Origin of the sequence: Actinoplanes sp. NPDC051470, assembly GCF_040682035.1 — a bacterium.
GTDB lineage: Bacteria > Actinomycetota > Actinomycetes > Mycobacteriales > Micromonosporaceae > Actinoplanes.
In genome coordinates this window covers 1-57158 of the sequence record NZ_JBFBAA010000007.1, presented here as the reverse complement: position 1 = coordinate 57158, position 57158 = coordinate 1, and the positions used below count along the sequence as shown (strand labels likewise).

At 71.0% G+C, this 57158-nt stretch carries 50 protein-coding genes (1 of these 50 running past the window's edge); 28 read left to right on the top strand and 22 right to left on the bottom strand.

Annotation, left to right across the window (positions count from 1 at the left end; all coding sequences use genetic code 11):
* Positions 1-1760 carry the 3' portion of an ATP-binding protein gene (locus tag AB0M54_RS14820; RefSeq protein ID WP_364471438.1) on the top strand. The gene continues 448 nt to the left of window position 1, outside the view, so only the last 1760 of its 2208 coding nucleotides appear in the window; its start codon lies beyond the left edge, outside the window; its stop codon occupies positions 1758-1760.
* A gap of 74 nt (positions 1761-1834) precedes the next feature.
* The gene (locus AB0M54_RS14815) at positions 1835-3001 is read left to right on the top strand and encodes an HD domain-containing phosphohydrolase (RefSeq protein ID WP_364334228.1); all 1167 of its coding nucleotides are present in this window, start codon (positions 1835-1837) and stop codon (positions 2999-3001) included.
* On the opposite strand, the gene AB0M54_RS14810 is transcribed toward AB0M54_RS14815, so the two are convergent.
* Both AB0M54_RS14810 and AB0M54_RS14805 read right to left on the bottom strand, forming a co-directional pair.
* The gene (locus AB0M54_RS14810; protein ID WP_364471435.1) at positions 2985-4199 is read right to left on the bottom strand and encodes an HDOD domain-containing protein; all 1215 of its coding nucleotides are present in this window, start codon (positions 4197-4199) and stop codon (positions 2985-2987) included. The genes AB0M54_RS14815 and AB0M54_RS14810 overlap by 17 nt on opposite strands.
* A complete protein-coding gene (locus tag AB0M54_RS14805; RefSeq protein WP_364334234.1) occupies positions 4196-6331 on the bottom strand; it encodes an ATP-binding protein in 2136 nt (711 codons plus the stop codon). Before AB0M54_RS14805 ends, AB0M54_RS14810 begins: the two co-directional genes overlap by 4 nt.
* A 244-nt stretch (positions 6332-6575) precedes the next feature.
* Between AB0M54_RS14805 and AB0M54_RS14800 the strand changes: the two genes are divergently transcribed.
* Positions 6576-8609 (top strand): 2Fe-2S iron-sulfur cluster-binding protein, encoded by a 2034-nt coding sequence (locus AB0M54_RS14800; RefSeq protein WP_364471432.1) that lies wholly within the window; start codon positions 6576-6578, stop codon positions 8607-8609.
* Here the strand turns inward: AB0M54_RS14800 and AB0M54_RS14795 are convergent.
* The 3 genes from AB0M54_RS14795 to AB0M54_RS14785 form a co-directional block, all read right to left on the bottom strand.
* Positions 8570-9202 (bottom strand): class I SAM-dependent methyltransferase, encoded by a 633-nt coding sequence (locus AB0M54_RS14795; protein ID WP_364334240.1) that lies wholly within the window; start codon positions 9200-9202, stop codon positions 8570-8572. The two genes, AB0M54_RS14800 and AB0M54_RS14795, sit on opposite strands and share 40 nt — an antisense overlap.
* Before the next feature lie 4 nt (positions 9203-9206).
* Entirely contained in the window at positions 9207-12569 is a 3363-nt protein-coding gene (locus AB0M54_RS14790; protein WP_364471429.1) for a TIR domain-containing protein, read from the bottom strand.
* Between the two features lie 186 nt (positions 12570-12755).
* Positions 12756-13304 carry a hypothetical protein gene (locus tag AB0M54_RS14785; RefSeq protein WP_364471426.1) on the bottom strand — a complete coding sequence of 183 codons (549 nt, stop codon included), beginning with the start codon at positions 13302-13304 and terminating at the stop codon, positions 12756-12758.
* Positions 13305-13552: 248 nt separating this feature from the next.
* Between AB0M54_RS14785 and AB0M54_RS14780 the strand changes: the two genes are divergently transcribed.
* Both AB0M54_RS14780 and AB0M54_RS14775 read left to right on the top strand, forming a co-directional pair.
* A complete protein-coding gene (locus tag AB0M54_RS14780; RefSeq protein WP_364471424.1) occupies positions 13553-14722 on the top strand; it encodes a histidine kinase in 1170 nt (389 codons plus the stop codon).
* The gene (locus AB0M54_RS14775; RefSeq protein WP_364334251.1) at positions 14722-15381 is read left to right on the top strand and encodes a response regulator transcription factor; all 660 of its coding nucleotides are present in this window, start codon (positions 14722-14724) and stop codon (positions 15379-15381) included. Before AB0M54_RS14780 ends, AB0M54_RS14775 begins: the two co-directional genes overlap by 1 nt.
* A 65-nt stretch (positions 15382-15446) precedes the next feature.
* Here AB0M54_RS14775 and AB0M54_RS14770 read toward each other — a convergent pair whose 3' ends face one another.
* A complete protein-coding gene (locus tag AB0M54_RS14770) occupies positions 15447-16358 on the bottom strand; it encodes a hypothetical protein (RefSeq protein WP_364334254.1) in 912 nt (303 codons plus the stop codon).
* Between the two features lie 279 nt (positions 16359-16637).
* Between AB0M54_RS14770 and AB0M54_RS14765 the strand changes: the two genes are divergently transcribed.
* The 3 genes from AB0M54_RS14765 to AB0M54_RS14755 are packed head-to-tail and all read left to right on the top strand — an operon-like array spanning position 16638 to position 18679.
* Positions 16638-17108 (top strand): nucleoside deaminase, encoded by a 471-nt coding sequence (locus tag AB0M54_RS14765; RefSeq protein ID WP_364471421.1) that lies wholly within the window; start codon positions 16638-16640, stop codon positions 17106-17108.
* A 24-nt stretch (positions 17109-17132) separates the two neighbouring features.
* The gene (locus AB0M54_RS14760) at positions 17133-18014 is read left to right on the top strand and encodes a hypothetical protein (RefSeq protein ID WP_364471418.1); all 882 of its coding nucleotides are present in this window, start codon (positions 17133-17135) and stop codon (positions 18012-18014) included.
* Positions 18011-18679, top strand: a complete 669-nt coding sequence (locus AB0M54_RS14755; RefSeq protein WP_364334261.1) for an alpha/beta fold hydrolase — start codon at positions 18011-18013, stop codon at positions 18677-18679. Before AB0M54_RS14760 ends, AB0M54_RS14755 begins: the two co-directional genes overlap by 4 nt.
* A gap of 6 nt (positions 18680-18685) precedes the next feature.
* On the opposite strand, the gene AB0M54_RS14750 is transcribed toward AB0M54_RS14755, so the two are convergent.
* From AB0M54_RS14750 to larB, 5 genes are read right to left on the bottom strand one after another with little or no spacing between them, the layout of a single operon-like run.
* Positions 18686-19132 (bottom strand): hypothetical protein, encoded by a 447-nt coding sequence (locus tag AB0M54_RS14750; RefSeq protein WP_364334264.1) that lies wholly within the window; start codon positions 19130-19132, stop codon positions 18686-18688.
* 28 nt (positions 19133-19160) lie between these two features.
* The gene (locus AB0M54_RS14745) at positions 19161-19973 is read right to left on the bottom strand and encodes a hypothetical protein (RefSeq protein ID WP_364334267.1); all 813 of its coding nucleotides are present in this window, start codon (positions 19971-19973) and stop codon (positions 19161-19163) included.
* 17 nt (positions 19974-19990) lie between these two features.
* Positions 19991-20806 (bottom strand): hypothetical protein, encoded by an 816-nt coding sequence (locus AB0M54_RS14740; RefSeq protein WP_364334270.1) that lies wholly within the window; start codon positions 20804-20806, stop codon positions 19991-19993.
* The gene (gene larC / locus AB0M54_RS14735) at positions 20799-22058 is read right to left on the bottom strand and encodes a nickel pincer cofactor biosynthesis protein LarC (protein WP_364471416.1); all 1260 of its coding nucleotides are present in this window, start codon (positions 22056-22058) and stop codon (positions 20799-20801) included. Before larC ends, AB0M54_RS14740 begins: the two co-directional genes overlap by 8 nt.
* Positions 22055-22732 carry a nickel pincer cofactor biosynthesis protein LarB gene (larB, locus tag AB0M54_RS14730; RefSeq protein WP_364334276.1) on the bottom strand — a complete coding sequence of 226 codons (678 nt, stop codon included), beginning with the start codon at positions 22730-22732 and terminating at the stop codon, positions 22055-22057. Before larB ends, larC begins: the two co-directional genes overlap by 4 nt.
* Positions 22733-22784: 52 nt before the next feature.
* Between larB and larE the strand changes: the two genes are divergently transcribed.
* The 5 genes from larE to AB0M54_RS14705 all read left to right on the top strand — a co-directional run bounded on the left by larE (position 22785) and on the right by AB0M54_RS14705 (position 29837).
* Entirely contained in the window at positions 22785-23624 is an 840-nt protein-coding gene (gene larE / locus AB0M54_RS14725; protein ID WP_364334279.1) for an ATP-dependent sacrificial sulfur transferase LarE, read from the top strand.
* Between the two features lie 109 nt (positions 23625-23733).
* Positions 23734-26010 carry an HAD-IB family hydrolase gene (locus AB0M54_RS14720; RefSeq protein ID WP_364471413.1) on the top strand — a complete coding sequence of 759 codons (2277 nt, stop codon included), beginning with the start codon at positions 23734-23736 and terminating at the stop codon, positions 26008-26010.
* Positions 26007-27200 (top strand): zinc-binding dehydrogenase, encoded by a 1194-nt coding sequence (locus AB0M54_RS14715; protein ID WP_364333900.1) that lies wholly within the window; start codon positions 26007-26009, stop codon positions 27198-27200. Before AB0M54_RS14720 ends, AB0M54_RS14715 begins: the two co-directional genes overlap by 4 nt.
* 97 nt (positions 27201-27297) lie before the next feature.
* The gene (locus AB0M54_RS14710; protein WP_364471410.1) at positions 27298-28875 is read left to right on the top strand and encodes a lactate racemase domain-containing protein; all 1578 of its coding nucleotides are present in this window, start codon (positions 27298-27300) and stop codon (positions 28873-28875) included.
* The gene (locus AB0M54_RS14705; protein ID WP_364333906.1) at positions 28872-29837 is read left to right on the top strand and encodes a lysophospholipid acyltransferase family protein; all 966 of its coding nucleotides are present in this window, start codon (positions 28872-28874) and stop codon (positions 29835-29837) included. The genes AB0M54_RS14710 and AB0M54_RS14705 overlap by 4 nt, the downstream gene beginning before the upstream one ends.
* Here the strand turns inward: AB0M54_RS14705 and AB0M54_RS14700 are convergent.
* Genes AB0M54_RS14700 through AB0M54_RS14690 form a run of 3 tightly spaced genes read right to left on the bottom strand, consistent with a single transcriptional unit; the run spans position 29821 to position 30974 of the window.
* Positions 29821-30090, bottom strand: coding sequence for a YciI family protein (locus AB0M54_RS14700; protein WP_364333909.1), 270 nt, complete (start codon positions 30088-30090; stop codon positions 29821-29823). The two genes, AB0M54_RS14705 and AB0M54_RS14700, sit on opposite strands and share 17 nt — an antisense overlap.
* A gap of 9 nt (positions 30091-30099) precedes the next feature.
* Positions 30100-30492, bottom strand: a complete 393-nt coding sequence (locus AB0M54_RS14695; RefSeq protein ID WP_364471407.1) for a DUF4440 domain-containing protein — start codon at positions 30490-30492, stop codon at positions 30100-30102.
* Entirely contained in the window at positions 30492-30974 is a 483-nt protein-coding gene (locus tag AB0M54_RS14690; RefSeq protein ID WP_364471404.1) for an Lrp/AsnC family transcriptional regulator, read from the bottom strand. The genes AB0M54_RS14695 and AB0M54_RS14690 overlap by 1 nt, the downstream gene beginning before the upstream one ends.
* Before the next feature lie 79 nt (positions 30975-31053).
* Between AB0M54_RS14690 and AB0M54_RS14685 the strand changes: the two genes are divergently transcribed.
* Positions 31054-32238 (top strand): amino acid permease, encoded by a 1185-nt coding sequence (locus tag AB0M54_RS14685; RefSeq protein WP_364333918.1) that lies wholly within the window; start codon positions 31054-31056, stop codon positions 32236-32238.
* A gap of 949 nt (positions 32239-33187) precedes the next feature.
* On the opposite strand, the gene AB0M54_RS14680 is transcribed toward AB0M54_RS14685, so the two are convergent.
* From AB0M54_RS14680 to AB0M54_RS14665, 4 genes are all read right to left on the bottom strand, one after another.
* Positions 33188-33433 carry a hypothetical protein gene (locus AB0M54_RS14680; RefSeq protein WP_364471401.1) on the bottom strand — a complete coding sequence of 82 codons (246 nt, stop codon included), beginning with the start codon at positions 33431-33433 and terminating at the stop codon, positions 33188-33190.
* A gap of 333 nt (positions 33434-33766) precedes the next feature.
* Positions 33767-34582 (bottom strand): SAM-dependent methyltransferase, encoded by an 816-nt coding sequence (locus AB0M54_RS14675; protein ID WP_364333924.1) that lies wholly within the window; start codon positions 34580-34582, stop codon positions 33767-33769.
* 98 nt (positions 34583-34680) lie between these two features.
* Complete coding sequence (locus tag AB0M54_RS14670; RefSeq protein WP_364471398.1) at positions 34681-36090, bottom strand: class I SAM-dependent methyltransferase; 1410 nt, start codon at positions 36088-36090, stop codon at positions 34681-34683.
* A gap of 3 nt (positions 36091-36093) precedes the next feature.
* The gene (locus tag AB0M54_RS14665) at positions 36094-37503 is read right to left on the bottom strand and encodes an amino acid permease (RefSeq protein WP_364333930.1); all 1410 of its coding nucleotides are present in this window, start codon (positions 37501-37503) and stop codon (positions 36094-36096) included.
* A gap of 61 nt (positions 37504-37564) precedes the next feature.
* Here AB0M54_RS14665 and AB0M54_RS14660 point away from each other — a divergent pair, with 61 nt between their 5' ends.
* From AB0M54_RS14660 to dhaK, 7 genes are all read left to right on the top strand, one after another.
* Positions 37565-38290: an MBL fold metallo-hydrolase gene (locus tag AB0M54_RS14660; RefSeq protein ID WP_364471395.1), complete on the top strand. Its 726-nt coding sequence runs from the start codon at positions 37565-37567 to the stop codon at positions 38288-38290.
* A 73-nt stretch (positions 38291-38363) separates the two neighbouring features.
* Positions 38364-39227 (top strand): hypothetical protein, encoded by an 864-nt coding sequence (locus AB0M54_RS14655; protein ID WP_364333936.1) that lies wholly within the window; start codon positions 38364-38366, stop codon positions 39225-39227.
* 43 nt (positions 39228-39270) lie between these two features.
* On the top strand, positions 39271-39972 hold the full coding sequence (locus AB0M54_RS14650) for a LuxR C-terminal-related transcriptional regulator (RefSeq protein WP_364333939.1): 702 nt from the start codon (positions 39271-39273) through the stop codon (positions 39970-39972).
* A 51-nt stretch (positions 39973-40023) separates the two neighbouring features.
* Positions 40024-40884 (top strand): class II fructose-bisphosphate aldolase, encoded by an 861-nt coding sequence (locus tag AB0M54_RS14645; RefSeq protein ID WP_364333942.1) that lies wholly within the window; start codon positions 40024-40026, stop codon positions 40882-40884.
* Positions 40881-41642 (top strand): HAD-IA family hydrolase, encoded by a 762-nt coding sequence (locus AB0M54_RS14640; RefSeq protein WP_364471392.1) that lies wholly within the window; start codon positions 40881-40883, stop codon positions 41640-41642. Before AB0M54_RS14645 ends, AB0M54_RS14640 begins: the two co-directional genes overlap by 4 nt.
* Positions 41639-42253: a dihydroxyacetone kinase subunit DhaL gene (gene dhaL / locus AB0M54_RS14635; RefSeq protein WP_364471390.1), complete on the top strand. Its 615-nt coding sequence runs from the start codon at positions 41639-41641 to the stop codon at positions 42251-42253. The genes AB0M54_RS14640 and dhaL overlap by 4 nt, the downstream gene beginning before the upstream one ends.
* Positions 42250-43245 carry a dihydroxyacetone kinase subunit DhaK gene (gene dhaK, locus AB0M54_RS14630; protein ID WP_364471387.1) on the top strand — a complete coding sequence of 332 codons (996 nt, stop codon included), beginning with the start codon at positions 42250-42252 and terminating at the stop codon, positions 43243-43245. The genes dhaL and dhaK overlap by 4 nt, the downstream gene beginning before the upstream one ends.
* On the opposite strand, the gene AB0M54_RS14625 is transcribed toward dhaK, so the two are convergent.
* Positions 43242-44558 (bottom strand): FAD-dependent monooxygenase, encoded by a 1317-nt coding sequence (locus AB0M54_RS14625; protein WP_364471384.1) that lies wholly within the window; start codon positions 44556-44558, stop codon positions 43242-43244. The two genes, dhaK and AB0M54_RS14625, sit on opposite strands and share 4 nt — an antisense overlap.
* Positions 44559-44781: 223 nt before the next feature.
* On the opposite strand from AB0M54_RS14625, the gene AB0M54_RS14620 reads away from it, so the two are divergent.
* The 5 genes from AB0M54_RS14620 to AB0M54_RS14600 are packed head-to-tail and all read left to right on the top strand — an operon-like array spanning position 44782 to position 52003.
* On the top strand, positions 44782-45795 hold the full coding sequence (locus AB0M54_RS14620) for an ABC transporter ATP-binding protein (RefSeq protein WP_364471381.1): 1014 nt from the start codon (positions 44782-44784) through the stop codon (positions 45793-45795).
* 4 nt (positions 45796-45799) lie between these two features.
* Positions 45800-46993 (top strand): ABC transporter substrate-binding protein, encoded by a 1194-nt coding sequence (locus tag AB0M54_RS14615; RefSeq protein WP_364471378.1) that lies wholly within the window; start codon positions 45800-45802, stop codon positions 46991-46993.
* Between the two features lie 4 nt (positions 46994-46997).
* Positions 46998-47903 carry an ABC transporter permease gene (locus tag AB0M54_RS14610; RefSeq protein WP_364471375.1) on the top strand — a complete coding sequence of 302 codons (906 nt, stop codon included), beginning with the start codon at positions 46998-47000 and terminating at the stop codon, positions 47901-47903.
* Positions 47903-48706 carry an ABC transporter permease gene (locus tag AB0M54_RS14605; protein ID WP_364333966.1) on the top strand — a complete coding sequence of 268 codons (804 nt, stop codon included), beginning with the start codon at positions 47903-47905 and terminating at the stop codon, positions 48704-48706. The genes AB0M54_RS14610 and AB0M54_RS14605 overlap by 1 nt, the downstream gene beginning before the upstream one ends.
* A gap of 12 nt (positions 48707-48718) precedes the next feature.
* Positions 48719-52003, top strand: coding sequence for a P-loop NTPase fold protein (locus AB0M54_RS14600; protein WP_364471372.1), 3285 nt, complete (start codon positions 48719-48721; stop codon positions 52001-52003).
* 5 nt (positions 52004-52008) lie between these two features.
* Here the strand turns inward: AB0M54_RS14600 and AB0M54_RS14595 are convergent, their stop codons facing one another.
* Positions 52009-52860: a hypothetical protein gene (locus tag AB0M54_RS14595; RefSeq protein ID WP_364471369.1), complete on the bottom strand. Its 852-nt coding sequence runs from the start codon at positions 52858-52860 to the stop codon at positions 52009-52011.
* A 58-nt stretch (positions 52861-52918) separates the two neighbouring features.
* Positions 52919-54712: a ricin-type beta-trefoil lectin domain protein gene (locus AB0M54_RS14590; RefSeq protein ID WP_364333975.1), complete on the bottom strand. Its 1794-nt coding sequence runs from the start codon at positions 54710-54712 to the stop codon at positions 52919-52921.
* 148 nt (positions 54713-54860) lie between these two features.
* Between AB0M54_RS14590 and AB0M54_RS14585 the strand changes: the two genes are divergently transcribed.
* Positions 54861-55862 carry a LacI family DNA-binding transcriptional regulator gene (locus AB0M54_RS14585; RefSeq protein ID WP_364333978.1) on the top strand — a complete coding sequence of 334 codons (1002 nt, stop codon included), beginning with the start codon at positions 54861-54863 and terminating at the stop codon, positions 55860-55862.
* Between the two features lie 4 nt (positions 55863-55866).
* Here AB0M54_RS14585 and AB0M54_RS14580 read toward each other — a convergent pair whose 3' ends face one another.
* On the bottom strand, positions 55867-56295 hold the full coding sequence (locus AB0M54_RS14580; protein ID WP_364333981.1) for a hypothetical protein: 429 nt from the start codon (positions 56293-56295) through the stop codon (positions 55867-55869).
* Between the two features lie 33 nt (positions 56296-56328).
* Between AB0M54_RS14580 and AB0M54_RS14575 the strand changes: the two genes are divergently transcribed.
* Complete coding sequence (locus AB0M54_RS14575) at positions 56329-57063, top strand: phosphotransferase (RefSeq protein ID WP_364471366.1); 735 nt, start codon at positions 56329-56331, stop codon at positions 57061-57063.
* Positions 57064-57158 lie beyond the last annotated feature (95 nt).

Sequence of the window (57158 nt, the reverse complement as noted above, 5' to 3'; positions counted from 1 at the left end):
CCGAGGTGGAGGTCGGTCCGGCCGGCGTGCGCCGGGTCGAGACGCGGGAGGGTCCGCGCTGGTGGCGGTTGCGAGTCGATCCGGTGCTGAGGCACGGCGCGGCCCGAGCGGTGCTCACCCTCACCGACGAGACGGCGGCGGTCCAGATCCAGGACGAGCTCCGTCACTCCACCCGCCACGCCGCCCGTCTGGCGCTGGTGGCCCGCCACGTGGACGACGGGGTGATGATCACCGACGAGCACGGCGTCATCGAATGGGTCAACAACGCCTTCACCCAGCTGACCGGCTACACCCTCGAGGAGGCGCTCGGCCGGGCCCGGGTCGACCTGCTCGGGATCGACGGCATGCCGCAGTTCGACCAGGAGGCGTGGGTCGCGAAGGGTTCCGTGGTGCTGCCGGAATTCGAGAGCCGCACCAAGGACGGACGCCGTTGCTGGCTGCGGGCCGAGCTCTACCGGGTGGTCGACGACGACGGCATCCTGCGGATCGTCGCCGTGGAACGCGACGTGACCGGCCGGGTCAAGGCGGAACGGTCGCGCCTGGCGGCCAAGGCGCGCGCCGAGGCGCTGGCCCACGAGCTGTCGATCGAGAAGGCGGTGCTCACCGGGGTCATCTCCGCCATTCCCCAGTTCATCTACTGGAAGGACGCGAACGGCCGCTACATCGGGCACAACGCCGCGTACCTCACCGCGCGCGGCGCCGCGGCCACCACCGACCTGGTGTGGAAGACCGAGGCCGAGATCGCTGTCGTGGACGATCTCGCGCCGATCCTGGGCGAGCTGGAGGCCCAGGTGCGCCGCCACGGCGCGCCCGTGGTGGATCACCACGCCACCGTCACCGGGCCGGGCGGCCCGCCGCGCACCCTGCTGATCAGCGTGCTGCCGCAACCCGATGCGGGCGGGGTGATCGGCATCGGCGCCGACGTGACCCGCATCGGTGACCTGGAGCGCCAGGTCAATCAGGCGAACCGGCTGGAGGCGATCGGTCAGCTCGCGGCCGGCATCGCGCACGAGATCAACACACCGATCCAGTTCGTCTCCGACAACACCCGATTCATCGAGCAGTCCTTCACCGAACTGCTCACGCTGGTCACCGCCGTGCAGCAACGGTTCGGGGACACCGACGAGCAGATCGCCGAGCTGCTGCGCGAGATCGACGCCGACTTCCTGCTCGCGGAGGTTCCGACGGCGCTGGCCGAATCGCTCGAAGGGCTGGAACGGGTCGCCCAGATCGTCCGGGCGATGAAGGACTTCTCGCATCCCGGCCAGGGCCGCAGCGACGTCGACGTCAACCGGGCCGTGGAAAGCACCAGCCAGGTGGCGCGCAACGAGTGGAAGTACCACGCCGAGCTGAGCCTGGAGCTCGGAGACGACGTCGGCCTGGTGCCCTGCTACGAGGGCGAGTTCAAGCAGGTCGTCCTCAACCTCATCGTCAACGCCGCCCATGCCATCGAGGCGGCCGGCCCTCGTGACGGCGGCGGCCTGGGGCACATCCGGATCCGGACCACCCGTCGGGCGGATGCGGTCGAGATCGCCATCAGCGACGACGGGACCGGCATGGACGAGGCGACCCAGCAGCGGATCTTCGACCCGTTCTTCACCACCAAGGTGGTGGGTAAGGGCACGGGACAAGGGCTGAGCATGGCGTACGCCAGCATCGTGCAGAAGCACGGCGGTTCGATCAAGGTCGATTCCAGCCCGGGTACGGGAACCACGTTCACCATCGGCCTGCCCGTACGGGTGGAGGGCGAAGCCGGTTGAACGCCATCCGCGGGGACGGAATGCGGTTACGTTGGTGGGGATGAGTCGCGATCCGATCGGGGGTGATCACGGCGATGGCTCTGCCACGCGTGCTGTTCGTCGACGACGAGCCGAATCTTCTCAACGGTCTGCGGCGCCAGCTGCGCCGTGACTTCGACGTGGTCACCGCCGTCGGCGCCGCCAAAGGGCTGTTCAGCCTGGGCCAGGAGGAGCCGTTCCAGGTGATCGTCTCGGATTTCCTGATGCCGGGGATCAACGGGGCCGAGTTCCTCGCGGCCGTTCGCAAAGCCGCCCCCGACGCCACGAGGATGCTCCTGACCGGTCACACCAACCTGTCGGACGCGGCGACCACGGTCAACGAGGGCGGGATCTTCCGGATGCTGCTCAAGCCGGTCGACCAGGAGATCATGACCAGTGCGCTACGAGACTGCGTGGCGCAGCACGAGCTCGTGGTCGGGCAACGGCAGCTGCTCGAGGAGACGTTGCGCGGCAGCGTGAACGCCCTGATGGACGTCCTGTCGCTGGCGAACCCCGCGGCCTTCGCCACGGCCACCCGCATGCGCCGCACCGCCGTCGCGATGCTGGACTCGGTGGAGGCCCCCGATCGCTGGGCGGTGGAACTCGCGGTGCTGATGTCGCAACTGGGCGCGGTGTCGCTTCCGCCGGCGGTGGTGGCCAAGCTCGGCACGGCCGAACCGCTCACCGCGAGCGAGCAGAACATGGTGGATGAGGCGCCGCAGGTGGCGGAACGGTTGACCGCCGCCATCCCGAGGCTCACGGCGGTCACCGAGGCGATCCGGCACTCGCGGGCGAACTGGGACGGCTCGGGGCCGCCCGGCGAGCGCCTGGCCGGCGATGAGATCCCCTTCGGCGCGCGCGTGCTGCGCCTCGTCCAGGACTACGACGCGCTGGTGGCCGGGGGTTCACCGCCCAACGTCGCCTGCCTCACGCTGCGGTCCGCCGAAGGACGCTACGACCCCGCGCTGCTCGACGCGCTGGACACCACGGCGAGCGACGACACCTCCGCGGCGGTCGAGGCGGTCAAGCTCGGTGCGGTGAAGATCGGCATGATTCTCGCCGCCCCGGTGTGCAGCGGTACGGGCATGCTGCTGGTCAACGCGGGCCAGGAGGTGACGATGAGCCTGATGAGCCGGCTGCGCAACTTCGCCGCCCTGGAGGACGGCGTCGCCGAACCGCTCCTGGTCTATTCGTCGAACGCCCTGGTCAGCGCCGCAGGGTAGTCCGCCACCGTTCGACGACCGCGCGTTCGTGCGCTCCGAGCTGCTCCTCGAAGGCGGCGCTGTCGTCGGCCGGCGCCCCGCACACCGTGCCGAGCTCGGCCTCGACCAGGCGGTGCGCGACCGCCACCGCCGACCTCGGATCGTCGACCGCTCCGGGCGTCGCGCCGGCGTGACCGGCCACGGACTCCACCACCGCGGCGGAAAGCCCCCAGAGGGCGAGCAGGTTGGCGCCGGCATCGCTGTGGCAGGTGCCGAGCGCGGCCCGCTCGATGTCGTCCAGCGTCAGCGGCTCTTCGGCGGCGTCGTCCGGCGTACCCGTGGCCTGGTCCTTGATCTTCAGCACTCCGGGGTAGTCCTCGTGGCGGGAGGAGGCCAGCACCAACTGGCCGACCTCGTGCAGCAGCCCCGCGGTGAACGCCTCGTTGTGCCACGGAGCCGGGCCGGCCAGTTCCCGGGCCAGGTGCGAGGTGTGCACCGAATGGTCGGTGAGCCGTTGGATCCAGTCGGTCGGCAGCACCCCGTGCGGATCGAAACTGCGGACGACGTCGTGCATCAGCACCAGCCCGCGTACCCGCTGGGTGCCCAGGAGCGCGACGGCCTGGACCACGCGGGTGACCTTGTGGCTGACCATCGAGGCCGACGAGTTCACCAGGTGCAGCACCTTGGCCGCGGCCGCCGGATCCTGTTCGATGATCGCGCCGACCGACTCGGCCGAGGCATCCTCGGCGTTGAGCGCCGCGATCAGCTCGATGACCAGCGAGGGTGCGCTGGGCAGGGAGCTGACCATGGAGACGTCGCGGCGGGCCGAGTCGTCGCCGGACGCGGCCTGCGCCGCGATGAGCCGTTCGAGGGTCTGCACCAGCTCGTCGCGGGCGGCGGGCTTGGTCAAGAACTGATGCGCCAGCGCGATGACCCTGAGCACGTCGTTCTCGCCGGTCTGGCCCGACAGGATCACCCGAGCGGTCCCGGGATACAGCGACTGCACCCGGCTCAGAAGTTCCCCACCGTCCATGCCGGGCATGCGGAAGTCGGACACCACGACGTTGCAGCGCCGGTTCTCCATCACGGCGAGCGCTTCGCCCGCTCCGCCGGCGAAGGACATGTCCCATCGGGCGCTTTCCTTGCGCAGCATGCGGCGTAGACCGTCGAGGATGCGTGGTTCGTCGTCCACGAACACCACGTGGGGCTTCTCGCTCATGGCACTACCTCCAGCTCGGACGACGGTGGCGCGGGCATGACCGCCTCGCCGATGGGCAGCCGCACCGAGAAGACGGTGCCGGCGCCGACTTCGGTGCGGAAGCTGATGGATCCGTGATGGCGGTCGACCACGAGGCTGCGCGCCAGAGCAAGGCCCTGGCCGGTGCCCCGGCCGACCTCCTTGGTGGTGAAGAACGGATCGAAGAGTTTGTCCGCGACCTCGGGCGGCACACCGGTCCCGGTATCGGCCACGTCGATGACGGCCTCGTCGCCGTCGCGCCGGGTGACGACCCGTACCGTGCCCCGGCCTTTCCCCGCCGCCTCGATGGCGTGTGCCGCGTTCACCACCAGGTTGAGCAGCGTCTGATTGATGTCGCCGACGTGGCAGCGCACCGGCGGCAGATCGGACAGCTCGGTCTCCACGTCCGCCACCGGCTTGATCTCGCCGGCCGCCACCACCAGCGTGTTGGTGACCAGGTCGTTGAGATCGGCCAAGCTCTTCGCCTCGTCGCCGGGATGGCCGAACGACTTCATCGCCCGCACGATCGTCGCCACTCGGTCGACGCCCTCGAGCGTCTGCCGCACGGCGGCGGGCACTTCCTCCAGGAGGAACTCGGCGTCGATCTCGCGCAGCAGCTCGGCCATGGGCTCGTCGCTGTCCGCGCGCTCGCGTACGGCGGTGACCAGGGTGAGCAGATCGGCGAAGGAGTCCTCGAGAAAGCGGATGTTGTCGCCGACGAACTGGATCGGCGTGTTGATCTCGTGCGCCACGCCGGCCGCGAGCCGTCCGACGGACTCCAGCTTCTGCGCGTGCCGCAACTCCATCTCCAGTCGCCGTTGCTCGGAGATGTCACGCGCGTTCAGGATGAGGCTGCGGGAGCCGTCATGCTCGGTGACGTACTCCACCACGACCTCGTACTCGCTCCACGGCTGGTCGTCCGATCCCCGTAGCCGGCAGGTCCGTGCGGCGGTCGAGGCGGCCGCCAGCACCACGTCGAGGTCCTCGGGATGAATGAGCCGGCGCAGGTCACCGCCGGTCAGGTCGGTGACGGGACAGCCCAGCAGCCGCCCGGCGGCGGGATTGGCGAGCCGGATCACGCCCCGCTCGCCGGCCAGGATCAGCGCATCCGAGGAGTTCTCCACGACGATGCTCAACCGGGATCGGCTCAGCAGCTGATCCAGGGTCAGCGCCGCCTCGTCGGCCAGGGTGAGCATGGCGGCCGACAGGTCGTCCGGACGCCGGTGCAACGCCGCCACCAGCAGGCCGAAGACGTCGCCCTGCACAGCCAGCGGAACGATCAGCAGCCGATCGTGCGCCGGCATGCTCATCGCCGCGGTGAAACGCGCGGCCGCGGCCCCGGTGATCATGGCCGTTTCACCCGGGTGCAGCCCGGCTCGCATCTCCGGGCCGAGATCGTCGAGTTCGATCGATCGGTTCAGCACGTCCGGGCCGGCCGAGCCGGCGTGACCGATGACGCGTACGGCGCTCGACGCGATCGTCGTCAGCAGGGCGCCGGCGACCGCCTCGTCGAGTCGCACGGCCGCCTCGGCCGCCGCCTGAGCCGCTTCCTGCCGGCTTTCGACGGCGGCGAACACCGCTCCGGCCGAGGCGACCACGCTCTCCCGGGCGGCGGCACGGTCACGGGCGCGCAAACCCTGCGCCAGGGTGTGGTTGATGGCCAGCCCGATGAGCGCGGTCACCGCCAGTGACACGGCGTCGGATGAGGGAACACCGGCCAGGAACACGCCGCCGGTCATCACGGCGACCACCGTCGCGGCCCCGAAAAGCTGATCCTTGCGGCGGCCGTAGAGGGCCCGGAAATTGATCCAGACGAAGAGCAGGCCGGTCGTGATGCCGTACCCCGAGGCGAAGGCCACCAGCCCGACACAGGGCAGCTCGACCAGCCAGCTCCACCACGGGAACCGCCCACGCCGGTATCCGATCACCAGCGACGCCTCGACCACCACGATCGCGGCCGCCGAGGCCCACGTCGGGACACCGCTGCCGGCATCGACGCCGTAGAACCCGATGGCCGCCCAGATCAGGCAGAACACGAGGAACAGCAGCCGCACCTGCCCCAGCATCGGGCGCGTGCGGGCCGTCAGCCACGCCGACCGGCGCACAGTCGTCACCCCACCCTCTCACCTGATCAACAACGGTCTCTCAGTCCTATCGGCCGGACTCCGGATCAGCGGAGGCATCAGGAGCCGTTTGTGCTCGGTGTTTCACCGATCGACCGGCAGAACGTGAGCAGCGGCCGCCGAAGGAGAGGGTGTACGGAGGTGCCCCCGGGGCGGCAAAAGCGAGTAGCCAGAGAACTGAGCTATTGCTCACAATAGTGAGGTGAACTGGGAAAATGCGCGTCGGCTGACTGCGGTGGATGAGGTTGAGGCGACGGTCGGGCGGCCGGCGGCCGTGATCATGCTCAAGCAGATCAGCGCCCTTGATGAAGGCTGCCGGACCATCCTTGACCTCTGCCCGGTCGCCGCCTTCGGCTATCGGGACGGCAATGGCATCGCGAGGACGACCTTCATCGGCGGCCGGCCCGGCTTCGTGAAGGTGCGCTCGCCCACGCGGATCTCCTTCACGATGGCCGAGGCCGGTCACCCGGACGGCCCGGTCTCGTTCTTCTTTCTCCTGCCGGGCGTCGGTGAGCTGTTGCGCGTCAACGGTTCGGTGGCGGCTCGCCAGGGTGCCGAGGTGTCCGTCGACATCCACGAGGCGTACGTGCACTGCGCTCAGGCCGTACTCCGGTCGCGCCTCTGGCATCCCCCGGCTCCGGGGCCGCCGGCGGCCGAGATCGCGGGGGAGGGGCCACTGTCCCGGCCCGGTGTCGCCGACTTCCTCGCCGCGGCGAAGTTCCTCGCGCTGTCCACCTGGGACTCGGCTGGCGGGAGTGACACCAGCCCGCGCGGCGACCGGGAGGCGGTGGCGCGGATCCTGGACGGTCGTACGCTGGTCATCCCTGACCGCCGGGGCAACAAGCGCGCCGACTCCCTGCACAACCTCCTGCAGGACGACCGGCTCTCGCTCGCCGCGCTCGTCCCGGGACGCGGCGGCGTGCTGCATGTCCGCGGTCGCGGCGCGATCACCGACGATCCCGCTCTGCTGGCGACCATGGCCCTGCGGGGGATGCCCCCGCACGCGGCGCTGCTCATCGACGTCGAGGACGCCGAGATCGCCGGCAATGACGCCGTGGCCCGGTCGGGGATGTGGGCCCGGGGCACCCACCTTGATCGCGGGACGGCGCCGGATCTGATGGCGATGGCGGGGCAACACCTCGCCGCCCGCTCGAAGGCCAGGGGTCTGCTGAAGGTCGTCGGGGCGATCCCGGGGCTGACCCGGCTGCTGCGCCTGGTGATGGACCGCGCCTACCGGTCGGGGCTGATCAAGGAGGGTTACGAGGAGGTGCGGACGGTCGAGGCCCTGCGGGAGGTGCGCATCGCCGACGTGCGGCGGGAGACGCCCAGCGTGGTCACGCTCGTGCTGGAGGACGCCGGCGGCAAGCGGGGGTCGTTCGATTTCCGGGCCGGGCAGTTCTTCACGCTGATCGCCGACATCGACGGGCGCCCGGTGCGGCGGGCCTACTCGGCGTCGTCGGCGCCGGGGTCGGCCCGGCTCGAGGTCACCGTCAAGCGCGTGGACGGCGGGCGGTTCTCGGGTCACGTACACCGGAAAGGTGACCGACTCGCGGTGCGCGGGCCGTCCGGGTCGTTCCATGTCCCGCCGCAGGCGCCGGACCAGCTCGTCCTGATCGCGGCGGGCAGCGGCGTGACGCCGATGATGAGCATCATCCGGGCGGCGCTGGGGCAGAGCCGGATCGCGTTGCTCTACAGCAGCCGTGACACCGATGAGGTCATCTTCGCCGCCGAACTGGCCCGGCTCGCGGCGGATCACCCGGGCCGCCTGTCGGTCACCCACGTGCTGACCCGGCGAGACGGACGGCTCGACGCGGACGGCGTCCGCCGCTGGATCACCGGGCTGTCACCGGCGAGCTCCGCCCACTACTACGTCTGTGGGCCGGAACCGCTGATGAGCGCCACCCACGGCGTACTCGCCGGGCTCGGTGTCCCGGACGACCTGGTGCACAGCGAGCGCTACATCAGCGGGGCCGACACCGGAACCGCGGCGACCTCGTCCCAGGAGCCCCAGGAGATGACGGTCGAGGCGGTCGGCACGGTGGTGGTCGAACCCGGCCAGACCCTGCTCGACGCCGGGCTCGACGCGGGCCTGCCGATGCCGTACTCCTGCACGGTCGGTAACTGTGGCGACTGCATGGTCCGCCTGGTCAAGGGGGAAGTCGTCCAGAACGAACCGAACTGCCTCACCTCACAACAGAAGGCCGAGGGGTACGCGCTGACCTGCGTGGGCTACCCACTGTCCGACATCGTCCTGCGGGTCAGCAGGTGAACCGCGGGAAACTGGCGGCGGTCCGCGGGCTCGGGCTGAGCCGTCAGACGAGCCACCTCGGCCAGCCCGGCGTCACGCAGCAACGCGGCCAGGTGATCGGGCCACCACCGGTAGGCCGGCGCGACCGTGTGGTCGTACACCTGGGTCGGGTGGTCCGGGCCGTCGGTTGCCGGGAAGCAGATCAGGAGGTGGCCACCGGGCGCCAGCACCCGGTGGAACTCGGCCAGGACGGCAGGAACTTCCGGCGGCGGGATGTGGATGATGGACCAGCGCGCGAGTACGCCGCTCAGCACGCCGTCGCCGATGTCCAGCGCTTCCATCGAGCCCACCGTGAAACCGAGTCCCGGATAGGCCTGGCGAGCCAACTCGATCATCGCGGGCGAGACGTCAACGCCGAGCGCGGCGACTCCCAGCTCGTCGAGATGAGCGGTGACGTGACCCGGTCCGCACCCCACGTCCGCGACTTGACCCGTTCCACATGCGGAGGCGAACGCCCCGAGCATCGCGCGATCCAGGGGAGCGTCACGCAGGGAGTCGCGGAACAGCTGCGCGTAGGTTTCGGCCACGCTGTCGTACGCGTTGAGGGCGTCCATGTCGTCAGCAGGTGGACCGGTAGGGGAGTTCGGGGATGTAGGTGGCCCACTCGGCGGCGTTGAGCCCGCGCCCGCTGAGGGTGCAGGCGTAGCCGGTCGGGTCGGCGGCCAGTTCCTTCGGCGCCGTGGCGTTCCAGAGGGTGATGGTCCGGCTGGGGGCGCCGTAGGTTCCGCCCGCGGCCAGGGTGCGGCCGTCGGGGCTGAACGCGGTGTTCAAGCTCTGCAGCTCGGGGATCTTGATGGTGGCGAACGGCACCGCGGTGCCGGGGTCGGCGATGTCCCACAGCATCAGGGCGTTCTCCAGGCCCGAGGTGGCCAGCGTGCGCCCGTCGGGGCTGAAGCCGAGCCACAGCACCATGTTGCTGTGGCCGGTCAGGGTGGCCAGCCGGTGCGGCTGGGTCGGGTCGGCGATGTCGAACAGCAGGGTCGACGGCTCGTCGGTGCCGGCGGCCAGGGTGCGCCCGTCGGGGCTGAACGCGAGCGACTGGGCGCTGTAACCGCTGAACTCGGTGATCGCGATCGACGTGAGCCGGACCGGGTCGGAACCGTCGGCGAGCCTCCACAGGGACACGTTGGTGCCCTCGCTGACCGCCATCGTGTGCCCGTCCGCCGTGAACGCGATGGCCGACAGGTCCTTGCGGAGGGTCAGCTCGGCGATGCGGTCGGGCTCCCGCCGGTCGGCCAGGCTCCACAGCGTCGTCCGGCCGTCGCTGTGACCGATGGCCAGGGTCGTTCCGTCCTTGGTGAGCGCCACCGCGTACACCTCGGTTCCGGGATCCTCGATCTTGGACAGGAACGCGGGCTCGCCGGGGCGGGTCATGTCGAGCAGCGTCACCGACTTGTCGGCGCCGAGCACGGCCAGGGTGCGGCCGTCCTCGCTCAGGGTGATCCCGTCGACCTTGCTGTTCCGCAGCGGCCAGGGGGTGCCGCGGACGGGGCCGGCCGAACCGGACAGGTGCCACGGCACGGCTGTCCCGTCCCGGCCCGCCGCGATCAGGGTGCCGCTGTCCGGCGTGAAGGCCAGACCGACGATTCTTGCGGGTACGGGACCAGGCGCCGTGGTCGCCTCCGGCGCGAACCGGCCCCTGATCGCCCACAACGTCGCCGTCTCGCGGAAGCCGGCGGTGGTCAGCGTCCGCGAGTCCGGACCGAAGGCCATCGACGTCACCGGGCCACCCCGGACGGCCAGGACGGCGATCTTCATGGACAGCCACGGCCAGCTGCCGCCCTCGACGCCGTACACCTCGGCGGTCCCGTCGGTGTCACCGAGGGCCAGCATGGTCCCGTCGGGGCTGAACGCCATCGACCGGAAATGGCCGTCGCCGACGCCCACGTTCATGTAGCTGCCGTTCACCGGCTTGGCCGGGTTGCTCAGATCCCAGAGCCACACGGCGTCGTCCGCCCCCTCGACGGCCACCATCGGCTGCTTCGGGTTGACCTCGATCGCGGCGTCGCCGGACGTCTTGTCGCCGTACAACAGGTGCAGCGCGGCGCCCCGCACCGGCTTGGCCGGGTCGGCCAGGTTCCACACGACGACCTCGGCGCCGCTGGTGACCCCGATCCGTCCGTCCGAGCTGAACTTCAGCGGGTACGCGGCCGGCAGCGTCGCGAGCTGGGCCGGGGCCGCGCTCACGTCCCACAGGACGGTGTTCTTGTCCCGGTTGCTCGTCGCGACGGTGTGCCCGTCCGGGCTGAACGTCACGGCCATGATCCCGGCGGCGTCGGTCAGCGTGGCCAGCTTCTCGGGGCGCGCCGGTTCGGCCACGTTCCACAGCACCGCGTCGGAAATTCCGTCGAAGACCGCGAGGGTACGCCCGTCCGGGCCGGCCGCCAGCGTCTTGTCCTCGCCCCCGGCCCTCGTGTCCTCCGGCAGCGTGGCCAGGCGGGCCGGCTTCGTGGGGTCGGCCGTGTTCCAGAGCGACACCTTCCCGTCCGTGCCGACCGCGGCGACCACCTGGCCCGCGCCCGGCGCGACAGCGGTCACGCCGGCCAGGGCGCCGGCGTAGCGCGTCGACATGACCAGGTGGCTGAGCTGCTCGTTGGTCTCCGCGGTGGGGTGCACGCCCTGCGCGGCGGCCGCGAGCCGGAGGGCCTTCCTCGGATCATCCGCGATCATCGCGCGGGCCCGGCCGACCAGCCGCTGATTGATCACGATGCGCTGCTGAAGCGCCGCGGCCTCCCGCTGGCGGCGGGCCTCCGCGGTCGCCTCCCGGGCCTCCTCCGCCGCCTCGCGGGCCAGCTTCTCCTGCCGCCGGCGCTCCTGGTCGGCCTGCTGGGCCAGCTCACGGTGGTGCTCGGCGATCCGCTCCTGCGCCGTCGCCCGCGCCTTGGCCTGGTTGGCCAGCTCCTGCTGCTGCCGGGCATTCGCCTGCTGCTGCTTCGCGTCGGCCTTCTGCCGCTCGGTCTCCCGGGTGGCGTCCTGGGCCAGCGCCCGCTGCCGTCCCGCGTTGGCCTTCTGCCGATCGGCGTCGGCCTGGTGCCGCGCCGCGTTGGCCTGCTCGCGGCGCGCCTCGGCGGCGGCGTCCTGGGCCAGCGCCTGCTCCTGGCCGGCGAGCACCTTCTGCCGGCGGGTCTCGTCGGCCGCGGCCTTCGCCCGGCCTTCCAGCAGCACGGCGTTCTCCTGCTGCCGCCGCGACTCCTCCGTCGCACGCTCCGCGGTGCTGCGCTGCTCGGACGCCACCTGCTGCTGCTGACGCGCCTCCGACGCCGCCTCACTGGCCTTGCCGGCGTTACGCACGGCGATGACCCCGGTCAGGGACGCGACCAACGTCAACAGCACCAGCGTCGCCGCCGCCACGGCCGACAGCCGCCGGGCCCGCCGATGCTGCCGTACGTCCTCGCCTTCGAGATCGTCCTTGCTGACCCCATGCATGGGCGCCGCGAGCTGGGCGATCGCATCCCGGAACCGGACGTGCTGAAGGCTGAGGTGCAGGTCGTCCCGGGCCCACCGCAGGTCCAGATACAGCGGCTCCTCGGCGAACACCCCCCGCAACGCGTCCGGCACCGCCGTGGAGTCCAAGGTGAAATCCCGGCGTACGGAATCCCAGCGCCATTCACCGTCGGTCACCACCGGCAGGATCAGGTCCGGCGACTTGGTGGCCACCCAGTGCTCGATCTCCCGATTCACCCAGGGCGAGGCGGCCGCCTCCGGGGAGGCGAGCAGCACGAAGTGCCGGGAGCCGTCCATCGCCTCCTGAATGGAACTCCACAGCTTGGGCGTGACCGCCAGCCCCGTCTGATCCCGGAAGATCCACAACGCCCGCCGCCGATGCCAGGGCTTCGCCAACCGGTGCAGACCTCGCTGAACGGCCGGTGCGAGCCGCCCGTCGGCGGCATGACTGTAGGAGATGAACCCATCGAACGGCATAACGGTCCCCGTGCTCGGTGTTGTCGGCGCGGTGGCCGATTCTCCACGTCACCGGCCTGCGGGTAAAGCGACCGAGCCCCCGCCGGACACGCCGTTGCGGCAGCACTGCGCCACGTGATTTGATCTACATGGCCGGGCATCTCCCCCCGTGGATGCCCGGCCATCTCCATGCCCGGCCCCGGCGTGCTATTCGTGACGGCCCGCGGCCGGTCCGAGACGGATGGCCGAGATCAGGAAGAACACCCCACCGAGGACCGCGTATCCCGTGAGGTTGATCAGCGACGGGTCGTCCTGGCCGGCCGAGGCGATGAAGGATGCGCCGGCCAGGACGGAGATCCCGCCGCTGAGGATCATCGGCCACTGCCCGCCGAGCCGGCGCCGTCGCAGGGCGACCACCAGTTGCACCGCCCCGGCCAGCACAGCCCACGCACCCCACACCCGCAACACCGCCGGGATGCCGGACGCGGCCGCGACAGCCAGCCCGACCGCCGCGAGCGCACTGAACACCACGTTCAGCACCAGCTCGCGGGTCCGCGACGACCGGGCGTCCACGACCGCCGCACCCACGTCGAACAGCGGATAGAGCACCAGCAGCACACCTGCGGCGACACCCAGGTCGGAACCGGTCAGGGCCAGCAGGCCGGCCCAGACGGCAGCAAAGCCGAAGCGTACGAAATAGAGCCGGCGCAGCGCGGGCGCGGTGCCCGACGGCCGGGTTTCCGCGGCGGTGGTCATCGGGTTCCCCGATCGGCCCGCTCGATCAGGCGGGTGTGCGGGTTGCTCGAGATCGGGGACCGGCGGGACGACGGACGAAACATGTTTTCCTCCACGGAGAGAACGAGGTCGCGGGAGGAAGTCTGGATCGGCCCGGGCCGGGGCACGTACTTCGAACGAAGTAGTTTCACCATCCGCCGCGGTCGAGGTGGGCCGGTCTACATCATTCGGTGTACACGGCCGCCGACCGGATGAACGATGATCAGGTCATGGTCACGGTGCAGAACCATCACGCCGGGCTCGCGGCGCCCCTGTGGATCCGCCGCCCCGAGGTGGTGCACCAGGTCGCCTACTCCGTGGCCGGGCTGGTCCTCACCGGTCAGATCGTGGCCGTGGTCGTGGGGGGATCGGGCTGGCCGACCGCCCTGGCCGTCCTGCTCGCCGGTGGCGGTATCGCCCTCTCGTGGGGGAAGCCGTGGGCGGGACTGGTCGTGACGAGCGCCGCGTCCTTCGCCGTCACCGCCGTGGGCCAGGACCCGCTGTCGGTGTGGATGATGGCCGTGTTCGTGCTGTTCTCGGTCACCTTCCGGGGCAGACAGCCGGTGGTCGCCACCCTCGTCGTGGCGGTGTTCTTCCTGGGCACGCTCATCACCTTCGGAGGCTTCCGCGGCGGCATGATCGTCGGGGCCGCCGCCCTGTTCTCGGCCATCGCTGGCGGGGCGACCGGGGTCGCCCTGCGCCTGCACCGGGACCACTGGTGGGCCTTGGAGGAACGGGCCGAGAACGCCATCGCCACCCGTGAGATCGAAGCCACCCGGCGGGTGACCGAAGAACGGCTGCGCATCGCCCGGGACCTGCACGACGTCATCGGCCACCAGGTCGCCATGCTGAGCATGCATCTCGGTGCGGCCGAGATCGGGCTGCCCGACGACGCCCGATCGTCCCGGCAGGCCCTCGTCGCGGCGAGATCCTGCGCCCGTACCGTCGTCCTCGAGTCACAGCGGATCCTCGCGCTGCTGCGGCGCGGAGACGACACCTCCGACGACGAGGCGCTCCGGCCGACCCCGGCCCTCAGCGGCCTGCCGGGGCTCATCGCCTCGTTCGAGAGCATCGGTCTCGACGTCGAGCCCTCCATCGACCTGCCCGCCGGTTTCGTGGAGCCCAGCGTCGGGGTGACGGTCTACCGGGTCGTGCAGGAAGCCCTGACGAACGCCTACCGGCATGGAGAGGGAACGACAACGGTGGACGTACGCGAACACGACAGCAGGGTCCACGTCACCGTGGAGAACCGCATCGGTGCGGCATCCCGCGGCAGCGGGCTCGGACTCGTCGGGATGCGCGAACGCGTCGAGGCCTCCCACGGCAGGCTGACCATCGGCAGCGACGGCGGGCGGTTCCGGGTCAGCGCGGAGTTCAGCCCGCGCGGAGACGTCGTCTGATGACCCGGATCCTGATCGTCGACGACCAGGACGACATCCGGGCCGGCATCCGGGCGATGCTCCAGCTCGACCCCGGCCTGGTGGTGGTGGCTGACCTTTCCGACGGCCTCCAGGTCCTCCCGTTCCTGCGTGATCATCCCGTTGACCTGGTGCTGATGGACATCCGCATGCCGGGTATCGACGGTGTCGAAGCCACCCGCCGGATCCGCCAGGAACACCCCGCCGAGAAGCTGCGGGTGATCGTGCTGACCACCTTCGACCAGGACGACATCGTCCTCGCCGCCCTGCGCGCGGGCGCCAACGGCTTCCTGAGCAAGACCGTGAGCCCGGCTGAACTCGTCGCCGGAATCACCGAGGTCGTCAGCGGTGGCGGCGCGCTGTCCGCCGCGGCGACCGCCGCCCTCATCGGCCACATGACCGACAGCCCGCCCCCGGCGATCGACAAGGAACTGCGGCGCCGCTTCGACGCCCTGACACCCCGGGAGCGGGACGTGATCGTCCTCGTGGCCGGCGGCCTCAGCAATGACGAGATCGCGGCCAGGATGGTCGTGTCACCGTTCACGGTCAAGACGCATGCGGTACGGGCCATGACGAAGGTTGGCGCCCGTGACCGGGCCCAGCTGGTCTCGTTCACCTTCCGCGCTGGGCTGTACCCCTGATCGGTCCACAACGGTGCCGGCCGGCGCGACAGGAGCCGCGCCGGCCGGGATGGCGGGTGGTCAGGTCAGCAGACGCCGAGATCTGTCCACGAGGTGGTGCTGGTGCCGGGGCGGACGCCGGTCGAGGTGGCGGCCGCGCGGTACTTGCGCTGGTTCCAGTAGACCTGGGTGTTGACCGAGTAGGTGGTCTTCGGCGACCAGACCGGGCCGGTGCAGGCGTTGCTCGGCGGGGAGCAGGACTGCCACGTCGCGGGACTGGCCGTGTAGTTGACGTTGCGGAACTCGTAGTTCGGCTGCTCGTCGACGAAGCTGAAGGCCGAGCCGGTCAGGTTGGTCCAGGCGCCGCTGTTGATGCGGGCCTTCTGGCCGAGCATCTTGGTCGGGTTGGTGCAGGACACCACGGGCTCGACGGCGCCGCCGTCGGCGAACGTCTCGATGTCGTGGGTGTACATCTCCGGGCCCTCGGCTCGCGGCAGGTCCTGCATCAGGTAGCGGTTGCCGACGCCGTCGTTCATGTTGACGTACAGGCAGATGTACGGACCGCTGGCACTGAACGCCTTGCTGGCGGTGCAGTACTCGTACGTGAACGTGACCTGCTTGCCCACCGGCAGGTTGGAGCCCCAGTTCAGGCAGCGGCCGCCGCTCTCCCACAGGACCGTGCAGTCCGGGTTGTTGCCGGTCTGGCCGTTGTCGTCCCCGTAGTAGTAGACCCACCAGCCGTCGCCGGTGTGGTAGATGCCGCCCTCGATGTTCGAGAACCACTGGCCGACCACGCCGTCGGCGTTGTTGGTGAACGCCGGCACCGTCCAGGAGACCTGCCAGCCGCGCACCGAGGCCAGGTCGGCGTTCGCGTAGTGGGTCCTCAGCGCATAGACGCCCTGGGTGCCCACGGTGCCGGGTGGCGGTGGCGGGTGTGGCACGGCCGAGGCCGGCGCCGCCGGGCCGGCCACGACGGCCACCATGGTCGCCAGAAACATCCCGAAGATCAACGACAATTTCCGTGTACGTGACACAGTGCTCCTCCTGCGGAAGCTGCTCGTTGGCAGCCGGTCAAGCGGCAGCACACCCCCGTGCTGAACCGCGGGCACACGCCATCGCGCGCCCTGGACGGCAGTAATCAGTCATTCCCCCGTGTGGCCAAGAAAGATGTCCATCGATCCGGCTCGGTCAGCCTATAGCGGCAAGGTCCATCCGCGACACCCCGTCCCATCGAGATGCCTCGATATAAAGGGATGGCGGTCGGTCAGACTGGGGGGATGACGACCGAATACCTCAGGCGCTGCCTCGACCTCGCCGCCCAGGCCCTTGCCGAGGACGACGACCCGTTCGGGTCGGTGCTGGTCGGGCCGGACGGCGACGTGCTGGCCGAGGACCGTAACCGGGAGACCAGCTCGGCCGACCCGACCGCCCACCCCGAGCTGGTCCTGGCCCAGTGGGCGGCCAAGCACCTGCCGCCCGACGCCCGCGCCGCCTCGACCGTCTACACCTCGGGGGAGCATTGCCCGATGTGCGCCGCGGCCCACGCGTGGGTCGGTCTCGGCCCGATCGTGTACGCCGCGTCCAGCGCCCAGCTCGCCGGTTGGCGGGCCGGCTGGGGCCTGCCTCCGTCGCCGGTCACGACCTTCCCGATCACCGCCGTGGCGCCGGGGATCGTCACCACCGGCCCGGTGCCGCCGTTCGACGACGAGGTGCGCCAGCTGCACGAACGCCGCGCCCGGTCGCGCTGACAAGAGCCTCGATATCATCGCCGGATGAACTCGTTCACGGGCGGTCCGGACGCGATCGACGAGATCGAACGGACCGCCCGCGAGTGGGTCGCCGCCGAGCAGCTGCGTGACCTGGTGGCGATCTTCGAAGGTCAGATTCCACCCTCGGGTACGCGTGAAGCGCTCGCGTGGCTGGACGAGTTCTCGGCGCGCGAGTGGGACTTCCGGGGTGGTCGGGAACGGTCAGCGATGAGGCTGCGCGACTTCGAGCCCGGGGTCGCCGCCACGATCACCCGGTCGCTGCGGGGCCTCGGGCTGACCGGCCGCTCGACGCCGGCCCGCGACCGCTACGACCGGATGCTCATCCTCGGCGGCGGCGCCCCGGCCTGCTTCTGCCGCCCGGCTTTCGCCTCGGCCCTGATCGCCGGCGGCCTCGAGGTCGGCGGCGTCGCGGCGCTCGGCAGCGACCGCCCGTTGCGCCAGGTGGAGCGGCAGTTCCTGGCCGCCGCCGGCGCCGCCGGCCGCACCGAGGCCGAGGCGATCGAGGCGGGCGCCCGGGCCGCCTTCGGAACGGCCGGCGCCGAGGTCATCTGCGCCGGCCGCGGCGAGCCGGCCACCAGGGCCAACACGGCCGACACCTACGACGCCTGGCGGGCCGCCGACCCGGGCGGCCACGAGACCATCCTGATCGTGACGACCGACATCTACGTCCCGTTTCAGCACCTCGACGCCGTACGCAAACTGGGTCTCGCTTCGGCCTGCTCGATCGAGACGATCGGCGTCCCCGCGGGATTCGAACTGCCGAACGGCTACCGCGTGTCGTTCACCCTCGCGCACTACCTGCAAGAGGTCCGTTCCGCCATCCGCTCCCTGCGCCGCCTGCTCGCCGCGGTGGACGGCGACGGCACGATCGCTGACTCCCGGTGAGCCCGCCCGTCACCCTGGCGCTGGTGCACAGTCCGCTGGTCGGGCCGCTGACCTGGCGCGCGGTGGCGGCCGAGCTGTCCGGCGAGTTCGGCGTGGTCGTTCCGTCGGCGGCCGGCGCCACCCAGCGGGAGATCGCCGAGGCGGTCGCCGCGTCCCTCGACGTGGACGGGCCGGTGATCCTGATCGGACACAGCGGCGCCGGTCGGTTGCTGCCGCGCATCGCCCGGGCGGTCCGGTCGCCGGTCGCGGGCCTCATCTACGCCGACTCGGCGCTGCCGGAACCGGGTCGCTCCTGGATGGACACCGCGCCGCCCGAGCGGGCCCGGCACCTGCGCGGCCTGGCCGAGGACGGGATGTTGCCGCCGTGGCACGAATGGTTCCCGCCCGAGGTGCTCGCGGAGACGGTGCCCGACCCCGGGGTGCGGTCCGCCTTCGTGCGTGAGATCCCGCGGCTGCCGCTGGGCTACTTCACCGAGCCCGGCTCGCCGGACCGGTGGACCGGACCGGCCGGCTACCTGCTGCTCAGCGAGGACTACCGGGCCAGTGCCGAGCAGGCGCGGCGGGCCGGGCTGCCGGTGGCCGAGGTGGTCAGCCACCACCTGGCCATGCTGACCGACCCGGTCGCGGTCGGCGCCGGCCTGCGCGAGCTGGTCGCGAGGTGGTAGACGAGGTCAGGCGACCGGGGTGGTCTGAAGGGCGTCGGCGAGGGCCTGGGCGTTCTTCCTGTCCGAGCGCGGGAAGGTGAGCGAGAGGCCGTCGCCCTGGTCGCCGAAGGCCAGGCGGAGCAGGCTCATGAAGCCCATCTGCACCTCGACCAGGCGGACCTGGTCGCGGGGGATCTCGCCGAGGATCTTCTTGCCGGGGCCGCCGAGGAAGGTCTGCGGCAGGAAGAACACCCGGCGGTCGGTGACCACCGGGAACTGCTTCGCGCCCGCGGTCGCCAGGTGGGCGCCGATCGCGCCGCCGGCCTCGAGCAGCAGGCCCTGCTTGAGGGCCGTGCCCATCCGGCCGGCCGAGAACTTACCGACCATCGCCCGGGCCGCGGCCAGCGGCGTCTCGCCGGGCTGGAGGTGGGGGGCGACGATCTCGAACGCGCGGTTCTGCAGCTTCAGATTCACGTCCACGGAGGATAGGGCACGCTCGAGCCTAGATCTTCTCCGGCTCGCGGTGTTCGGACAGCAGACGGCTGAAGGAGTTGTGGAAGATCTGCAGGCCGGAGAGGCCGGGCATGGCGCTCAGGCTGGCGTCGAGGCGGCGGGCCTCGGCCACGCCGGCCTCGCCGCTCATCAGCTGGTTGAAGACGAAGACGACCTCCTCGCGCGGCTGGATCGAGGAGCCGACCGGCTGCCAGACCTTGTCGAGCAGGAACCGGGTGATGATCTGGGCCTTGCGGCTCGCGGCCAGGCGCTTGCGGGCCTGCGACACGTAGAACGCGACGTGCTTGCTCTCCTGCTGTGCGATGCGGCGCAGCAGTTCGGCCAGCACCGGGTCGGATTCGAGAGCGGCCATTCTCTTGTACGCCGAGACGGCCGTGTATTCGTTGGCCGCGCCCCAGGACATGTGCACGGCGATGAAGTCCTTGCCGACCAGGCGGCTCAGCGCCGACTGCCCGGCCGGGTCGAGGTAGTCGCGCCAGCCGAACTTCAGCCGGTTGGCGCGCAGCTGGTCGAAGCCGATCTCGATGCCGTGCATGCGGAGCACCGTGGCGAGCGCCTCGCCGTGCCAGAACTCCTCGCGGTTCCACGTCACCATGAACCGCGCGACGTCGTCGTCGGTGTGTGACGGCGTGGTCAGCAGGTCACGGGTGTAGCAGATGGTGTGGTACTCGACGTCGGTCATGTAGCGCAGGGTGCGCAACGTGTCCGCTGGGAGCGGGTGGTCGCGGAAGTGGTCGAGGTCGAGGTCGTCCCATCGCACGGCGCGGGATCCGGCCGCGTACTCGTCGATGTCGAAGGCCATGTCGAGACGCTACCTAACTATCGTTTCCGAAGTCTTGCGGCAATTTTCGCGCCGATCCGTTCGGTCAGTCCGGCGATCGCCGCGACCTTCCGGCCGATCGCCTCGGCCCGGGCCCGGCCGGCCGCCGCCCCGAAGACGGCCTCGTGGAACCGGTGCCGGTCGGCGAAGGCCCGCCGCAGCGAGCCGATCGGCCAGACCGTGCGCTGCAACTCGCCCCGGGCCAGCCGCTGCGCGCGTTCCGACGTGGTGAGCCGCAGGTGGGCCTCGGCGGCGAAGAACTCCTCGTGCCGGCGCTTGATCGAGGCGATGCGGTCGATCACCTTGCGCAGGGCGCCGTTGCCGGCTCGTTCGGCCAGGGTCTGGTACGCCGCGCCGAGCACCCACTCGTCGATCAGCCCGGCCGCCATGTGGGCCCCGACGATCGCGTCCCGCTGACCGATGGCGAGCATGGTCCGCCACAGCGGGCCCCGCCACGCCCGCCGTTCACCCCACCGCTTGCGGGCCTCGCCCTCGGCCGCCGCCCGGGCCCGCGGGTCGCCGTGCGCCTCGAGCACCGCGTCGAGCGCGTCGGCGATCCAGGACCGTTCGTAGGCCCAGGTCACCAGGAACGCGGTCACCCGGGCGTCCTTGTGGGTGGCGGTCATCAGCACGTCACGCAGGTGTTCCATGGTGGCGCCCTCGACCCGGCCGAGGAACCGCACCAGGTCACGGTCGTCGGGGGCGAGCGGCTCCGCCTCGAACGGCGCCAGGTCCAGCTCGTCCCGGAACCGGCCCTGCGCGGTCCTGGTGAACGCGCGGACGTCGAACTGCGTTCGCTCCTGCACCTCAGTCACTGCCGGTCGCCTCCCTCCGGGCCTGGTCGAGCACCTCCGCGACGGGCCGGCCGGTCGCCGTCGCGGTGGTCAGTGCATCGTCGTACTCCGGCTGCACGGTGACCAGGTCGGGGCCCAGCCAGCCTCGCTTGACCCCGATCGGATGCCCCCCGACTGTGACCTTGACCTCGTCGCGGCGCAGGTGCAACCGGCGTACACCGTGGATTCGGAGTCCTAGCGTCGTCGTATGGGTGAAGATCAGGCGGCAGGCCAGGTCGACCCGGGACGCCTCGGCCAGCACGGTCAGCACCTGGCCGGGCCGGCCCTTGCGCATCAGCACCGGCGTACACCAGGCGTCGGCCGCGCCCACCGAACGCAACCGTTCCAGCAGATCAGGCCAGATCCGGGGGTCGAGGTCATCGATGGTGGCCTCGATCTGACACAGCTCTGTCGCCGACCAGTCGCTCGCGGTGGCCCCGGCCGGAGAACTCGCGGTGGCTCCGGCCTGGGAACTGGCGGCAGCTCCGGTTTGCGAAGGAGCGCCGAGCAGGACCCGGAGCACGTTCGGGTGCGTGTCCGGGTCGCGGGTGCCGGCGCCGATGCCGACCGCCCGGGTGGTCATGGCCGGCGGCGGGCCCCAGGCGGTGGCCAGCGCGACCAGCAGCGCGGCGCCGGTCGGGGTGCACAGCTCCATGGTCGCCGGATGGGCGGCCATCGGGGCCTCGGCGGCGGTCAGGATCTCGAGCACGGCCGGGGCGGGCAGCGGCATCCGGCCGTGGGCGGCGCGGGCCGTCCCGGAGCCGGCCGCGATCGGCCCGACCACCCGTCGGGCGCCCGGCGCGAGCAGGCCGAGGTCATGCAGCGCGAGGGAGCAGCCGACCACGTCGGCGATCGCGTCGAGCGCGCCCACCTCGTGGAAGTGCACCTGGTCGATCGCGATGCCGTGGACCCGGGCCTCGGCCTCGGCCAACCGGGTGAAGGCGGCCGCCGCGAGGTCGTGGACGGGGGCCGGCAGCCCGGCCGCGCCGATGATCGCGAGCAGGTCGGGCAGGCCACGGTGAGTGACCGTCTCGGGAGCATCGACGTCGGCTTTGGTGGCGCGGAAGCCGTGCCGGCGTACCTCGGTGGCCTGAAGCCCGATCGGCTCCACCCGCAGCGCGCGGAGGCCGGCCGTGACCACTGAAGCGCTCGCGCCCGCGTCGAGCAGCGCGCCGAGCAGCATGTCGCCGGCCGCGCCGTTCGACGGGTCGACCCAGAGGACGGAGGAGCTCATGTTCCGATCCGGCGGGCGATGCGGGCCGCGGCGACGCCCGCGCCGAAGCCGTTGTCCACGTTCACGGTGACGATGCCGGGGGCGCAGCTGTTGATCATGGCCAGCCAGGCGGTCACGCCGTCCAGGTTCCAGCCGTAGCCGACGCTGGTCGGCACCGCGATCAGCGTGGTGCCGGTCAGGCCGCCGAGCACCGAGGGCAGCGCCGCCTCCATGCCGGCCACCGCGACGACCACGTCGGCCGCGTCGATCCGGTCGCGCTCGGCCAGCAGCCGGTGCAGCCCGGCGACGCCGACGTCGACCACCATGTCGGGCGTGGAGCCGAAGACCCGTACGGTCGCGGCGCACTCGGACATCACGGGCAGATCGCCCGTGCCGGCGCCGACCACCGCGACCACCCCGGTCGGCGTGGGCAGCGGGCCCAGCGTCGCCGTGCGGGCCACCTCGTCGATCTCGGCCTCGGGCAGCTCGGCCCGGCACCGCTCGATCGCCTCGGCCGACAGCCGGGTGGCGAGCACCGCCCGGCCGGGGTGCGCGCGATGGAGCCCGGCCAGCGCGCCGGCGATCTGCTCGGGCGTCTTGCCGGTCCCGAACACCACCTCCGGGTCACCGGTCCGGGCCGCCCGATCGACATCGAGCCGGGCGTAACCGAGATCATCAACGCGTGACCGGGACACCCCCTGGTGGTTAGCTTGAGCCATCGCTCCCCGTCTCGATAGGAGTTGCACCGTGGTCGTCACGCCCGCCCTGGGCAAGATGCTCGACGACATCGCCGGGTACGGCCGCACGCTGGTTGCTTTCTCCGGCGGCGTCGACTCTAGTGTCGTGGTCGCCGCCGCCGCCCGTGCTCTCGGCGGCGAGCGGGTGATCGCCGTCACCGCCGTGTCACCGGCTGTGCCCGCGGCCGAGGTCGCCTTCGCCGATGAGTTCTGTGCGGGGCTCGGTGTCGAGCACCGCATGGTCGAGACCGACGAGATGGCGGTGGCCGGTTACCGGGAGAACGGTCCGACCCGCTGCTACTTCTGCAAGAGCACGCTCCTCGACGCGGCGGCCGCGCTGGCCCGGGAGGAACATTTCGACAGCGTCGCGGTCGGCACCAACGCCTCCGACCTGGCGGCCGGTTTCCGTCCCGGCATCCGGGCGGCGGCCGAGCGCGGTGCGCGTACTCCGCTGGCGGACGCTGGTCTGGACAAGGCCGCGGTGCGGGAGATCGCCCGGTCCTGGTCTCTCAACACGTGGGACAAGCCTGCCGCTGCATGCCTGTCCAGCCGGATCGCCTACGGTTTGTCCATCACTCCCGCCCGGCTGAACCGGGTCGAGCGGGCCGAACGCGAGTTGCGCCGCGTCCTTACCCCGCACGGGGTACGAGACCTGCGCGTGCGTGATCTTGGCGATAGCGTGCGGGTCGAGGTTGATGCGAGGCTGGTCGGCCAGGCGCGAGGTGACGAGGAGGTACGGCGGACCGTCGAGCAGGCGGGCTTCGACGGCACACCAATGGCGGTGGAGCCGTTCCGCTCCGGATCGATGAACGAGATGCTGGCCGACCCCGAGCGATGGCGCGACGCCTGACTCGTGAAGTCTGTCGATCTCGTCGCGCGATGTGAGCTCAGGCATCGGGTAACGTAATCGTCATTGCCGATGATCAACGTCTAAGCAGGCCTTTTCGGTAAGGTGGACATTGGGGAAGATCGATCAGGCCGAGGGGCATGAGCAGGCCGGACACCTGCTCCTGACGGGGGCGACAGGCTTCCTCGGCCAGGCGGTGCTGGAGCGCGTCCTGGCCAGCTATCCACGGCTGCGCGTCACGCTCCTGGTGCGCGGCCGCACAGGCACGACCGCGCAGGAACGCGTCGACCGGCTGCTCCGCCAGCCGGTCTTCAAGTCCTGGCGTGACCGGGTCGGCGCTGAGGCGGCGGCCGCTGAGGTCGCGGCCAGGGTCAGCGTGCTCGACGCCGACCTCGGCAACAAGGACCTGACCCTGCCCGACGACCTGACCGCGCTGGTGCACGGCGCGTCCACGGTCTCCTTCGACCCGCCCGTCGACGAGGCGTTCCGCACCAACGTGCAGGGCGTCCGCGACCTGTACGAAGCGGTGCTGCGCTCCGGCGGAAATCCGCATGTCGTGCACGTCTCGACCGCGTACGTCAATGGCGTGCACCACGGCCCGGTTCCCGAGCTGTCGCTGAAACACGACGTCGACTGGAAGGCCGAGCTGGCCGCGGCCGAGGCGGCCCGGGCGTTCAGCGAGGCCGACTCGCGCCGCCCGGCCGTGCTGCGTGGCCTGTTCGCCGAGGCCAAGAAGGTGCACGGCAAGTCCGGCCCGCGCTCGACGGCGGTCGCGGCCGAGGCCCGTCGCCACGAGTGGGTCGAGAAGCAGCTGGTCGAACATGGCCGGCTGCGGGCCAAGGTGGCCGGCTGGCACGACGTCTACACGTTCACCAAGGCGCTGGGCGAGCGGGTGGCCGAGACCCTGCTGACCGGCAAGCGGCCGCTGACCGTGGTCCGGCCGGCGATCGTGGAGAGCGCGCTGCGCTACCCGTACCCGGGCTGGATCCAGGGTTTCAAGATGGCCGAGCCGCTGATCCTGGCCTATGGCCGCGGCCAGCTCTCGGAGTTCCCCGGCCGCCCGGACGGCATCCTCGACGTGATCCCGGTCGACATGGTGGTCAGCGCGGTGCTCGCCGCGGCGATGCGTCCGTCCGAGCCCGATGATCCCCACTACCTGCACGTGAGCTCGGGCGACCGCAACCCGCTCACGTTCCGCGAGATGTACGAGCACCTGCACCGGTACTTCACCGAGAACCCGATGACCGACGGCTCCTACGGTCACGTGATCCCGCCGACCTGGGAGTTCCCCGGTTTCTCCCGGGCCGACCGGATGCTGCGGACCGGCGAGAAGCTGCTCGACCTGGCCCAGGACGCCCTGCTCCGGGCCGGGCACAGCAGCCGCGCCCGGCGCTGGCAGGACGACCTGACCACCACCCGGGAAGAGACCGACGCGCTGCGCCGGCTCGCCGACCTGTACGGCGACTACGTGCAGAACGAGGCCGTCTACCGCACCGACAAGCTGCTGGCCCTGCACCACAGCCTGACGCCCGAGGAGGCCGCGCCGGGTGGCTTCGACCCGGCCGACATCGACTGGGGCGTCTACCTGCGGGAGATCCACTTCCCGGCGGTCACCGGCAGCCGTCGCGGCCCGGACCGGCGCCGGTCCCGCAGCCGCGGCCCGAAGGACGTCAACCCGACCGGTGACAACCGCACGGTCGCCGTCTTCGACCTCGAGGGCACGATCGTCAGTTCCAACCTGATCGAGACGTACCTGATGGCGAAGCTCAACGAGCTGCCGCGGGGCGAGTGGGCCGGCGAGCTGGTCGACCTGCTCCGCAAGATGCCGCGCTACCTGAGCGCCGAGCGCAACGACCGGGGCGAGTTCATCCGCACCTTCATGCGCCGCTGGGAGGGCTTCGAGGAGGCCGAGCTGCGCAAGGTGGTCGCCGACAAGGTGGGCGACGCGCTGCTGCGCCGGGCCCACCCCCAGGCGATCCGGCGGATCCGTCAGCACCGCCGGGCCGGGCACCGCACGGTGCTCATCACCGGCACGCTGGACGTGCTGGTCGAGCCGATCTCGCCGCTCTTCGACGAGACGGTGACCTGCCGGCTGCATGTCCGCGACGGCATCTGCACCGGCTTCCTCGACCGGCCACCGCTGGTCGGCGAGGCGCGGGCGGCCTGGCTGGTGCAGTACGCCGAGACCGCCGATCTGGACCTGGCGTCGTCGTACGCGTACGGGGACAGTTATTCCGACCGGCCGCTGCTGGAAGCGGTCGGCAACCCGGTCGCGGTCAACCCCGATCCGCGCCTCTACCGGCACGCCACCCGCAAGCGCTGGGCGGTCGCCGACTGGACGGCACACACGATGAGCGCGGTCGACTCGATGGTGGAGACGGTCTGGTGAAGCAACAAGCGCTGGAATACCACCGCTCGCCGGGCCGCTACTTCGCGGGGCGGATGGCCACCGGCACCCGGCTGGGCGGCCGGCTGTCGGGCACGGTGGCGGCCAAGGTGGCGCCGCTCAAGCACGTGCAGCGGCCCGACCCGGTGCTGCCCGGCGCCGGCTGGACGCGGGTGCGCCCGCTGCTGTCCGGCATCTGCGGCTCCGACCTCGGGCTGCTGACCGGCCGCAACTCGCCGTACCTCTCGCCCCTGATCTCGACGCCCTTCGTCCCGGGCCACGAGGTCGTCGGCGAGACCCTGGACGACCTGGACGGCCTGCCCAAGGGCACCCGGGTGGTGCTCGACCCGGTGCTCGGCTGCGTGCCGCGCGGGCTCGAGCCCTGCCCGAACTGCGCGATGGGCCAGCACAGCCGCTGTGACAACATCACCACCGGCAAGCTGACCCCCGGCATCCAGACCGGGTTCTGCGAGGACACCGGTGGCGGCTGGAGCCGGCAACTGGTGGCCCACCGCACCCAGCTGCACGCCGTGCCGGACGGGCTCAGCGACGAGATCGCCGTGCTGGTCGAACCGCTGGCCTGCGCGATCCACGCGGTCAAGCGGGCCGACGTGCCGTCCGACTCGACCGTGCTGGTCATCGGCGCGGGCACGGTCGGCCTGCTCACCGTGCTGGCGCTGCGCGCGTTCACCAAGGCCGGGCCGATCATGGTGATCGCCCGGCACCCGCGGCAGCGTGACCGGGCCCGTGAGCTGGGCGCCACCGAGGTGATCGGCTCCGACCGGGCGCTGCGGGCGCTGCGCCGCAAGACCGGCGGCTTCGTCCTGAAGCCCGAGCTGGGCGAAGAGTTCCTGCTCGGCGGGGCCGACGTCGCGTTCGACTGCACCTCCGGCTCCGGCCTGACCACGGCGACCCGCGCGGTCAAGGCCGGCGGCACGGTCGTGATGGCCGGGATGCCGAACGAGAACGCCGACCTCACCCCGGTCTGGCTCCGCGAGCTGAGCATCGTCGGCGGGTACGCGTCCGGGGGAGAAGACTTCCCGGACGCGATCGGCCTGGCGCAGGACGCGCCGCTGGCCGGCTACGTCGACGCGGTTTACTCACTACGTCGCTGGACCGAAGCGGTTCAGCATGCAACATCAGCCGGACGGCTGGGTTCCACGAAGGTCGTCTTCAACCCGAGACTGGACTAGGACCTGTCTCAAATTCATTCCCTGTAATAACGCCCCGAACGCGAATTTGAGACAGGTCCTGAGCGACCATGACCATGGAAATGGAAGAGGGAGACCGATGAGCCGGCCCGGGTTCGTGCTCGAGGTGGACGAGCGGACGCCCGCACTGCTGATGCACGAGGGCGAGGGTTTCCGCCTCGAGAAGCTGCCCCTGGGCAGCCGTGTGATCTATCCGCCGGAGTCGCTGCCCGGCATCCGCGACGTGGACGAGGCGATCCGGCAGGCGCTGGCCGCGCCGATCGGCCGCCCGCCGCTGGAGGAGCTGCTGTACGCCGGCATGCGCCTCACGATCGTGTTCGACGATCTCTCCATCCCGCTGCCGCCGATGCAGACACCGGACGTCCGGCAGCGGATCATCGAGCAGGTGCTCGAGCTGGCCGCCGGCAAGGGCGTGGACGACGTCGAGCTGATCGCCGGCAACGCCCTGCATCGGCGGATGACCCCGGCCGAGCTCAAGCGCACCGTCGGCGACCGGGTCTACCGTTCGTTCTTCCCGGACCACCTGAAGAACCACGACGCCGAAGACCGCGAGAACCTGCTCGAGATCGGGCACACCCGGCACGGCGAGGTGGTCGAGATCAACCGCCGGGCGGCGGAGAGCGACCTCATCGTGTACGTGAACGTGAACCTCACGGCGATGAGTGGCGGCCCCAAGTCGGTGTCCGTGGGGCTGGCCTCGTACCGCAGCCTCAAGCACCACCACAACGTGCACACGCTGCGTAACTCGAAGTCGTTCAACGACCCGCCGAACAGCGCGATGCACCACTCGTACAACCGCATGGCCGAACTGCTCGCGTCGAACGTCAACATCTTCCAGATCGAGACGACGGTCAACAACAACCTGTTCCCGAAGCAGCTCGACTTCCTGAACAAGCGGGAATGGGAGTGGAACCTCAAGGACCAGGCCTCGTTCCTGGCCGTCAAGCGGGCCAACGACCTGGTGCCGCCGGCCAAGCGCCGGCAGATCTGGCACAAGACCGCGGCGCCGTACGGCATCACCGGGGTGCACGCCGGCGACCCGGCCGAGGTGCACCCGATCACCATGAAGAACGTGCTGCGTCAGCAGCTCACCGAGGTGAACGGGCCGTCCGACATCGGCATCTGGGGCCTGCCCTACATCTGCCCGTACAACGTCAACTCGATCATGAACCCGATCCTGGTGATGAGCCTGAGCCTCGGGTACTTCTTCAACCTCTACCGCAACCAGCCGATCGTCCGGCCGGGCGGGGTGGCGATCATCTACCACCCGGTGCAGAACGAGTTCCACTCGGTGCACCACCCGAGCTACATCGACTTCTTCGAAGAGGTGCTGGCCGAGACCACCGACCCGGTGGCGATCGAGACGAAGTTCGAGGAGCAGTTCGCCACCGACCCGTGGTACATCCACCTGTACCGGAACAGCTACGCCTACCACGGCGTGCACCCGCTCTACATGTGGTACTGGGGCGCACACGCCCTGGAGCACCTGGGTGACGTGATCTTCGTCGGCGGCGACCGGAAGACCACCGCGCGGATGGGCTTCCGCTCGGCGTCCACCCTCAACGACGCGCTGGAGATGGCCCGCGAGCGGGTCGGCAGCAGCCCGACGATCACCTATCAACACACCCCGCCGCTCTCCATGGCGGACGTGCGATGAAGCGGCGGTGGTTCGGCGGGCTGCGCAGCGACTGGCAGCTGCTGCGCCAGTCGAGGGACATTCAAGGACGCGCGCGTACGCCGCGGACCGCGCAGCCCCACGAGATCGTGACCCGGCCCAGCCCGTTCGGCACCAACTGGGCGCGAACCCCCGTGGTGCAGGCGGCCCGGCAGGTGATCCAGACCGGGCTGCTCAAGCCGGTCACCTGGAACACGGTCAAGCCGGATGTCGAGGGGCTGGACCACCTGGACAATCTGGACGGCCCGGTGGTGTTCGTGGCCAACCACAGCAGCCACCTGGACGCCCCGCTGATCATCGGCTCGGTGCCCACCCGGCTGCGCCGCCGGTTGGCCGTCGGCGCGGCGGCCGACTACTTCTTCGACAAGAAGTGGGCCGCCGTCATCACGGCCGTGGTGTTCAACGCGTTCCCGATCGAACGCCGCGGCTCCGACCGCCGCCGCAGCCTGGCGCCACAGCTGCTGGCCGACGGCTGGAGCCTGCTGCTCTTCCCGGAGGGCACCCGCAGCGAGGACGGCTGGATGACGCCGCCCCGCCTCGGCCCGGCCCACCTGTGCGTCCAGCGCCGGGTGCCGATGGTCCCGGTGGTGCTCCGCGGCACGTTCGCGGCCATGCCCCGCGACGTCAACTGGCGGCCCGGTCAACACCGCGTGGTGGTCCGGTACGGCAAGCCGATCCACCCCGAGCCCAACGAGGGCGCCCGCGCGCTGCACGCCCGGATGATGAGCGCGCTCGCCCGGCTCTGGGCCGAGGACGAGCTCGGCTGGTACGGCTCGCTGCGCGCCCAGGCCAAGGGTGAACTGTCCCTGCCGACCGGCCCGCTCGAGATCGCCTCCACCGACTCGGCCCCGGCCGAGGGCCCGCGGGCGGTCGTCCCGAACGGCTCCTGGCGCCGGGTCTGGGAGGCCAGTCGCCCGATGCCGCCGACTAGAAAGAAGAGATGACCGTGGTCCACTCCCGCAGCGACGCGACGGTCACACCCGACGCACGGTAGTAGGGGTCGGCGGCGACCACCGCGTCGGCCGCCGCCCGGTCCGGCACATCCAGCACGATGTACGCCCCGGTCTCGTCGGCGAACGGCCCGGCCGCCTTCACCACGCCCTGCTCATGCAGCCTGGCCAGCACCTCTCGATGGGCCGGCCGCGCGGCCAGCCGTTGCTCGTCGCCCGGTGTGAAACTCAGCTCGATGACCCACATCCGTCCAGACTAGAGCGGTTCGCGTTCGTCGTCCCAGGCGGCCGCGCTGATGCGCCAACCGGCGCCGGTGCGGACCAGTTGGAGGGACTTCATGCCCCGGCCACCGGTCTTGCCGTAGGCGCAGAAGTGGTGGGCGATGTCGCCGTAGAGGTCGGTGTGGCCGTCCTCGGCCCACTCGCGGAAATCGGTGAGCGTGCCGTCGGTCAGCATGCGCTCGCGCGGCGCGATGAAGGACTCCACGCCGTAGATCGTGGGCTCGCCGCCGCAGGTCCGGATGATGATTGCCGCCGGCAGGAACAGGTACCGCAAGGCGGTCATGCGCTCAGTTACGCCGTCCTCGGTCGAGAACGCCGCGAAAAAGACGCGGACGATCTCGGCGATCTCCTCATGGTCGGTGGTCATCAGCGCTCCCGAGGCAGGTGGTCGAGGGGCAGCGGGCCGCGGGTCTTGACCGTACGGATGGCGAAGGTGCTGCGGGCGTTCACCACCGACGGGACGGCCAGGATCTGCTCCAGCAGGATGCGTTCGTAGGCGGCCAGGGACGACGCCGCGACCTCGAGCAGAAGGTCGGCCGGGCCGGAGATGAGGTGGCAGGCGACCACCGACGGGATCGCCATCATCGCCGCCTCGATCGCCTGCGACGTCTGCTGCGAGTGGCCCTGCACCTGGAGCTCGACGAAGATCGTCAGATCCAGCCCGAGCCGGGCCCGGTCGAGTTCGGCCCGGTAGCCGGCGATCACCCCGTCCTGCTCCAGGGCGCGCAGCCGGCGCAGGCACGCCGACGGCGACAGCGACACCGCCTGCGCCAGGTCGATGTTGGCGATCCGGCCGTCGGCCTGCAGCCGGTCGAGGATGGCACGATCTGTCGTATCGAAGGCGATCATCGCAACATTATTGCGCGGTCATGCCTGAGGCCACGCACTTTGCCATCGTGTGCGGCGGCGATCTCGCGATGATTGCGTCATGTCGATCTCCGCCACCAGGGGCGTCGCGCTGTACGTCGGCGCCCTGCTCGGCCCCGGCCTGCTCGTGCTGCCCGGCCTGGCCGCCGCCACCGCCGGCCCCGCGTCGATCCTCGCCTGGGCCGGCCTGCTCGTCCTCTCCGGCCTGGTCGCGGCCGTGTTCGCGATGCTCGGCCCGTCGCCCGGGGGAGTGGCCGGTTACGTGCGGCGCGGTCTCGGCGACCGGGCCGGCCGGGCGGTCGGCTGGTGCTTCCTGGCCGGCATCATCAGCGGCGCGCCCGTGGTGTGCCAGATGGGCGCGGCCTACCTCGGGCTGGGGCCCGCCGGGACGGCACTGGCCGGAGGGCTTCTGCTGCTCGTCGTCCTGGCCCTGACGTCCCGCGGGGTGCACACGTCAACGTCGGTGCAACTCGTGCTGGTCGGCGTACTCATCGTGGTGGTCCTGATCGCGATCGTCGGCGCCGCCCCTTCCATGTCGGCGACGAACTGGACCCCGTTCGCCCCGCACGGCTGGCCCGCGATCGGCGACGCGGCGGTCGTGCTGATGCTCTCCTTCGTCGGCTGGGAGGCGATCGCCCCGCTCACCGACCGCTTCGCCGATCCGCGCCGCCGGCTCCCGCGGGTCATCGCCATCGCCTTCGCGATCACCGCGGTCGTCTACCTGGCGCTGGCCGCCGTGACCATCGGCACGGCCGCGACCACCGACGTTCCCTTCGCCACCCTGCTCGCCTTCCCGCTGGGCGCGGCCGGCCCCGCCGTGGCCGCCGCCGGCGCCGTGGTCCTCACCATCGGCACCGCCAACGCCTACCTGTCCGGCGGCGTGGCGATGGCCGGCGCACGCTGGTTCTTCATCGTGGTGGTCGCGGTCGCGGCGGTCGAGCTCACCTTCTCGGGTCTCGGCCATCTCCCGGTCACCGGCGCCGTCACCGTCGCGACGACCTTCTTCCTGGCCGTCTACCTCGGCTGCATGGCCGCCGCGGTCCGCCTCCTCCGCGGCGTCCGGCGTTGGATCGCGGCAACCGCCGGCGTCGCGGTGGTGGTCGTGCTGTCGTTCGCCGGGTACGCCCTCCTGCCGGCCCTCGCGGTTGTCGCCGCCGCGCTGATCACCCGTTCGGGGAGGTTGCCGGCCCAGGTTTCACCACGTCGGTCATCGCCCCAACTCCCGCGCAGAGTCCCGCGAGGCTGATGCCGGGGCATGGCGAGACGGCTGGATCCGGGGGATCTGCACCGGCCGTCGTCGTGGGCTCGGCACGGGATGGCTCGACCGAGGATGGACGCACGGCGGCGGTCGGTGCCGGCCGGCCGTCACGAACCGGCCTGGCGTCCGTGACCACGCATGACCGGTGCGAGCCGGCCCTCGCGCGAACGGTGAGCGACACCTGGGAGTCGCCGTCCGGGCGCACCCGAGCTCGGGTTCGCGTCCCCCACGAAGCCGACACGGTCAAGCTCCCGGCGCCGGTGAACGTCCAGCTGCAGGACGAGTTGTCGCCCGCGACCACGGTGAGATCCAGAGCGGTCGCGGTGCCGTCGACGTGCAGGAGAACTCGCGCCGACGCAGGACCGAGGTCAGCGGTGACGGCGACCCCGGCCACCGGCCGGCCGCGTGAGCTCACGGTTGTGGGCCGCACATTCGCGGCGCCGGCCATGGTTAGGATTCGGCGCAGTCCGGCATCCCTCGACGCGACCCTGGAAGTCGGCTGCGGACTGGTCGGGGCCGCTGAAGGTGGTGGGCCGGAAGTCCGTCGAACTTCTGGCGCGACTGCCGGTGACGTCGTGCCCTCTCCCGGCCCGGGGCTTTGCGCTGTCGTCGCGTCGTCGTCCGGCGCGACGGCTTGGACGACGATGACTATCGCGAGCGCGACCACCGTGACGACCAGGACGAGGCCGAGCACCGTGATGATGCCACCGGCCTCGAGGATTCCTCGTGCGGTGGCCCATCGGCGCATCAGCCGCCGGAAAGCCAGACGTGCACGGAACGCCATGACCGCCGGAAGGGTGGTGACGTGAACCGTGGCTCGGACCAGGAAGCGGCCGAGCCACGAACCACTCAGGCCGTGAGTTTTGCGGCCGGTCGAAGTGCGCATCTTCCCCCTCTTCCGCACGAGCAACGAGAGGAAAGGGAAGCGGTTGCTTTGCTATACGTCTGTCCGCGGACGCGGGAAGTCTCCGGGCAGCGAGTGCGGGGGTGTGGTCAGCGCGGCGTCCGCGGCGACCAGGATCAAGATCGTGGCACGGGTCAGCACCGCCGGGATCCGACGGGGGAGGACCTGCTTCTTCAGATGCGTCAGTCCGTCCTCGACGGCCCTTCGGGCCTGGGCCGAGCTGAGCGAAAGCCTTTCCGCGTCCGTCCAGGACGAGTAGACCGTGCGATTCTCGAGCAAGAACGTGCTTCTGAGACGGCTCAACTCCTTGAGGAGGTGTCGCCCCAAGAGGTCTCGCCAGTGCTCAGGGGTGTCCGCCCGCCCCCCGAGTGCGAGAGCGGCTTGCTCCAGTGCCCAGGTCTCATCCGGGGACGCGTCCGGGCCTTGCCGCAGGCGCCGGATGCGTTTGCCGACCCGGTCGCCGAAGCTCAGGATCCGCGCTGTCAGTCTGAGCCGTCTGCCGTGCCTGCCGCTTCGATCGGTTTCCATGGATGGATCAACCCTTCGTTAGTGAATACCGCTTCAACTAACGACGCCGATTCGCAACGGTTGTCGCCTATGAGGTATATGTCGCTACGGGATGCGGGCCACGGCGGCGTAGACGGCTGCTTCGGCCGGGCCGGGGCGCGTCGCCGGGTCGTCGTCGGGGCGCCAGTCGGTGGCCGTGACGATGCCCGGGTCGAGCAGGTCGAGGGTCTCGAAGAAGCGGGCGAACTCGGCCTTGGTGCGTGGCGCGGCCGGCTCGTTGCCGCGGGCGAACGCCTCGCGCAGCTCGGCGGCCTTGTCGGGCGGGAGGGCGTCCAGGGTGCCGTTGGACATGACCAGGTAGCTGCCCGGGGGCATGGCGTCGACGTAGTGGCGGACTATGCCGTACGGGTTCATGTCGTCGGTGATGAAGTGCATGATCGCAACCAGCAGCAGGGCGACGGGGCGGGAGCGGTCGAGCGTACCCCAGAGGTCCTTGCCGTTGAGGATCTTGTCGGGGTCGCGCAGGTCGGCGTCGACGTAGGCGGTGGCGCCCTCGGGGGAGCTGGTGAGCAGGGCGCGGGCGTGGGCCAGGACCATCGGGTCGTTGTCCACATAGACCACCCGCGCGTCGGGGGCGATGCCCTGCGCGATCTCGTGGACGTTGGGCGAGGTGGGCAGGCCGGCGCCGATGTCGAGGAACTGGCGGACGCCGGCCTCGCGGGCCAGCATGGTGACCGCGCGCCGGAGGAAGCGGCGATTCTCGACCGCGGCGACCCGGGCCGCCGGGAAGATCTTGGTGAGCATCTCGGCGTTGGCGCGGTCGGCCTCGAAGTTGTCCTTGCCGCCCAGCAGGTAGTCGTACCGGCGCGCGGGGTGCATCCGACTGGTGTCGATTCCAGGGGGAACGTCGCGGTCGTCCATGACCGTAAGATGCTACATCGTCCGGTTCACGTTCGCCGCCCCTGTCCCTCCAACGTGGACCCCGTCGTGGCGGCAGATGCGGACGGGCGCCGCCCGGCTCAGGTGTTCAAGGGGCGGCGGGCGATGAACAGGACGTGGGTGTCGGGCCAGTCCAAGGGCGTGCCGTCGGGGGTGGTGAGGGATGCGACGGGGGCTATGCGGTTGTCGATGATCCAGGTGTTGCGGTAGGCGTGGCTGGCCGGGTCGATCTCGAAGCCGGCGTCGGTGAGCAGCTGTTTCCAGTCGGCGAACTCCAGGCCGCAGAACTGCTCCTGGGTCTCGGACTCCCAGTTGTCCAGGTAGTCCTTGCGGGTCAGGAAGTCCATGGCGTCGGCCAGGCGGAGGATCACGGTGTCGGCGCCGTCGGTGGTGTACGAGAAGGGGAACGTGTAGTCGGTGGCGAATCGGTCGAACAGGGCGCGCGTGCTTTCTTCCAAGCGAAGGCGGACCGTGCGGTCCTTGTTGTCGGGGCCGCAGACGTCGCTGTTGATCCAGACGCCGCCGGGCGCGGTGTGGTCGTAGATGGCCTGGACGAAGGCGCGGATCGAGGCGGCCTGGGAACCGTACGACCAGATCTCGTGGGTGAGCGCGAACGTCAGTGTGGTGTCGACCGAGCGGGGGTCGAAGACCGCGCCGCCCAGCACGTTGCGGCGGTAGAAGTAGACGTTCTCGTTCTGGAAGACGCCCTGCGACTTCTTGTGCACGCACTCGTCGTAGAGGTGCATGGCCACCTCGACGCCGATCAGGTCGCTCTCGCGCAGCGCCGGCTCCTGGTCGGCCATCTCGAGCAGGGCGCCGGCGCCGCAGCCGATGTCGACGATCCGGCCGGGGCGGACGTGCTCCTTGACCAGCGCCCACTTGCGTTGGGCGGCTTCGGCGAAGGCTTCGGCGTACGTGCGGTAGTCGCGGGTGGCGGTGAGGCCGCCCTCGTCGCCGACGATCGGGTCGTTCACCACGGTGCGTACCGTCTCGTCCAGGCGGTAGCGCTCGTACACGTCGATCGTGGCGGGGTGGGCGAGCTCGCGCCACGAGGAATCGCCGGCGGCCAGCCGCAGCAGCACGTCCCACGGCCGCGACGGCGGCGGGTCGTACGCGGCCTCGACGGTGTCGATCTCGAAGCCCAGCGACGAGTAGAGAGCGGCCACCGCCGGGGTCGAGCACGCGACGACCGTGTTCGCCGGCGTCAGGGTCAGGCCGGTCGCGACCGCGATGTTCTTCAGCGTGACCGACGCGAAGTGCGGGGTCGGCGTGGTGTCGAAGACCGGCACCACCACCGACCGCAGCCCGGCCTGCACGCTGAACCGCTCGATCGCCGCCTCCCGCCGGTGGTAGGGCACCGGGTTCCGGCGGGTGTTCTCGTGGTTGGCCGAGGTGACCGCCCACACCACGGTTCCGCCCAGCTTGGTCAGGTGTTCGGCCTGGAACCGGGTGAGCAGGTGGTGCCGGCCGGGGAAGAGCACGTAGTCCATGGCTCAATCATTGAGCAGCGAGTGCTTCCGGCCGTACACCAGGTAGACGGCGAGTCCCAGCAGGAACCAGATCGCGAAGCGCACCCAGGTGACCGGGCTGAGGAAGGTGATCAGCCAGATCGAGAAGATCACGCCGAGGGCGGGCACCACCGGCATCAGCGGCAGGCGGAACGTGCGCGGGATCTCCGGCCGGCGGCGGCGCAGCACGATGACCGCGACGCAGACCACCACGAAGGCCAGCAGGATGCCGATGTTGGTCAGCTCGGCGGCCTCCTCGATGGGCAGGAAGCCGGCGATGACCGCCGAGACGACGCCGGCGATCCAGGTGACCCGGGACGGCACCCGGCGCCGCGGGTGCAGCTTGGCGAACCAGGACGGCAGCAGGCCGTCGCGGCTCATCGAGTACCAGATCCGGGTGACGCCCAGCATGAAGGTGAACATCACGGTGAGGATGCCGATGATCGCCCCGACCGCGATCACGTCGGCCAGCCCGGTCAGCCCGACCGAGGCGAAGGCCGACGAGAAGCCGCTCTCCGGGTCGATGTCCCGGTAGTTCTGCATGCCGGTCAGCACCAGCGTGGCCAGCACGTACAGCACCATCGAGACGGCCAGCGAGTAGAGGATGGCCTTGGGCAGGTGGCGCCGCGCGTCCTTGGACTCCTCGGCGGCGGTACTCATCGCGTCGTACCCGAAGACCGCGAAGAACACGGTGGCCGCGCCGGTGATCGCCCCGCTCACGCCGAACGGGAAGAACGGGCGGTAGTTGGCCGACCGCACATAGAAGAAGCCGACCACCACGACGACGAGGACCACCGCGATCTTGAGTACGACGATGGCGGTCTCGGCGCGCGCGGCGAAGCGGATCCCACGATTCAGCAGGTACGCGATGAGCAGGCAGAGCACGACCGCGAACAGGTCGACCACATGACCGTCCCCGGTTCCGGGCGCGCCCAGCATCCAGGCCGGCAGGTCGACGCCGAGCTCACCCATCAGGAATCCGAAGTAGCCGGAGATGCCGATCGCCACCACCGAGACGATCGCGGTGTACTCCAGCAGCAGGTCCCAGCCGATGAACCAGCCGACGATCTCGCCGAGCACCACGTAGCCGTACGTGTAGGCGGACCCGGCCTTGGGGATCATCCCGGCGAACTCGGCGTAGGACAGCGCCGCCGCCGCGCTGGCGATGCCGGCCACCAGGAACGAGATCAGCACGGCCGGTCCCGCGGTCTCGTGGGCCACCGCCCCGGCCAGCGCGAAGATGCCCGCGCCGATGATGCCGCCGACCCCGATCGCGGTCAGCTGCCACAACCCGAGGGACCGATGGAGGTCGGTCTCCCGCTCGTCCGAGATGTCCTCGATGGGCTTGCGCCGGAAGATCCCCGAGCCGCGCCCGAACTCCGGTGTCGACGTCATTCCTTCGGAGTACCACAACTCGGCCCGGACGGCTCGGTGCCGCTGGTGGTAATGATTGAACATGAAACGACGCAGCCTGCTCTTCGCCGCCGGTGCCGGTGTGCTCGGCGTGACCGTCCTCTCCGCGTGCTCGTCCCCGGCCGAGCCCGCGCCGGGGTCTTCGGCGCCGCCGCCCGGGTCGCCGCCCGGGTCGCCGGCCGCCCCGACCGGCTGGGAGCGCGTCAATCTCGGCTTCGTGTCGGCCTACCTGCTGGTCCGGGGGAGTGAGGTGGCGATCGTCGACCTGGGCACGTCCGGTTCCGAGGCGGGGATCGGGGAGGGCCTCAAGGCGGCCGGGTCGGGGTGGGCCAACGTCAAGCACGTGATCCTCACCCACCGGCACGACGACCACGTCGGCGGCCTGTCCGGCGTCCAGCCCCAGGTCAAGGCCACCTGGTACGCCGGCGAGGCCGACGTCTCGGGCATCCGGTCGGAGACCGCGCTCAAGCCGGTCAAGGACGGCGACGAGATCTTCGGGCTGCGGATCATCGGTACGCCGGGCCACACCGCCGGGCACGTGTCGGTCTTCGACCCGGCCACCGGCGTGCTGGTCGCCGGCGACGCCCTGCGGACGACGGACGGGCTGGTCGGCAGCGACCCGCAGTACACCCTCGACCCGGCGCAGGCGGCCGCGTCGGTGAAGAAGCTGGCCGGGCTGGACATCAAGCAGATCCTGCCCGGGCACGGCGACCCGCTGACCGCCGGCTCCGCCGACGCCCTGAAGAAACTCGCCGCGACCGTCCGGTAGCTGACAGTACGCAGCATATCCGGGTCGCCGCCCGTTCCCCTGACACAAGCAGTCATACATGGGGGGACGAATCATGATGCGCATCAATCGCCGGACGACCGCTCGGATCGCCGCGGGGGTGGCCGGCTTCGCCGTGCTCACGGCGGCCGTGACCCTGGGCGCCCGCAATGTCCGGGCCGGGTCCGAGGCGTCGCCGCCGCCGGCCGCGGGCTCGGCGGCCGCCGCGGCCGGGCTGGGGGACGCTCCCGTTCCGTCGGCGGTCAAGGCGCCCGGGTCCGTCCCGGCGGTCGAGGCGGCCGCGGCGCCGGCCGCGGTGAACGCGCCGGCGCCGGTCAAGGTGAAGGCGCCCGCACAGACCAAGGACCGGATCCCGTCGTCGATCCCGGCCCGCGCCTTCCTGCGGGCCTCCGACGCGCCCGGGCGGGGCAGCACGCCGGAGCGCCGGGACGGCGGTGAGCTGCCGGACTTCTGCGGCCTGAGCTACGAGCAGACCGGCCGGCTCGGCATCCGGGCCACCCAGTTCATGTACATCACCGAGAAGAACCCGCCGCCGAACTCCACGCCCAAGGGCACGGTGCTCGAGGACATCATGGTCTTCCGCGGTGACGGCGCCGACCGCTTCCTGGACGACCTGCGCGCGGCCGTGCGTTCCTGCCCGACCGAGACCCGGGGCACCGTGACCGTGACCAACGTGCTGCGCGGCGGCCTGGGGGTGGGCGACGAGTCGATCCTGATCGAGCGCAACCAGCCGGCCTTCGGCGGCGACGGCGAGCCGACCGGCGACGGCACCCTGCACCGCCGCTTCTGGGCGGCCGTCCGGGTCGGCGACTCGGTCGCGTTCGTGGCCAACTCCGGCTGGGAGACGGCCTCGGCCGACCGTGGCGACACGGCCTATCTGGGCAGCCGCGCCGGCTTCCGGCTCGACGCCTGGCGCTGATCCAGCCCTTCCGTCCGGACCGGGCGTTACCTATGTTCGAGGGGTGACGCCCGGTCCGGCCGGGGATGCGTTCCGGCTCGATGAAGCGATCGCCGATGTCTACGGCGACCTGCGGCTGGCGCCTGTCCTGCGCCGGCTGCTGCGGCACGCGTCGCGGCTGACCGGGTCGGCGGCGGGCAGTGTCTCGCTGGTCGACGCCGAGGCCGGGCGCTATCAGAAGGCCGCCGAGTACGGCGCGTTGTGCCGGCTGGGCGACTCGTTCCCGCTCGACGAGGGGGCCACCGGGCGGGCGTTCGGGCACCGCCGGCCGGTGGTGATCCCCGAGTACGGCCGGCTGCGCGCCGGACATCTGGCCGGCACCGATCCGGCGCGGCGCGGGCCGGCCGCCGCGGTGCCGATCTGGTGGCGGGGCGACGTGATCGCGGTCAGCGTCACCTTCGCGCCGCGGAGCGGAGCCTTCACCACGCGCGTGGTGGACGACCTGGAGGCGCTCACCCAGACCGTGGCGGCCGCGATCGTCCGCACCGACCTCCGGTGCCCGCCGGTCGCGGCCGCGCCGTTCACCGACCGGGAGGGCCAGGTGCTGGGGCTGCTGCGGAACGGGCTGACGTACAAGGAGATCGCGACCCGCCTGGGTCTTTCGCCGAAGACCGTCGAGAAGCACGTGGGCGCGGTGATGCGCAAGACCGGCACCTCGAACCGTACGGCCGCGGTGGTCACCGCCCTGGACAACGGCTGGATCTGATGGGGGATTCACCCCATACCGGGTTCGGGTGACCGTGGCTTGACTGGGCGCATGCCCGTCGTGCCCATGAAGGAGATCCTGGACCGCGCCCTCGCCGACCGGTACGGGGTCGGCGCCTTCAACATCATCAACGACCTGAGCATCGAGGCGGTGCTGGCCGCGGCCGTCGAGGAGCGCGCGCCGGTGATCCTGCAGACCTCGGTCAAGACCGTCCGGCAGTACGGGCGCGACCAGCTGCACGACATCTTCCGGGCGCTGATGCGCGGCGTCGACGTGCCGGTCACCCTGCACCTCGACCACTGCCCGGACCGTGCGGTGATCTCCGATTGCCTGGCCGGGGGCTGGAACTCGGTGCTGTTCGACGCGCACGAGCTGGACGTTGCCGAGAACCTCCGGCAGACCACCGAGGTGGTGGCCGAGGCGCGGCGTACCGGAGCTCATGTCGAGGGTGAGATCGAGGGGATCCAGGGCGTCGAGGACGACGTCGGCTCGGACGAGGCCTCCCGGATCCAGTCGCTCGAGGTGGCCGTCGACTTCATCAAGAACACCGGGGTGGACTGCTTCGCGCCGGCCATCGGCAACGCGCACGGCCAGTACCGACAGGCGCCGACCCTGGACGCGCAGCGGGTCAGCGACCTGGTCGCGGCGACCGGCGTGCCGATGGCCCTGCACGGCGGCACCGGGCTCTCCGACGAGCAGTTCACCGACCTCGTCGCCCGGGGCTGCGCCAAGGTCAACATCTCGACGGCGCTCAAGGAGACCTTCATGAGGTCGGGCCTCTCGTCGCTCCAGGAGGCTGAGGCCAAGGGCAAGTGGGATCCGCCCACGCTGTTCCGGCAGCAGAAGGCGGCCGTGACCGAGATGGCGCGGCGGCACATCCGGCTCTTCGGCGGCGCGGGGCGGGCCTGGTGAGCGCGCTCATCTTCGACTGCGACGGCGTGCTCGCCGACACCGAGAGGCACGGTCACCTGCCCGCCTTCAACGCGACCTTCGAACGGTTCGGCCTGCCGGCCTATTGGAGCGAGCCGGAGTACGGCGAGAAGCTGCGCATCGGCGGCGGTAAGGAACGCATGGCCAGCCTGTTCGCCGACCCCGCGTTCGCGGCCGCGGTGGGCGACGGCTCCGACCGTACCCAACTGCTCCTGACCTGGCATCGAGCCAAGACCGAAGCGTTCAAGCAGCTCGTCCGCGAGGGCCGGATCCCGCCGCGGCCGGGTGTCGCCCGCATCATCCGCGCCGCCCTCGACGACGGCTGGACGGTCGCGGTCGCCTCCACCTCGGCCGAGGAATCCGTGCGCGCGGTCCTGGCCAACGCGGTCGGACCCAACGACATCCCGGTCTTCGCCGGCGACGTGGTGCCGGCCAAGAAGCCCGACCCCGCCATCTATCAGCTCGCCCTGGACCGGCTCGGACTGTCTGCTGAGGACACTCTGGTCGTCGAGGACTCCCGCAACGGGCTCCTGGCCGCGACCGGCGCCGGGCTGCGCTGCCTGGTCACGGTCAACGACTACACCCGCGGCGAGGACTTCACCGAGGCCGCGCTGGTGGTGTCCGAACTGGGCGAGCCCGGCCGCCCGCCGATCGAGGTGCTCGCCAACCGGGGCGCGGCGGCGCCGGGCGACTATCTGACGCTGGCCGACCTGCGTGCCCTGCTGGAGGAGACCCGATGAGCCTGTCGCGTACCGAATGGGTGGTCCGGACCATCGCTGAGACCGCGATCGAGAACGAGAAGTACTTCGGCGACCTGGACTCGGTCGTCGGCGACGGCGACTTCGGCTACTCGCTGGCCCGTGGGTTCGAGAAGCTCCTGGACGGCTGGGACGACCTGGATCGGACCGACGCCGGCGTGTTCCTCAAACGCACCGGGATGGTCATCGCCTCGCGGATCGGCGGCACCTCGGGGCCGTTGTGGGGCACGGCCTTCATGCGAGCCGGCGCCGCGGGCGGGGACGCGGTCACGATGCTGCGGGCGGCGATCGAGGGGATCAAGGCGCGCGGGCAGTCGGACGTCGGGGACAAGACGCTGCTGGACGCGCTCGTGCCGTACACCGATCGGCTGTCTTTTGATTTGGAGCGCGGCACCTCAGTGGAAGAGGCGGTACGGGCCGCGGCGGTGGCGGCGCGGGAGGCGGCCGACGCGACCAGCGGGATGGTCGCCAAGCGGGGGCGCGCGTCGTACACCGGCGAGCGCAGCAGAGGTTCGGTCGACGCCGGCGCCACGGCGGTGGCCGTCCTGGCCGAACGGATCAGCGAGACCTGGAAGCAAGGAGCGGCGTCGTGAAGAAGTTCGTCAACGATCCCAAGAGTTTCGTCCCCGAGATGCTGGAGGGTGTCGCCCTCGCCAACCCGGACACCCTCAAGTACGTCCCGGCCTACAACCTGATCATGCGGGCCGACTCGCCCCGCGCCGACAAGGTGTCGATCGTCCAGGGCTCCGGGTCCGGGCACGAGCCGGCGCACGTGATGGCGGTCGGCCGGGGCATGCTCGACGCGGCCTGTCCCGGCGACGTGTTCGCGGCGCCGCCGATGGACTACGTGTACGAGACCGCGAAGCTGCTCGCCTCCGACAAGGGCGTGCTGCTGCTGGTGAACAACTACACCGGCGACCGGATGGCCTTCGACATGGGCCGGGAGATGGCCGAGGCGGACGGGGTGCGCTGCGAGATCCTGACCATCAACGACGACGTGGCGGTGCAGGACTCCACCTGGACCGTCGGGCGCCGCGGGGTGGCCGGGAACTTCTTCGTCATCAAGGCCGTGGGCGCCGCCTCCGAGCAGGGCGCCGACCTGGACGAACTGCTGCGCATCGGTAACAAGGTCAACGACGTCACGCGCACGATGGGCGTGGCCCTGACCGCCTGCACGCCGCCGGCCAAGGGCTCGCCGCTGTTCGATCTGGGCGCCGACGAGATGGAGTTCGGCGTCGGCATCCACGGCGAGCCCGGTCGCGAGCGCCGTCCGCTGGCGCCGGCCGACCAGATCGTCGACGACCTGCTCGCCGCCGTGCTGCCCGATCTGCCGTACGCGTCCGGCGACCGGGTCGCCCTGATGATCAACGGCCTCGGCGGCACCCCGATCAGCGAGCTCTACATCCTGTTCCGCCACGCCCACCAGCGGCTCGCCGCCCAGGGCATCACGGTTGGGCGCAGCTATGTGAACGAGTACTGCACGTCGCTCGACATGGCCGGCGCCTCGCTCACCCTGGTCCGCCTGGACGACGAGATCGAGGGCCTGCTGGCGGCGCCGGCCGAGGCCGCGATCCGGGTCTTCTAGGCCGGCACCCGGCTCGCGATCGACGGCGCGAAGAGCGCCGCCGGTGGGTCGATGAGCTGGGTGACCCTCAGGAACGCCCGGGCCAGCTCCGGGTCGTCGGCGGCGGCGGCCCGCAGCCGGAGCAGGTAGGCGCCGCGCTCCGGATCGAGCATCGAGCGGTCGCCGATCGCGTCCGGGAACCGCAGGTCGTTGGCCATCACGGTGGTCCACGGCACGTCGAGGACCGTGGCCGTCTCGCCGTAGAAGCGGGCGGCCAGGTCGTCGGTGCCGTCCTTGAGCAGGCGGCCGAGAATGGTCGCCTCCAGCGCGGCCACGGTCATGCCCTGCCCGTAGATCGGGTTGAACGAGCACATCGCGTCGCCGGTGACCAGGAAACCGGCCGGGAAGCGGTCGATCCGGTCGTAGCGGAACCGGGTGCTGGCCGGGTACCGCATCTTCAGCGAGCCCTCGTCGAGCGGCTCCGAGGTTCGCATGATCGTGGCGACGTCCGGGCTGTCCAGCTGCTCGGCCCACTCGATCATGCCGGCCTCGTCGGTCGGCGGGACGGCGCCGAACCAGCCGCTCACGCTGGTGATCCAGGTGTTGTTCTCCTGGGCCAGGACGAAGCCGCCACGCAGCTTGCCGGGGTATGAGGCGATCGCGGTGCCGTACCGGCCGTCCAGCTGGCCCGGGTCGCGACGGTAGCGCCGGCTCGCGTACGTCAGCTGGATCTCGATCCGCTGCTCCTCCACCGCCGGGTAGCCGAGCCGGCTCAGCCAATGCCGGGCCCGCGAACCGCGGCCGGAGGCATCCACCACCAGGTCGACGTGGCCGAGGGTGGTCTCCTCGCCGGCCGAGAGCGCCACCACGCCGGTGACCCGGTCGCCGTCCGGCGTCGTCACCAGGCCGGTCACCGCGTGGTCGGGCCGGATCTCCACATTGGGCAGCGCGGCCACCCGGCGGCGGATCGCGAACTCGAGCAGCGGCCGGCTGACCGCCAGCCCGATCATCCCGCACGGGCCCTTGGCCAGCGGCCGGCCGTCCACCCACCACTCCATCTCGTCCTGCACGTCGCAGGTCGGCGCGCCCAGACCGATCAGCTCCGGGCTCAGGCCCTCGAACAGCACGTCGAGCTCCTGCCGGCCGCGGGCCAGCAGGCCGTGCACCTGGCCGCTCTGCGGCACCCCGCGCCGGGTCTCCGGCCGCTCGGGCAGCGTCGCGTCCCGGTCGAGCACCACGACCTCTTCGAACGACTCGTGCAGGGCCCGCGCGGCGAGCAACCCCGCCAGTGAGGCTCCGATCACCACGGCCCGCCCATTACTCGGCGTACGCATGCGAATCCACCTTCCCCCTCGTCCGGTTTCCCGCGTCGCCGAAGCTAACGCGCCGCACCACCGCAAACCAGAGAAAGGGGATGTTCCGACAGTCGACCGTGCGCGTTCGCGGTCGCGATGAACCTCGGGCCGCCGCCGCCGTTATTGAATGGCCCCGCCGCCGGGGCCGCCCCGTAACAGGCCGACCTTGTCTCAATAAGTATGAAGCCATAGGTTTTTGCTTGTGGACACTGTTCCCGCGATCAGGCTCTCCGGTCTCCGCAAGTCGTTCGGGCCGACCGTCGCCGTGGACGGCGTCGACCTGACGATCGCCGACGGTGAGTTCTTCTCGATGCTGGGACCGTCCGGGTCGGGCAAGACCACCGTGCTCCGGATGATCGCGGGGTTCGAGCAGCCCACGGCCGGCACGGTCGACCTGGCCGGCGCCGACGTCACCCGCTCGGCCCCGTTCCAGCGGGACGTGACCACGGTGTTCCAGGACTACGCCCTCTTCCCGCACCTGTCGGTCCGGCAGAACGTCGAGTACGGGCTGGCCGTACGCGGAAAGAGCCGCACCGAACGACGGTCGCGCGCCATCGAGGCCCTGGAATCGGTGCGGATGGCGGCCTTCGCCGACCGCCGCCCGACCCAGCTCTCGGGCGGCCAGCGGCAACGGGTCGCGCTCGCCCGCGCGCTGGTCGTCAAGCCGCGGGTGCTGCTGCTGGACGAGCCGCTCGGCGCGCTCGATCTCAAGCTGCGCCAGCAGATGCAGGTCGAGCTCAAGCAGTTGCAGCGCGAGGCCGGCATCACCTTCGTCTTCGTCACCCACGACCAGGAGGAGGCGCTGACGATGAGCGACCGGATCGCGGTCTTCGACCACGGCCGGATCGCCCAGATCGGTACGCCCACCGCCATCTACGAGCAGCCGCAGACCGAGTTCGTGGCCGGCTTCGTCGGAACGTCCACCGTGCTCGATCCGGCCGCCTCCGAAGGTCTGCTCGGTCGCCGCGGCACCTTCATGGTCCGCCCGGAACGGATCCGTCTTACTCCGGCCGGTTCCGCCTCGGCCAGAGACGAGGGACACAGAACCGGAACCATCGCCGAGGTCGTCTACCTAGGCGCAACCACCAAATACCTCATCGACCTCTTGCCCGGCGCGCGCATCACCGCCAGCGAGCCGAATGCGGGCGACGTCCGCGCTCGCGGCGACCGCGTGCAGATCACCATCCGACCCGAAGATGCCGTCCCCCTGGAGTGATCCGATGCGCAAGATTCTGGCGCTGGCTGCCATCGCGATGCTGACCGCCTGTGGCACGACGTCCGGCGGCGGCGCCACCCCCGCCGCGTCCGGTGGGCAGGGCTTCACCGCCCCCGACCTGCCGATGCTGGACAAGCTCGGTCCGGGCGAGGGGTCGGTCGCGATCCTGGCCTGGCCCGGGTACGCCGAGGACGGCGCCAACGACCCCAAGGTCGACTGGGTCACGCCGTTCGAGAAGCAGACCGGCTGCAAGGCCACGATCAAGACGTTCGGCACCTCGGACGAGGCCGTGACGTTGATGAAGACCGGTGAGTACGACACGATCTCGGCCTCCGGTGACGCCTCGCTGCGGCTCATCGCGGGCGGCGACGTGGCGCCGGTCAACACCGGCCTGGTGCCGAACTACGGCGACGTCACCGCGTTCCTGAAGGACCGGCCGTGGAACTCGGTCAACGGCCAGATGTACGGCGTGCCGCACGGCTGGGGCGCCAACCTGCTGATGTACCGCACCGACATCGTCAAGCCGGAACCGACCTCGTGGGCGTCCGTCTTCACCGACGCCGGGAAGTACCAGGGCAAGGTCACCGCGTACGACTCGCCGATCTACATCGCCGACGCCGCCCTGTTCCTCATGAAGACCAAGCCCGACCTGGGCATCAAGAGCCCCTACGCGCTCGACGACAAGCAGCTGACCGCGGCCGTCGACCTGCTCAAGGCCCAGAAGCCGAACGTCAGCGAGTACTGGTCCGACTACCTCAAGGAGGTGCAGTCCTTCAAGAGCGGCAACTCGGTCATCGGCACCACCTGGCAGGTCATCGTGAACACCGCGACGGCCGAGAAGGCGCCGGTCAAGGCGATCCTGCCGGAGGAGGGCGCCACCGGCTGGTCGGACACCTGGATGGTGGCGGCGAAGAGCAAGCACCCGAACTGCGCCTACCAGTGGCTCAACTGGATCGTCAGCCCCGAGGCCAACGCGCAGGTCGCGGAATACTTCGGCGAGGCGCCGGCCAACCAGAAGGCGTGCGCGCTGACCACCGACAAGTCGTTCTGCGAGACCTACCACGCCGGGGATTCCGCGTACGCCGAGAAGATCTGGTACTGGAGCACGCCGGTACCGCAGTGCCTCGACGGCCGCACCGACGTCAAGTGCACCGACTACGCCGCGTGGACCCGGGCCTGGACCGAGATCAAAGGCTAGATCCATGAGTACGCCGTCCTCAGCCCCACCACCGCCCAACACCGGTCCAAAGGCTGAGTCGGATCGCCGCCGCACCTCCGCCTGGCTCACCCGGACGCCCCGGGCGCGGCTCGCGTTGCTGCTGAGCGCGCCGCTGCTCTGGCTCGGGCTGGCCTACGTCGGCGCGCTGGCGGCGCTGCTGATCACCGCGCTGTGGAGCACCAACGCGTTCACCGGCCAGATCGAACGCACCTGGACGCTCGACAACCTTCAGATTGTGCTCACCGATCCGGTCTACCGGGCCGTCACGGTGCGGACGATCGGGGTGGCGGTGCTGGTCACCCTGATCGACGCGGTGCTCGCGCTGCCGGTGGCGTTCTTCATGGCCAAGGTGGCGTCGCCGCGGTGGCGTCCGCTGCTGGTGGCCGCGATCCTGCTGCCACTGTGGGCGTCGTACCTGGTGAAGGCGTACGCGTGGCGCAGCATGTTCGGCGGGGGAGGCCTGATCGACTGGCTCGGGCTTTCGCCGGGGTACGGGCTGACGGCCACCGTGTGCACGCTGGCGTACCTCTGGTTCCCGTACATGGTGCTGCCGATCTTCGCGGGCCTGGACCGGCTCCCGTTCTCGTATCTGGAGGCCGCGAGCGACCTGGGGGCCCGGCCCGGGCGCGTGCTGCGGACCGTGGTCCTGCCGATGGTCTTCCCGGCCGTCGTCGCCGGCTCGATCTTCACGTTCTCGCTGACGCTGGGCGACTACGTGGCCGTGGAGATCGTCGGCGGCACCAAGCAGTTCCTCGGCAACCTGGTCTACGACAACATCGGCGCCGCCAACAACCAGCCGCTGGCGGCCGCCGTCGGACTCGTACCCGTGGTCGTGATGATGGTGTATCTGTTCCTCGCCCGACGGGCCGGCGCCTTGGAGCACCTCTGATGTTTCTCACCCGGGGCATGCGCGCCGGTCTGCGGGTCGTCGTGGGCGTGGTGCTCTTCGCGCTCTACGTCCCGCTGGTCGTGGTGCTGATCAACTCGGTGAACGCCGACCGGGCGTTCGGCTGGCCGCCGTCCGGTTTCACGCTCGAATGGTGGCGCCGGGCCGCCGCCAACGCCGGGGCGCTCGATGCCCTGCGTACCTCGGTCGTGGTCGGCCTGCTCGCCACCGTGCTCGCGCTGATCCTCGGCACGCTGGCCGCGCTGTCCCTTCAGCGCTACCGCTTCTTCGGCCGGAACGCGGTGTCGTTGCTGGTGATCCTGCCGATCGCGCTACCCGGCATCGTCACCGGCATCGCGCTCAACAACGCGTTCCGCACCATCCTCGGTGTGCCGCTGTCGATGTGGACGCTCGTGGTCGCGCACGCCACCTTCTGCATCGTGGTCGTCTTCAACAACGTGGTCGCGCGGCTGCGCCGGATGGGCGGCGACCTGGAGGAGGCGTCGATGGACCTCGGCGCCGACAGCTTCACCACGTTCTGGCGGGTGACCTTCCCGTCCATGCGCACGGCGCTGCTGGCCGGCGGCCTGCTGGCCTTCGCCCTGAGCTTCGACGAGATCATCGTCACCCGCTTCACCGCCGGCCAGGGCACCACCACCCTGCCGATCTGGATCCTCGACAACCTGTTCCGCCCCAACCAGGCCCCCGTGGTCAACGTCGTCGCCACGGTCCTGGTGCTCCTGTCGATCATCCCGATCTACATTGCTCAGCGCCTCGCGGGGGATCCGTCCGGCGGCCGCGTCTGATTTGCTGAGCGGGTGAGCCGGGTCGAGATCGTTGTCGGGGACCTCTTCGACAGCGACGCGCCCTTTCTCGTCGTGCCGTGCGGAGTGGACGGCACGATGGTGCCCGAGGTGCGGAGGCGGGTTCAGCGCCTCGGCGGCCGGCCGCCCGCCGCCGGTGACGCGCCGGGCGTGGTGGTCGCGGCGCCGGCCCCCGATGGTCGGATCCTGCTGTTCGCGATGACGGCCGACCCGGAGGGCGCGCACGGCGGGAGCCGGCTCGTCGAGCGGGCCGCGAGCCGGATCGGCACGCACGCGAACGCGGCCGACGCGGTGGTCGCGGCGCCGCTGCTCGGCACCCGGGCCGGCGGCCTCGAACCCCTGGTTTCGCTGAACGCGCTGGTCAGCGGATTCGGGACCACCGCGAACCCGCAGGCCCTGCTGCGCGTGCACGTCCTGACCGAGGAGGCCGCCGAACCGCTGCGCCGCGGGCTGGCCGAGGCCCGGCTGGAGTCGCGGTTCGCCGATGACGTGCTGACCCTCGGCGACCGGCCGGAACCGCTGTCGTCGGGCGCGTTCGTGGCCGCCCTCGGCTACCCGGCCCCGGACGCCGGTCCGGTCCGCTCCGGCAACGATCACCTCCAGGTCGTGCACGGGCGCTGGTCGGTCGCCTGGCCGCTGGACGCCGCCCATGTCGCGGCCGGCCTCGCGCTGGACTCGGCCGACCTGGGCTGGGCGCTGTTGCGGAGCGGTGCGCTGGTGGACATGTCGCACGGCTGGGACCACCTGACCGACAACGGCCGGCGGCTGGCCGAGGACCAGCCGCTGCTGGCCACCGCCCTCGGCGCGCCCGCGGAATGGTCGGCCGAGCTGCCCGGGACGATCAGCGCGGTGGCCTTCTCGCCGCAGGTCGACCGGTTCGCCGCGCTGGTCGGCGAGGTGGTGTACGACGTGAACGCGGCCGGCCGGATCCGGCGTGTGGGAGCGGTCGCGGGCCGGGTCGTCTCGCTCGGATGGCGCCGTGGCGGCATCATCGCGCTGCGCCTCGAGGGTGACGATGCCGAGGTCGTGTGGGCGGAGAGCGGCGCGGTCCTGTGCCGGGCGGCCGGGATGCGGAGCGGGCGGCTGTCCGGTGGCATGCCCGCGTGGCTGATCGGGCCGGGCGGCGCCGCCCGCTACTGGGGCGACGACCGGCCGCCCGAATGGCTCGTGCCCGAGGCCCGCGAGGTGATCGCGACGGAGGCCTCGGGACGGCGGGCGCTGATCGGCATCGGTGACCGCGCCGTCCTGGTCAGCACCCTGACCGAGGACACGGCCGAGGCCGGGACGATGCCGGCGACCTCGGCGGTTTTCCCCGCGCACACCGGCCCGTGCGTCCTGGTGTCCCTCGGCCGGGACACCGGCGTCGCCACCTCCGGCAGCAGCCACGTGGCGATCGCCGAGCCCGGCGGGCCCACGGTCGCGATCATCTCGGCCGGCGCCGAGGTCGGTCTGCTGGCCGCGAGTCAGGACGGGCACTGCCTCGCGGTGGCGAGCGGGGCCACGGTGTCGGTGTGGCCGGTGGGCCGGACCCGGCCGGTGTCGCAGAGCATCGCCGGGTACGAGCCGGACGACCGGGACAGCAACGACCTGCTCGACGCCGAGCGGGACGCCCTCGCGTTGTCGGCGCTGATCGCCTCCGAGAAGCTGCGGCCGCCGCTGGCCATCGGCCTGTTCGGCGAGTGGGGTTCGGGCAAGACGTTCGTGCTGGAGCGGATCCTGCGGACGCTGCGTCAGTTCACCGGCGTCGAGGGCTATCTGGACGAGGTCTCGGTGGTCGAGTTCAACGCCTGGCACTACGCCGAGACGAACCTGTGGGCCAGCCTGGTCGACCAGGTGCTCCGGCGGATCACCGAGCGCCAGGACGTGGTCGACGCGTTGCCGGACGTGGTCCAGGTCGACCGGGAGGCCGATGCGGCGGCCCGCACCGAGCAGAGCCGCAAGAAGGAGCTGGCCACGGCGAGGGAGGTCGAGCGGGCGGCCAAGTCGTGGCGGGTCCGGCAACGGCTCACCCTGGTGGCGGCCGGTCTCCTGGTGGCCGCCGCGGGTGCGGTGACCCTCGCCGGCGTGTGGCCGGTCGTGGTGGCGGCGCTGGCCGTGGTGGCCGGCGTCGCGGCCCAGGTGAAGGCCGCACGTCAGCATGCGACGGAGGTGAGCGAGGCGGGCCGGACCGCGGCCGGCGTTCTCGGGTTCCGGGCCGCCGAGCGGGCCGCCCGCGACGCCGAGCAGCGGCGGGAGCAGGCCGAGATCGATGTGCGCCGGGCCGCCGAGGAGACCGGGCGGCGCAAGGCCGAGCAGGCCGGCCTCCGCAAGCAGGCCGAGACCGAGCCGCTGGCGATGATCCTGCGGCAGGTGTCCGAGGTGACCGAGTACCGCGAGGAACTGAGCCTGGTGACCCGCACCCGGGAGCTGTTCCATCAGCTCGACCGGGGTTTCGTGGCCGGCCGCCGCCGGGTCGTGCTGGCCATCGACGACCTGGACCGCTGCCCGGCCGAGAAGGTCGTGCAGGTTCTGGAGGCGGTGCATCTGCTCTTCAACTTCGAGATGTTCGTGGTGGTGCTCGCGGTCGACACCCGGTGGCTGGAGCAGTCGCTGCGGATCCGCTACCACCAGCTGCTCGGCGACTCCGGCTCGGCCACGCCGTCCGACTACCTGGAGAAGATCATCCAGATCCCGGTCCGGCTGACGCCGCTCGACGAGAGCCTGGTGCGTCAGATGATCACCGGGCTGACCGGGCAGCAGCCCCCTCGGGAATCCGTTCCGGCCGCGCCCGAGCCGGCGAGCACACCCCTGACCCCGGCGCCGCCTGTCCCGGCGAAGGCCCAGCGCCCGCCCCGCATGCCGCGCAAGCGGTTCCCGGCCCGGTTGCTGGAGACGACCGGCGACGAGGCGGCCGCCCTCTCCGCGGTGGCGCCGCTGCTCGGGCGCACCCCGCGGACGGTCAAGCGCTTCGTCAACACGTACCAGATCCTGAAGGCCCGGACGAACGACCCGGCCGAGTTCCACCACCCGCGCGGCGGCGTGGGTGACCACGAGGTGGTCGCCTTCCTGCTCGCGGTGGTCACCGGCCAGCCCGCGGCGGCGACCCTGATCGGGGCGCTGGCCACCGACCGGCCGGACGCCACCCTGGGCGCCCTGCTGTCCGACGTGGACGATCCGGCGCTGGAGCCGATCCGGGGCTGGCTGGAACGCAACTCGCGCTACGCCGACGCGCCCAGCCACCGCTACGCCGAGTGGGCGCCCGAGGTGGCCCGCTTCTCGTTCGTGGACCTCCGGAGCTGAACCCGCTAGGCGAGGACCGGGTCGCCGTCGGTGAAGGGGCGCAGCTCCTTCGGCGACAGCTTCTTCACCTTGGCGGCCGGGGGCGCCGGGGCCGGGTGGGCCGTGCCGTAGTCGTTCACCTCGACGATCCAGGTGCCGGCCCCGCCCGGCATGGTGAGCTCGAGCATGCTGAGCTTGCCGTATTTGATGTAGGCGGCGTAGCGGATCGGCTCCGCGGCCAGGGCCTGAGCCGGGACGGTCAGCTTCGCCATCGAGCCGAGCAGGTCGGGCGACTTGTTCAGGCGGCTCACGTCGATCGTGCCGGTGATCTGGTTGTTGCCGCCCGCGCTGCTGCCCCGGGCCGACTTGACGTGGCTCATCAGCGCCTTCACCCCGAGAGCGTCCGGCGCGGTGAGGTCGGCGTCACGCGGCTCGGATGGCAGCGAGATCCAGGTTTCGCCGCCGAGCAGCTCGTACGTCTCGCGTACATCCATCGGCAGCTTCTTGCCCCGAAACTTGGCGATGGCGTCCAGCAGCTCGTCCCAGCCGGCGCCGCCCGCGGCCATGTTGAGGTATTGCCGGTCGCCGATGAGCAACGTGCGCGAGGTGACCTCGAGGTCGCCTGCCTGCTGCCTCGATTCGGTCTCCAGGCTCCGGCTGGGCGCGTGGAGGATGCCGTTGATCGACCCTGACGACGCGGTCACCGCGAAGCTGTAGACCCCCGCGTCAATGCCGCTCAGCGAAGCGGCGATCGCGGCCTTGCCGTCGAAGGCGGAGCGGGTGGGGCGGGGCAGCTTCGGGGCCTCGGTGGGCGCGCTGCACGCGGCGAGGGGCAAGACCAAGGACAACAACAGGATGAGGGTACGGCGGGAGAGCACCGCGGAATCGTAGTGAACTCCCGCCCGGCGACGACGGGCGGGAGTCCACAGTGTGCGGTCAGGCGGCCGGGACGGTCCACTTCTGGTTGGCGCCGCCCGTACACGACCAGATCTGCAGTTTGGTTCCGTCGGCGCTGGTGTTGCCGATGACGTCGAGGCACTTGCCCGCGCCGACGTTGACCAGGTCGCGGTTCGCGTTGGCGGTCCAGCGCTGGTTGGCGCCGCCGAAGCAGTCCCAGAGTTGCACCTGGGCGCCGTCCGCGGTGCCGTTGTCCTTGACGTCCAGGCACTTGCCGAGGCCGCGGATCGTGCCGTCCGTACCCAGGGTCCAGGTCTGGTTGGGGCCGGAGGTGCAGGACCACAGCTGCGGCAGGTTGCCGTTCGTGGTCGAGCCGTTGGTGACATCGAGGCATTTGCCGCCGAGGCCGGAGATCGCCCCGGTGCGGCCGGCCGGCGGCGGGGTGGTGCCGCCGTCGCCGGGCCAGGTGAAGGTGGCCATCGCGCCGGCCGGCAGGTTGTAGCCGAACGACTGGCCGCCGTACGAGACCTGGAAGTTCTGTGCGCCGCCGGTGTTGACGGCGACCAGTGCGATGCTGCCGTCCGGGTTCTTGAAGGCGACGTTCTCGATGCCGCCCTCGCCGTACCCGGTGGAGTCGATCCGCACCGCGCCCGGCTTGACGAACTTGCTCAGGTGGCCCAGCACGTAGTACTCGGCGTTGTAGGTGACGTTGCCGCCGTCGGTGGTGACCACGCCCATGCAGTTGTCACAGCTCCCGATGACCGGGCCGTGGTTGCCGTCCAGGGCCATGTTCCAGGTGGTGACGGTCCGCGCCCAGTTGCGCGTGGTGCCGACCGCGAGGTTCCGGCCCTGCCAGCGCAGCGAGTCGGCGAAGGTGTTGCCCGATTCGGTGCCCGAGCACTCGGTGAAGAAGATCTCCTTGCCGGGCTGGGCGTTGCGCACGGTCGACTGGCCGCTCGGGTTGCCGCCGTAGCAGTGCCAGGCCGAGCCGGCCACGTTGCTGCCGGCCTGGTTGTTGACGGTCTGCGGGTACGTCGTGTCGTCCCAGTTGTGGTCGTACCCGAGAATCTTGGTGGTGATCCCGGCGTTGCGCAGCTTGGGGCCGAGGTTGTTGATGATCGACACCTGCTGGGACGCGGGCATCAGCATGCCGGGGTAGCCGGGCGGGGAGAAGTTCGGCTCGTTCTGCACGCTCAGATACGCGATCGGCACGCCCGCCGACTGGTACGCCTGGACCGACTTGACCAGGTAGTCGGCGTACACACCGACCCGGTCGCCGGCCAGGGAGCCGCCGACCAGGTTGTTGTTGGTCTTCATCCAGGCCGGCGCGCTCCACGGCGTGACCATCACGGACAGCTGCGGGTTGAGACCGCGCGCCTGCTGGACCAGCGGCAGGATGTACGCCTGGTCGTGCGCGATCGAGAACCGCGAGAGACTCGGGTCGGCCGCGCCGTCGTCGTAGGTGTAGAACGAGCGGCTGAAGTCGGTGGCGCCGAGTGGTTGCCGCAGCCAGCTCATGCCGATGCCGCTGGACGGGTTGAACAGCGCGTTCATGATGCTGTTGCGCTGCGGTGAGTTGACGACGTTCCACGCCGCCGCGTCGGTGAACGAGGCGCCGAAGCCGACCATCGACTGGTACGTGGTGTTCGGGTTGACGGTGATCACCGGCCCGCTGCCGCCGGAGCCGAAGTTGACCGCCGCCTTCGGGGTGAGCAGGTTGGCTCGGTCGGGGGTGGTGAGCCAGACGTTGGCCGATGTCGCGGCTTCGGCGCTCGCCGGGACCGCGAGGATGCCGGCTGCCGATATCAGGGCGGCCGCCAGGATGCGTTTCACAGGGCACCTCCGTTGGGGATGAAACAGCATGTAACAAGCGTGTTACGTGATGCCTGGAAACATGAGACATCCGCCCTGCTCGATTCGTCAAGAGTCTTAATTAACGACGTGGAGTATGGTGTGGCGATGAAACACGTCGATGTAACAGATGGCTAGCCGGGGGCCGTCGGTCCGGGACATCGCCGCGGCGACCGGGGTGTCCATCGCCACCGTGTCCCGGGTGATGAACGGCCACCCCAACGTCGCCGATCAAACCCGTGATCTGGTACGCCGCGCGTACGAGCGACGGGGCGCCGCGCTGCCACGGCCCGCGCCCGGCCATCCGGTTTTGGTGCGGTGCCCGTACGTACTGACCGACTACTTCGGCGCGATCGTCTCGTCGATCGCCGAGCGGCTGAACAGTTGCCTCCTCGACTGCCTTCTCGACGCCGGCGAATCGGCTCAGGCGAAGTCGGTCCTGCCCGGCCTCCCATCCCGCCGCGACGTCTCGGGCGCGCTGCTGATCCTGCCGCCCGAGTCCGGCGACGAGCTGATCGCGTTGCGCCGCAGCGGTTTCCCGTTCGTGGTGATCGACCCGCGCACGGCCCCGCCGCCGGACATCGCCGCGGTCTCGGCCGCCCACACGGCCGGCGCCCGCGCGCTCACGTCCCACCTGGTCGAGCTGGGCCACCGCCGGATCGGCGTGATCGGCGGCCCCGACGAGTGGCTGGCCGGCTCGGCCCGCCGCGACGGCCACACCGCGGCCCTGGCCCGGGCCGGCATGATCGCCGACCCCGCGCTGCTGTGCAGCGCCCACGCGACCACCGAGGACGGCTACCGTGCGGCGCTGCGGCTGCTCACGCGGTCCGACCGCCCGACCGCGCTGATCGGCTTCAACGACAAGGTGGCCGTCGGCATCCTTTCGGCGGCGTGGAGCCTGGGCCTGAACGTTCCCGGCGACCTGTCGGTGGCCGGCTTCGACGACATCGACCTGAGCCGCGCGGTCCGCCCCGCCCTGACCACGGTGCGGCAGCCGCTCTCCGAACTGGGCCGCATCGCCGTCGACATCCTGATGCGCCTGATCGCCGGCCACGAGGTCCACGCCCTGCACGTGGAACTCGCGGTCGAGCTGATCATCCGCGACTCGACCGCCGCGGCCCCACGGGCTTAGCTTTTCACCAGATGCGCGGCTCGGCCGCGCCGGCCTGGAGGTCGCCGGTCGTCACCTCACGCGTGGCCGGGTCCACCGAGTACGGCAGCAGCACGATCAGCGCCACCTTCTCGCTGTGCTCGAGTTCCACCCGAACCGCGTCGCCGCCGGTCGTGCTGACCGCGGACACGATGGCGAGCGCCCGCCACTCGTCCGGCTGGCCCGTGGCGGTCTCGTAGAGCAGGGCGAGCACCTTGTCGGAATCCGGGTTCTCGCCGAGCCCCGGATCGGCGGCCAGCATCGCGATCTCACCCGACCGGGTGATGCCCGCCCCGTACGGATAGAACTCGCCGTACTTCACCAGCGTCTGCTCGGCGAACGTGAGCACCGCGTTCAGCAGCGAGTCGAGCTCGGACTGGGCCTGTTCGGAGGTCGTGTCACGCCAGGTGGTCATGTGTACCAGTTTCTCAGCTTTACGATGTGGCCCGTGGGGTGGGAGGCGCTCGGACAGTGGGGTGACGACGCGGTCCGGATCGAGCCGCTCGCCGGCGGGGTCGCCAACGACGTGTGGAACGTCCGCGTCGGCGGGCGGCTCGCGGTCGGCCGGGCCGGTTCCCGGAGCGACGCCGACCTCGCCTGGGAGACCGCGCTCCTCCAGCACCTCGACCGGGCCGGCCTGACCGTGCCGGTGCCGATCCCGGCCCGGGACGGCCGGCTGTTCGCCGACGGTCTGGTCGTGATGACCTACCTGGACGGCGGGCCGCCGGAGTCGCCGGCCGACTGGCGCCGGGTGGCCGCCACGTTGCGCGAGGTGCATCGGGTGACGCGAGGCTGGCCGCAGCGCCCGGGGTGGCGATCGTCGGCCGACCTGCTGCGGGCCGGGACCGGGACGAGGATCGACCTCGGCGCGATGCCCGCCGAGGGCGTGGCCCGCTGCCGGGCGGCCTGGGCCCGGCTGGCCGGGCGGCCGACCTGCGTCGTGCACGGCAACCCGGCCAACCCGGGCAACATCCGGATGACCGCCGACCGGGTCGGGCTGATCGACTGGGACGAGTCGCATGTCGACGTCCCCGACCTCGACCTGGTGCTGCCCGGCAACGCCGCCGGCCTGGGCGACGGCGAGCACGACATCGCCGCGCAGGCATCGGCCGCGTGGGAGGCCGCCGTCTGCTGGGGTGACGAGTACGCGGTCAACCGGCTCGCCCAGGTCCGCACGCTCTAAAGACCCTGGTAAATGAGGGGTTCAGGTGTGTTGGTGGCGGGCCAACCGGCGGGTCATGATGATGATCATCGCCCATTGGGCCATCGCGGCGTGGT

What these genes read in the sequence shown, in the direction of transcription:
- AB0M54_RS14815 (WP_364334228.1), top strand. Translation starts at nt 1,835, where the DNA reads ATGGCTCTGCCACGCGTGCTGTTCGTCGACGACGAGCCGAATCTTCTC.
- AB0M54_RS14810 (WP_364471435.1), bottom strand. Translation starts at nt 4,199, where the DNA reads ATGAGCGAGAAGCCCCACGTGGTGTTCGTGGACGACGAACCACGCATC.
- AB0M54_RS14795 (WP_364334240.1), bottom strand. Translation starts at nt 9,202, where the DNA reads ATGGACGCCCTCAACGCGTACGACAGCGTGGCCGAAACCTACGCGCAG.
- AB0M54_RS14790 (WP_364471429.1), bottom strand. Translation starts at nt 12,569, where the DNA reads ATGCCGTTCGATGGGTTCATCTCCTACAGTCATGCCGCCGACGGGCGG.
- AB0M54_RS14785 (WP_364471426.1), bottom strand. Translation starts at nt 13,304, where the DNA reads ATGACCACCGCCGCGGAAACCCGGCCGTCGGGCACCGCGCCCGCGCTG.
- AB0M54_RS14780 (WP_364471424.1), top strand. Translation starts at nt 13,553, where the DNA reads ATGGTCACGGTGCAGAACCATCACGCCGGGCTCGCGGCGCCCCTGTGG.
- AB0M54_RS14775 (WP_364334251.1), top strand. Translation starts at nt 14,722, where the DNA reads ATGACCCGGATCCTGATCGTCGACGACCAGGACGACATCCGGGCCGGC.
- AB0M54_RS14770 (WP_364334254.1), bottom strand. Translation starts at nt 16,358, where the DNA reads ATGTTTCTGGCGACCATGGTGGCCGTCGTGGCCGGCCCGGCGGCGCCG.
- AB0M54_RS14765 (WP_364471421.1), top strand. Translation starts at nt 16,638, where the DNA reads ATGACGACCGAATACCTCAGGCGCTGCCTCGACCTCGCCGCCCAGGCC.
- AB0M54_RS14760 (WP_364471418.1), top strand. Translation starts at nt 17,133, where the DNA reads ATGAACTCGTTCACGGGCGGTCCGGACGCGATCGACGAGATCGAACGG.
- AB0M54_RS14745 (WP_364334267.1), bottom strand. Translation starts at nt 19,973, where the DNA reads ATGGCCTTCGACATCGACGAGTACGCGGCCGGATCCCGCGCCGTGCGA.
- larC (WP_364471416.1), bottom strand. Translation starts at nt 22,058, where the DNA reads ATGAGCTCCTCCGTCCTCTGGGTCGACCCGTCGAACGGCGCGGCCGGC.
- AB0M54_RS14710 (WP_364471410.1), top strand. Translation starts at nt 27,298, where the DNA reads ATGAGCCGGCCCGGGTTCGTGCTCGAGGTGGACGAGCGGACGCCCGCA.
- AB0M54_RS14705 (WP_364333906.1), top strand. Translation starts at nt 28,872, where the DNA reads ATGAAGCGGCGGTGGTTCGGCGGGCTGCGCAGCGACTGGCAGCTGCTG.
- AB0M54_RS14700 (WP_364333909.1), bottom strand. Translation starts at nt 30,090, where the DNA reads ATGTGGGTCATCGAGCTGAGTTTCACACCGGGCGACGAGCAACGGCTG.
- AB0M54_RS14695 (WP_364471407.1), bottom strand. Translation starts at nt 30,492, where the DNA reads ATGACCACCGACCATGAGGAGATCGCCGAGATCGTCCGCGTCTTTTTC.
- AB0M54_RS14690 (WP_364471404.1), bottom strand. Translation starts at nt 30,974, where the DNA reads ATGATCGCCTTCGATACGACAGATCGTGCCATCCTCGACCGGCTGCAG.
- AB0M54_RS14685 (WP_364333918.1), top strand. Translation starts at nt 31,054, where the DNA reads ATGTCGATCTCCGCCACCAGGGGCGTCGCGCTGTACGTCGGCGCCCTG.
- AB0M54_RS14675 (WP_364333924.1), bottom strand. Translation starts at nt 34,582, where the DNA reads ATGGACGACCGCGACGTTCCCCCTGGAATCGACACCAGTCGGATGCAC.
- AB0M54_RS14670 (WP_364471398.1), bottom strand. Translation starts at nt 36,090, where the DNA reads ATGGACTACGTGCTCTTCCCCGGCCGGCACCACCTGCTCACCCGGTTC.
- AB0M54_RS14665 (WP_364333930.1), bottom strand. Translation starts at nt 37,503, where the DNA reads ATGACGTCGACACCGGAGTTCGGGCGCGGCTCGGGGATCTTCCGGCGC.
- AB0M54_RS14660 (WP_364471395.1), top strand. Translation starts at nt 37,565, where the DNA reads ATGAAACGACGCAGCCTGCTCTTCGCCGCCGGTGCCGGTGTGCTCGGC.
- AB0M54_RS14655 (WP_364333936.1), top strand. Translation starts at nt 38,364, where the DNA reads ATGATGCGCATCAATCGCCGGACGACCGCTCGGATCGCCGCGGGGGTG.
- AB0M54_RS14645 (WP_364333942.1), top strand. Translation starts at nt 40,024, where the DNA reads ATGCCCGTCGTGCCCATGAAGGAGATCCTGGACCGCGCCCTCGCCGAC.
- dhaL (WP_364471390.1), top strand. Translation starts at nt 41,639, where the DNA reads ATGAGCCTGTCGCGTACCGAATGGGTGGTCCGGACCATCGCTGAGACC.
- AB0M54_RS14625 (WP_364471384.1), bottom strand. Translation starts at nt 44,558, where the DNA reads ATGCGTACGCCGAGTAATGGGCGGGCCGTGGTGATCGGAGCCTCACTG.
- AB0M54_RS14615 (WP_364471378.1), top strand. Translation starts at nt 45,800, where the DNA reads ATGCGCAAGATTCTGGCGCTGGCTGCCATCGCGATGCTGACCGCCTGT.
- AB0M54_RS14610 (WP_364471375.1), top strand. Translation starts at nt 46,998, where the DNA reads ATGAGTACGCCGTCCTCAGCCCCACCACCGCCCAACACCGGTCCAAAG.
- AB0M54_RS14605 (WP_364333966.1), top strand. Translation starts at nt 47,903, where the DNA reads ATGTTTCTCACCCGGGGCATGCGCGCCGGTCTGCGGGTCGTCGTGGGC.
- AB0M54_RS14585 (WP_364333978.1), top strand. Translation starts at nt 54,861, where the DNA reads ATGGCTAGCCGGGGGCCGTCGGTCCGGGACATCGCCGCGGCGACCGGG.
- AB0M54_RS14580 (WP_364333981.1), bottom strand. Translation starts at nt 56,295, where the DNA reads ATGACCACCTGGCGTGACACGACCTCCGAACAGGCCCAGTCCGAGCTC.